The organism is Eubacterium sp. AF34-35BH (genome assembly GCF_003477765.1).
Lineage (GTDB): Bacteria > Bacillota > Clostridia > Lachnospirales > Lachnospiraceae > Eubacterium_G.
In genome coordinates this window covers 1-57,671 of the sequence record NZ_QUDZ01000005.1, presented here as the reverse complement: position 1 = coordinate 57,671, position 57,671 = coordinate 1, and the positions used below count along the sequence as shown (strand labels likewise).

Here is a 57,671-nt window from a genome sequence, read left to right as displayed (position 1 = left end):
ATTGTAAGAGGATTATATGGAACAAGTTCATTTTCATCATCAGATGAACAATTTAGAGATATATATTTGCAAGAAGTTTACATGCAAAAAAGTGAAGGTATGTGGGAGAAAGTTGATAGAAGTGATGGCATATGGGTTAGCCCTAAGGAAATTAGTTTAATTGAATTTAAAAATTAGGAGGAAAAAATGGCAGAAAAAAGAGAAAAACCAAATGGACAATTTGGATATCAACCAGGAGGAAATAATAATAGAGGATATCAACCAAGTACACCTGGACAAGGATATCAGCCAACGAACAATGGTTCTGGGAACCATAATCCAGTACCACCATCCGGAGGAACATCGGTACAAGAAAAATAGTTAATATTATTTCCCAATAAAAGGGATAATATTTTTCATTAATTGAAGAACAGTAAATGTCAAAAGGAAAGCTTATATATAATTAGATTTTGTAAGAGCCGCTGACAATAAAATGACAATATTTTTCTTCAAAACTACATGAGATACATCAAAAACAGTACATAAACGAACTGTTAAATGCAATAGAAATACATCATTTAAACCCTATCCAAAAATCTCGATAGGAGTTTGAATAGACACAAAAATCCCACAATGCCTTTATTTTTGGGCATTGTGGGATTTTTTTTAATAACTGTGATTCTATTTTGATTCTATTTCTAATAAAAAGTGAAATATCGAAAGGATAAACAAACTGATGGATAGCGAAAAATATCTTGTTTATGATGAAAAATTAAAACGGAGCATTCATACTGCTCCGTTTTTTATGAGACTGTGAAATAAAGTCTCGTTTCCTCCTAAATTGTTATTCTATAATGGTTTCTTCAGAATGTATTTGTTCTTCCATAAAGACTTTATGACCTTCATACTGGATATAAATTTTCATAATTGTCAAGGATAATAGGCATATAGTTAATAAAATTAACAGTAGTTTAATATATTTTGAAATCCTAATCTTCTTTATAACATCATCAGTATTAACAGTAGAATAATACGAATCAATTATATCTTTAGGAGTACCAAATTCTTTGTACAAATCGTCAATAGTACTTTCCGGTACATCAGCTAAATAATCGTTAACATTGATTGTTATTGCTTTAATATATTTACGTTCATATTTGCCCATAACGGGAAAAAGTAGTTTAACTTTTCTAATGTATGTTCTACACAATTTATTCATCGGCATTCTCCTCCCTATTAGATGATAAATAATCTAAAATCTTACAAACATTAGTAGTTACCATTTGATAATCTGATGTAAGTTTCTCTAAATAAGCCAATCCCGGTTCTTCTATATGATAGTAAATTCTTGTTCGCTTTCTACCAACCAGCTTGGAATATTCTGAGATTTTTTCTTCATTTTCCAATTTATATGCAGCAGCATATATAGTATTTTGGGACATAGGAAGAATATCATTGGTTAGTTCACTAATGGTTTTTTTTATATCATAGATGTAAGTATCTTGGTTTTTCAATATTGATAAAATTAATAACTCTGCAACCCCATTAAGAAAATAGTTTTTGCTTGCCATATATACGTACCTCAATTAATTGATAATGATAGTATAACTTAAAAATACATTAGGTCAATATTCAAATGAACAAAACATTTATTGACAATATTTTTAAATAAACATATAATATGCTTAAAAAGCTTTGTAAAATTTAATGATTTTGGGGGAGTAAAATGAGAAAGAAATTTACAAAAAAGATTATGCCATTATTAATGGCAGGAGTGTTAGTTTTGGGAGGAAGTTTAAGTAGTGTTTCAGCAAAAGGTAACACGGGAATCGGAAAGATAGCGTTATCATCAACAACTGCAAAGGCTATAACAACTATTTCATCAGCATCAGCACCAGCCAACGGTTTTGCGGGATATGCTAAAATAACAGCATATTCTTCTAGCGGAAAGAAAGCAACAAACACAGTAATGTCTGCCGCAAGCAAAACAACATCAACTGTGAGTTATAAGGAAATAAAAGCTAAATTCACTAAAGCAAAAAGTGTACACAAAGAATACTATATGGGATCAGAGTTAACGAATTTTACGATGACTTTAGAAAAAAATTATAGTAAATATGTTTTATGAATTGATTTCTATCTGCAATGCTTATTGCAGATAGAAATTGCTTTATAGATTTATGAGGAGTTATTAAATGAAATGTATAACAAGACGTATTATATTGACTATGTTTGTATTTATGGTACTTTTTGGGGGATGTAAAAAGAAAGAGGAATCGATACTTCCAAGTGCAAACAATGTGCAGGAGACAACAAATAAAACAGAAAATACTAAAGTTTCGGAAGACATAAAAATAGACAAAGAATACTTGGAAAAGAAATATCCGGGGAAAACAGTTTTAACTTGGGTATATACTGAAATAGAGAATATGAGTAAAAAAGAAAGAAAAAAATATAATGAGCCATTAGGAATGAAGTATATAACAAATAATCAGGTTATAAAGTTAAATGATTATCTGGTGTCAAAAGGGAAAGAATATGTTATTTGCTTTAAAAAGATAGGAACAGGAAAGAACTATGCCAGAAACATAGAGAAATTAACTCAAAAAGGGGAGGCACCGGATTTCATATTTTCAGAGCGGTATTTAGATGAAAAGAGCAAAAATTATACTTCGTATTTAACATATGAGTTAATAGGAAAAGATATGTTTGAGGAACTTTCGCAATATAAAAACGGTGATTTGAAAAAATATTTTTCTACATTGCCTGAAAATGCCATTAAATTGTCTTCCGTTAATGGAAAATTTTACGGATACAATGAAGCCATTGGTGAATTGGAAACAAAACATAAATGGTATGTAAACGTTGATTTGGCAAAAGAATACGGCATTGATTTAGACAAATATAAGATTGGCGGATATGAGGAATGGCTTGAGGCATGTAACAAGGTATATGCGGGAGAAAAGAAAAAAGGAAGTATAGATTTTGTGGTGTGTTATGGAGGAACATTAAAACCAATATACGAAAGCAGTGTTGCAGGATACATGGATAAATTGGACGAAAAGGGAAATACCGATGTAAGTGCATTTAGTATTTCTTTGAATGGTAAAAGTATAGAAAATTATTTCAAGTTAAAGGATATAAAAAAATCATTAAAAGAAGTGAGGGAGTATCAAAATAGGGGATACTTTGAATATTTAAATGAAAATGAAACAAATAATACTTTAAATGCAAATATATTTATATGTAATTTATTTTATGATGATGTAAATGGACATAAAGAAGAAATTGACAGAGATGCATTTCCAAAAGTAAAAGAGGTAAAACTATATAAGTGGGGAAATAACAGTGTAAAGCCACAGGATTTACTTGAATTTAATGCTGTAAATGGAATATACAAACAATCTAATAATAAGAAAATTGCATTGAAAGCATATGATTTTATTAATTCGGATGTTGAAGCTTCCAATATTATTAAATTTCCGGAATATGATGGAACCGGGAAAGAATATAGCATAACATCAGATGAGTATGATGAATATTTTAGTCGGGAAGAAAATGAAGGAAAATTTGATGCAAGAGGATGTAAGTTTGTTAATCCTTTAGTTGCAAATCCGTTTAAGGATCGAAACTCAACTGAAGAGATGAAGAAAAATATAGAAAATCTTAAATTTAATGAAAAATATATTGATAAATTTTATGATTTCACACCAGTTAAAAAGGAAGTTGAAAAAATAATGAGTTTGGAAAAGGAATATTTAGGAGAGAGCTTTAACTATGAGGGAAGTGACTATAAAGGAAAAATATTTACAGGAGATTTTGAAACAGAATATAACAATTTCTTAAAAGAATTAGACGAGGCAGGAATAGATAAAGTATTGGCTTATTTAAACAAGCAGTAACCGGGAGGAACAAATTTTGAAAAGAAAGTTAGTTTTAGGAATAGCAGTATTAATGGGAGTATTTTTGCTTGCAGGATGTAATCAAAATAAAGAATCCAAAAGAGATGAAACCATAGTGCTGAAGGAAAATAAATCAGTATGTAATGATATTTTAGTGGAAAGTGAAGTGCAGGGGGAATACAGTAGATTGTATTATTATGACTATGAGTCAGGCAAGGAGATTTTTGCATGTAGTCAGGCAAACTGTAACCATGACATAGCGGATTTTAAAAGTGATAAAATTAATTGCAATGCCATCGTAAAGGGACAGGCTAAGTATCCTTTTATATACAATAAGCGTTTGTATTATTTTGTAATAACAGGGGATACAAGTGTTCTTTGGAGTAGTAAAACGGATGGAACTGACAAGAAAGAAGTAAGCGAATTAGAGTTTCCAATTTATGAAAGTGCAGAATATGTTTTACATGATGATAGCGTATTTGTTGCTTCTTATAAAGCCGTCATTACAGAGCAGGGAACTAATAAGCAGGAGCAAACAGGTGCAGACGCAGAAGTTTATCAGATTAATCTCTCAGATGGTAAAACTGATAAACTGACTGAATTTGGCAATAAGGCAGATGCATATTGTAGTACTGTTCAGTTTTTTGACAATAAATTATTTGTCCGTTATGAAAGCAGAGGCAAAACATATAAAGAAGCAGGTTTTAAGGATGTGGATCATTTTATGGTATGGATGGAGTCAGACAAGTTTTCCTATGCAGAGCAAATTGAACGATTAGACGAAAAGAAAGAATATTATACATACGACTTTGAAACTAAGAAAACAGAGAAATTTGACATTGATTTTGAAAGCAACTTTGAACCATATAAAGGCATAAAAAACATGGACGGAGCATATTGGCTGCTTTGCTATTCCAATGATACAGCATATTATTTGGATGCCGTAGTTGGAAAGTACAATATATATTCTTACAATGTGAAAACAAAAAATCGTAAGGAAGTTTTTAGTTCTTTTAAAAATGTGGATATGTACTGCGACGGAAAGATATACATAACCTCAATGGACATGAATGAAAAAACAAAGAAAGAGTTAGTGCCATCTGTGGATTTTAATAAGGAACCTAAATATTATGTATATGATGTTTCAAAGAACAAACTCATAGAACAGAATTATGGGGAAAAAGGGAAGATATTTTATGCAATTGATGTAAATCCTAAAGGGCTTCTTGTTTATGATGTTTCGTTTAATGAAGCTTATGACTCGATTGATGAACATTCAATAAAACAGATAGAAAGCAGCAAAATCAAAGAGTAGGAAGATAGGGGATAACATATTCCGAAAGTTAAAAACAGAGATGTCAGGAATAAAATCTCTAAAAAGTCAGAAAGAGAAATGATATGGTCATAAAAGAATTTAGAAAAATATTATCTCAGAAGTGGATTATTTATATTTTGTTTGTATTGTATTTTGTAAATATATTTTTAGATACAAGAAATGTGGAAAGTGAAATAAAGACAGCAGACAGGAAACAGGAAGAGCATATAGAAAGAATTCAAAATTATGATAAGTACATTGATAATATCAGCAGTAATGCCAGTGTCATATCAGGATTTTCTCTGTTTGAAGATAATAGTAATTATCAGAGTAAAAGTGCAAAGAAGATTGTAAAGGCGTATGAAAATGTAAAGAATGTAAAGCCACAATCAGGAAATTACACAGTAATCGAAAAGGCAACGGAGATAGGATTTAGTGATGTTATTGCTTTTATTGTTATGCTGCAGTGTGTAATTATTATTATGAACATTGACAGAAAACATGGCATGCTAACATTACTTAAATCCTGTAAACAAGGTAGGACAAGGCTTGCACTAGGAAAAATAGGCGGTTTGCTTATAACTACCATAATGGTGGAACTTGTTACTTTTTTGATACATTTTCTAACATTAGTAGGGACATTTGGTTGTGGAGATTTAACAGTGCCTATACAATCAGTACCGGACTTTTATGAGTCGGCACTACCAATAAGCATAATTATGTATTTGGTTATTTTTGTAATGCTGAAAATAGCAGTTGTATTTTCATACACACTTTTTATTTTTGTGATTGCCATTTTATGTGACAACAGCGGAATTATATATGCAGTTACGGGAATTACAATCGGTTTATCTGCAGTGGCAAACATAAAAATCGTATGGGATTACGCCATTGCTTTTATAAAAATAATCAGTCCCGTAACATTAATAAATGTAAAGTCCATATCAGAGAAATATTATAATTTGAATGTGGCAGGAACTCCATTTAATGTTATGTCTGTTGGAATACTAATTGTAATAGGGTATATCTTAATATTTACGGCTTTGGCTATATGGTTATTTGGCAAAAAAAGAGTATTTCACATTGAAATAAAAAGACTGAAAAGAAAACACAATCTTAAACCTAAGAAACCAATTGGCATGCTGGCTATGGAATATAAGAAACTTTTGATTACAAACAAGGGAATATTGCTGTTACTTGTATTGTGCCTGATTCAGGGAGCAATATTAAGTGAAGTTAATACAACTATTGATGGCGACCAAAAGTATTACAGTAATTACATGGACGACTTGGAAGGACCGGAATCTTTGGACAATGATTTGTATATACAGAAAGAGAAGAATTACTTTAAGAATATTGAAGAAAAATATAAAGAAAAGCAGACACAATATCTGCAGGGAAAAATCAGTGGTTCCGAGTTATCAATTGCTGAAAATCAATACACCACAAAGATATTGCCAAAGACAGCATTTAAAAAAGTGCTTAAAAGACAAAAACATTTAAAGAAACTTAAAAAGGATAAAAACATAAAAGGCTGGTATGTAAATGACATAGGCATACATTATCTTATACATCCGGGTAGCATTTACAATGAAAAAATTGCTTGGATATTCATGATGCTTATAATGAGCGTAATGGTTGTAATATGTATGGCTTATGAGGAACAGACAGGAATGGACAAGCTATCAGACACCACAATGTTTGGAGAAGGAAAGCTGTTAAGGAAGAAAATTGCAGTAAGCCATAGCATTTCATTATTAATATTCATCATTTCAAATATTCCATTTTTGTTATTGGCAATTCATTCTTATCATTTTGGAGGAGTAATGGCTCCAATAAACAGTTTGATTGGTTATCAGAATTGGGTTCAGATGCCAATACTATTTGTACTGAGTGGAGTTTATATTATTAAAGCATTAATAATGTTTGTAGCTACTATGATAGTTATTTTGATTTCAAATAAGTTAACAGGAATGGTAAAGAAAATGGCTGTATCAATTACAATATTGGTAGTGCCACTCATAATTATGACAATAGTATAAAATGAGGTTCTAACATGAATAAATTGGAAATAACAAATTTAACAAAGAAGTACGGAAACAAAACAGCTCTTAAAAATTTTACATATTCATTTGAAAATGGAGTCTATGGTTTAATTGGTCCTAATGGTGCCGGTAAATCAACATTAATGAATATTCTGGTTGATGGGAGTGAAAGAACAAAGGGACAAGTATTGTATAACGGAAAAGAAATTGAAAAGCTTGGAAAAGAATACCGTAATATTATAGGATATGTACCGCAGCAACAAGGGATTTATACAAACTTTTCAGCAGAAGATTTTTTGAATTATATGGCAAATCTTAAAGGAATAAAGAAAAAAGAAATTCCTGATAAAATAAAGGCAGTATTGGAATTTGTAGGACTAAGTGAAGTGAGAAAGGAAAAGCTAGGTTCATTTTCAGGTGGAATGAAGCAGAGAATTCTTATAGCACAGGCTTTATTAAACAATCCACGAATACTTATTCTTGATGAGCCTACGGCAGGGTTGGATCCAAAGGAAAGAATTCGAATAAGAAATTTAATTGCCAGAATCAGTATGGACAAGATTGTAATTATATCTACCCACATAGTGTCAGACATTGAATTTATTGCCGGGAATATTGTGTTTCTTTATAGTGGAGAACTAATAAGAAAAGGAAGTCCGAAAGAATTATTAAAAGAACTGGAAAATCAGGTCTTTGAAAAGATAATTACAAAGGATGAAGTAGAGGAGTATGATTCAAAGTATCTGGTAAGTGGATTAATGTCTGCTTCAGGCGGAGTGAAGATTAGGTATATTAACAGAGAAATGAATGACGATAATGAATATACAGTTGAGCCTAATTTAGAGGACTATTATTTGTGGATAGAAAAAATTAAGGCTAAAAAGGTTATGGGTAATTAAATAGTTATTGAATGTTAGAGAAAATAAAATTTATAGTATAAGAAGAGGTATAGGCATGACAAAATGTAAAAAAACAAGAGATTTTTTAAAAACAAATATTGTGGATATTATTGGAATATTTGTGGCGATTGTTGGAATAGTTGTAGCAATTATAATAGGGTGGAAAACTTGTGAAATTTCGAAAAATCAAGAATTGATCGGTCAAAGGAGTGAGTCAATAATGTATAGTGTTACTAATGGAACGAAAGGAATAGAATACGCAATAGATGGTAGAGTACAGAATCAGATAAAAAGCTATAAACCAGTGATAAAGGTTAAACGTGGAATTATAGATGTTTTAAAAGTGATAAAGTATAATGGGAAAGAGTTTAAAATATTAGGTCAACCTAAGGAAGAATTAATGGATAAATATAGATTAAGTAAAAAAGGATTACAATTAACTGTAGAACAAAACATTACTAAGGATTATGGGGATAACATATTTTATGATTATTTCTTTGTGTATATAAAATCAGGGGACGGTTCGGAACATTTGGACTTGATTTATACAAAAATAAATTTAAATAACACTGATAAAGTACTAAAACCAGTGCTTAAAACAAAGTTAGATATATTAGAAAACACAAATAATGACAAGGGATATTTAGAAATGATGAATTCGTATAAAAAGTTATTAAAAGAAATTGATAAACTTTCATCAGGACAATTAGTATTATATTAGATTAAAAGAACAATAAAAAATTAATTCTGTATAAAATCTATATTCTATTGTGTAAGATGGGTGAAAACAAATAGAAAATTATATGTATCAAGAGCTCGGTCCACTCGAGAACAGGATTCCTTTGCGAAAGACTTGCCAACCTGATTATATTTTATTACATGATGAGCACTTAATGGCACAGAGAATAATTTTCTGACATACTTTTGTGTGTTTACATCTAAATATATCAGTGCAAATGTTGTGCAAATTATTAAATATCCGGTTGGGTTGGATGCCATTAACCTGGTGAAGACGACTCGCTTTTGAAATGGTAGTCGGATCCTTACAAAGATATTTGGCAATCTCCTTGAAGGAAAGATCTTCATTTAGAGAGTCTTCAATAAATTCACAGTCATCTAAAGTTAAGTGTTTCTGGTTTCCTGGTATAAGGTTAGACATGTGTATCTCCTTCTACCGTTATCAGAGAGTATGTAACAAGCGGATAAAAGGAAAGATAAATATGCAAATGAATAGGAGAAAATGGTGTGAAAGGTTAAATTCCACTTATGTAAAAGTAAATTCCACTGTGAGATGGGAGAGTGGAATTTAAAATTTAAATTTTGGGGGACGAGATAAAGGAAAGGATGGATTGAGAATAATAGTAGAATATGGTAAAATATCTATTGTATTAGGGTCTATAACGTAAGTTATGATTTCCACTTAGGAGATAACGTAATTAACAATCTGTAAAGATTTTATAGGCTTTCGCATGAAGGTATCGCATTTAGTATATAGAGACCCTAATACATTTTTTAGGAGGGTACAACTTGGAAAAATATAAAGATTTATCAGATCAAATATGGACAACAAGAATTTCAAGAGTTAATGCTGAAAAAAGATTGATAAACAAAGAAGCTTTTTTTCAGGGAATTAACATTTATTATTCATGTGTTACGATTATATTTTCGATACTTACATTACTTAATAAAAATGAAAAATTAAGTTTGATGACAGTGTTTATGACAATATCATTGCTTATTGTTATTTTATATTTGAATGGACAAAAATATCTGGAGCATGCAAGAGAATATAGAAAGAATTATACAGAGTTGCAAAAACTTGAATTTGAATTAAAGAATATTGAGAGTGATGATGTAGAGTTGTTTAAGAACATATATAATAGATATTGTGATTTACTAGATTCAAGTAGTAATCATATATCATTTGATTATTATGAGACAGTTCATGGTAGCTCAGGTGAATATAGAAATAGGAAATGGAAAAATGTAAGGTGCAAATATTATTATAATGTTATTTGGCGTGTGCTTTTAAAAATATGTGTTATATTATTGCCAGTGGTTTTATATTGGATATGTGGGGTTTTATAGATGCAGGCATCGTATTTATGGAAAAAGTTGTTCACAAAAAAACATCTTATTGAACATTATGAAGAAAAAGTAAAAGATAAGCCGTCCGTTGGATTGGATAAAGTGTCGCCTCGAAAATTTGAACAAAATTTGGATGAGAATATTGAAATTATTATTCGAAAATCTATGAATGGCTCTTATCATTTTACAAGATATAAGCAACTACTATTTACAAAAGGACCTACAAAACCGCCTAGAGCGATTTGTGTGCCGACGCTAAGAGATAAGTTAACAGCGTCAGCGTTGAATGAGTTGTTGGTTGGGGTATATGGGGATAAATGTAAGACCATAATACCACAACTTGTTATAGATGATATTACAAAAAAAATTCCAATGTACACACATTTTATAAAATTGGATGTGAAATCATTTTATGGTTCAATAAATCAAGACAAGTTGATTAAAATAATAAAAAGAAAGATACACAAACCAGAAATTATATCAATTATATGGAATGCAATTAGAACAGAGGCACTTCTTTATCCGATAAAGGAAAAGACTGTAAAAAAGGAAAGAATATTGGGAGTTCCAGAGGGATTACCTATTTCAAACACTTTAGCTAACATATATATGCAGGATATTGACATAAAATATAGAGAACTTGACTACATATCATATTACAGATATGTTGATGACATATTGATATTGGTTAATGAAGATAAATTTTTTGATGTAAAGAAAAATATATGTGATGACATAAAAAAGCTTGGATTGGAATTAAATGACAAGAAAGATGAGGGACTTGTAACAGAATCATTTGAATATTTAGGTTATGTTTTAAATGATAGTGAAGTAACAGTAAGAAAAAGCAGTGTTTTAAAAATCGAGCAATCTATCGAGGAATTATTTAGAACGATAAAGAAAGATAATATTGGATATTTGCAATGGAAATTAAATTTAAAAATTACAGGTTTTATTCTTGAAAGCCATAAGTACGGTTGGTTATTTTTCTATTCTCAAATAACTGATTTGAGTTTACTTTTCCACTTAGATGATGTTGTGCAAAAATTGATTAAGCGTTATAAATTAGAAGGTAAGATTAAAATAAAGAGATTTGTTCGGACATATGCGGAAATTCATATGGCATTGCATGAGACTAAGTATATTCCGAATTTAGATGATTTGAAATTAGAAGATAAGAAAGCTATTTTATCGGACATATATCAGATGGATTTGACTGACAAAGATGAACGCTTTGTTGAAATACAGTTTCATAAAATAATGAAGCGTGAAATAAGAGACATTGAAAAGGATATTGAAAATATATCTTAATGTTCGGAATATGCAAATATTACTGTATGATTATGCAATGAATTTGAAGTGGCTCCATTTTGGCTCTAAAAATTTTAGACGAGGTACACAAAAATGCACAATAGGATGAATATGAAGAATAAAACACACAAATGTGTACCTGAAAACAGCCAGATAAATCTCTCAGCCCAAGAGTTTGAATAGACACTACAATCCCACAATGCCTTTATTTATAGGCACTGTGGGATGTTTTTATATTAATGTGATTCTATTTTGAGAAAATTAATCAAATAGTTAAACGGTTAAATGAAGGAGTTGTATGGCATTAGAATTTGAATTATATACAGGAAAATTAAAATTTAAAGATATTGAGTTTACATTTGTTTTTGACAAAAAAGAATTAAGATTAATACCTCCAAATGTAAAAGTAAATTTCACCGTGACGTGGGAGAGTGGAATTCAAAATTTGAATTTTGGATGGATTGAAAAAATCAATTTAAGATTGAAATAAAGTGGATTTGATGATATAATGAAAAAGAAATAATAAATCGTTGTAATGATACGAAAGGGATTAGTAATGGCAATCAGATACAACAAATTATGGAAGAAATTAATAGATGAAAATATGATGAAAGTTGACCTTAGAGATCAGGCAGGAATTACAACAAATGCACTGGCAAAACTAGGAAAGAATGAACATGTAAGTACGCAAGTTTTGGAAAAAGTATGTAAAGTATTGCATTGTGAGATACAGGACATTATGGAATTTGTTCCAGACGAGGAAAGGGAAGAACAGTAATATGGCTAAGAAGAAAACAACTGAAAAGGCATTGAACATAGATAATATTTTATTTAATTGTAGAGATTATTTGCGTGCGGCACGTAACTCCGGCTCATTCTTTGAAAAAAGAGATATGATGCTTACGCTAGTGTTCTTGAGGTTTATCGGCGAAAAGTATGAGGATGGAATTGAAAATCTAAAACGGACACTTAAAGAGCAGGGATTAGATCCGGAAGATGAGAACATTAGAGCAGCATTTTTTGATGATGCTACTTTTGCAGATGGTACATATAATTTACCACTAGAAGCAAGATGGTCGACTATTATCAGTACGCCGGCACCACAGCTTAATGTTGCACTTGATACAGCTTTACAAAGACTTGAGGAGGAAGATCCACAGTTGAAGGGCTGCTTTGTTAAAGGAACATTTACAGCACGTAATTTAGCAGCTAATGATATAAAGAAAATTGTTGATGAAGTGAACAAAATCAGTCATAAGACGTTTGGAGAGGAAAAAGACCTTATTGGTCGTGTATACGAATACTTCCTTAAGGAGTTTGCTGTAAATGCAACAAAGGAGGAAGGCGAATTTTATACCCCTCATGACGTAGTTCAACTTATTGCAACGATGATTGAGCCTTATGATGGAACCTTATATGATCCTTGCTGTGGTTCGGGAGGAATGTTTATTCAGAGTGCCGAACTTGTAAAGTCAAAGCAGGGAAACTTAAATGGCATCAATGTATATGGTCAGGAAAAAGAACCGGCTACATATCGCCTTGCAAAAATGAATTTAGCATTGCGTGGGATTAGCCATAATCTTGGAGAAGAAGCAGATTCATCATTTACGCATGATCTACACAAGGGGTTGCATTTTAACTACATTATGGCAAATCCACCTTTTAATCTGAAAGGCTGGTATAATGACAATTTGAAAAATGACCCTCGTTGGTCTGACTATCAAACACCACCTGAAAGCAACGCAAATTATGCCTGGATTTTGCATATACTTTCGCATTTGAAGAAAAACGATGGAGTTGCAGGATTCTTGCTTGCGAATGGGGCATTGAATGATAGTGATACATTGGAAATACGTAAGGAACTGATTCAGAATGATAAAATTGAGGCTATCGTTGTTCTACCAAGAGAATTGTTTATTACTACAGATATCAGTGTTACTCTGTGGATTCTGAATCAGAATAAAAAAGGCGGAAAATACCATGGAAGAAATCTCCGAAACCGCGAGCATGAGATATTCTTTATGGATTTACGCCAATGGACAGAAAATGCCGTTAAGGGAGAGAGCAAAAAGAAAGTTCGTCTGGTTACAGCGCAGATTGAGAAAGCTGCTGATATATATCATACATGGCAATCCGAAGGTACTGAGGGAACAAATTATGAAATACCGGAACTTTATCGAAGTGTAGGTATTGATGAAATAGAAAGTAAAGGTTGGGCTCTCACACCAAGCAAATACATTGAGTTCATTGACCATGATTTAGAAATTGATTATGAAAAAGAAATGGCTCGTATTCAATCTGAAATGAAAGAGGTTATGAAACAAGAAAAGAAATCCAAGCAGATGCTGGAGGAAGCATTTAGGGGGATTGGATATGGAATTGACTAATATTAGATTGGGAGATTACATTGAACGCTCCACGATAAACAACAAAGAATTGAAGTATGGGGTTGATTTGATAGTTGGTGTAAATAGTCAAGGTGTTTTTGCAGCTCCTAAAGGTAATATAGATGGAGTAGATTTAAAACCTTATAAAATTGTCGAAAATGGAGCTTTTGTGTACAACCCAACCCGACTTGAATTAGGTTCAATTGCCTACCGTACTGAGGGATTATGTATAGTATCTCATCTATATATGGTTTTTTATCTGACGGATGAGGGAAAGAAAATCATTGATCCAATGTGGTTATATATTTATTTTAGGCGTTCAGAATTTTGCAGAGAAGTAAAATTTAGAAATTTTGGAAGTCAAAGACCAGAATTCAATTTTAATGATATGAGTGACATAGTTATTCCACTACCAGATATTGAAATACAGAAAAAATATGTAGATATTTATAATGCCATGCTTGAAAATCAGAAAAGTTATGAGTATGGATTGGAGGACTTAAAGCTTGCTTGTGATGCGTATATTGAGGATTTAAAACATGGTATACATTGCAAGGCAATTGGCCCATATGTTGAAAGACATGACGTAAGAAATAGAACAAACGAAATTAAAAATGTTATGGGTGTAAGTACGTCTAAGGAGTTTAGAGAACCTACTTCAAAAGTAAATAGAAATGAATTATCAAATTATAAGATAGTAAGACCTCGTCAGATTAGTTTTGTGCAAACAACACACAATGAAAAAGTATTTGCATATGCTTTCAATAACACCGAGGATGATATTGTTGTCACATCAGTAAATGAAGTGTTTTCGGTTGATGAGGATAAGCTTTTGCCAGAATACCTTTGTATGTTTTTTAACAGAACGGAGTTCGATAGATATGCAAGGTTTCATTCATGGGGATCGGCAAGAGAAACATTTACATGGGATGATTTAGTTAAAGTAGAAATTCCTATAGCAGATATGAAAACTCAAAAATCAATAGCAGATATTTACAAAGCATATAAAGAACGAAAAGCAATCAATGACAAACTTAAAGTAAAGATAAAAGACATTTGTCCAATTCTTATTAAAGGTTCTATAGAAAAGGCAAGAAAAGCAAAGGAGGCATAGTCTATGGCAAGATTAAAAGAATACAATGGTCATTATTGTGAATCAGAATATGAATATGCCTTTATTGGCTTTTTAGAAGCGGAAGGTTGGAAGTATTCTTCTGGTAATAATATCCGTCGTGTCACAAAAAGAGATGTACTAATTGTTGATGATTTTAAGAAGTTTATGGTAGACACCAATCCGGATTTGACCGAAGAGGAAGTGACACAGATTTTCGATAATGTCCGTCTTGTAGGTGCGGAAAGTGATTTTGCCACTTTGCACAAAGTATATGGATGGATGGTAAATGGTGTTCAGTTTACACCGCAGAATGAGCTACCAGGAATGATACCACTTATTGATTTTGAAAATTGGGATAAGAATATCTTCCGTGTAGTGAACCAGTTTACAGTAGAATATACAAACAATGGTCAAAAAGAAAATCGTAGACCAGATGTGCTCTTGTTTGTAAATGGTATGCCCTTGTGTGTTGTTGAACTTAAAAATCCCGCTGATGCCAATGCGACTATTTATGATGCTTGGGAGCAAATTAATATTCGCTACTGGAGGGATATTCCGCATCTTTTACACTATTGCCCTTTGGCTTGCATTTCAGATGGTGTGAAAACAAGATTAGGTACAGTGCGTACACCTTACGAGCATTTTTATTCTTGGCGCAGAGTAAATGAAGGAGACGCTGTATCCACCTTACCTTTTGCAGAAACAGAAACTATGATAAAGGGTGTTTATTCACCAGAGCGATTCTTGGAGATTTTCAGAGATTATATTTATTTTCAGGATAGTATTTATGATAGCGATGAGCAAGAAATTGTATGTCGTTATCCACAATTTTTTGCTACAAGATTACTTAAACAAAGTATTATTAAATCGGTAGTTGAAAAAAGTGGTAAAGGTGGTACATACTTTGGAGCAACCGGATGTGGAAAAACATATACGATGGCTTTTCTTGCACGTCAGCTTGCACTTCGTTGTACGGATATTCCGGAAATCGGTTCACCAACAATTATATTAATTGTTGATAGAGATGAACTGCAAAAGCAAGGTTCAAAACTTTTTACAAAGAGTAAAGAGTTTCTTAATCTGGGTGAAGTATCTGTTGTAAAAAACAGAGCACAGTTGAGGCAGGAACTTGGTGCAAGACAAAGTGGCGGTTTTTATATTTGTACCATTCAGAAATTCTGCGACAGGAAAGATGACAAAATCGGGCTTATCAATGATAGGCAGAATATTATATGTTTTTCAGATGAGGCTCACAGAACTCAGCTTGAACATTCTAAGAAAATTCAGTTTAGTAAGGATACCGATGAAAATATGAAAGCTATGGTTTCAAAACCATATGCAAAAGTATTGAAGGAAGCATTTCCTCATGCTACTTTCGTAGGTTTTACCGGAACGCCTATTGCGGAAACTTATCAGACCTTTGGTGAAGAAATTGATCGATATACAATGGATCAGGCAGTTGCAGATGGACTTACGGTTTCCATTAAGTATCATCCGCGTATTGCAAAGGTATTGCTTGATAATAAAAAAGTAAAAGAAATTGAGGATTATTATAAAAAATGTGCTGATGATGGCGCTACCTATGAGGATATCGAAGCAAGTAAGAAAGCAATGAGCTCTATGGAAGTAATTCTTGGCGAGCCTTCCAGACTTGAGCGTCTTGCTACAGATATTCATGACCATTATGTTTCATCTTGTGCAGGTGATCCAGACAGAATACAAAAAGCAATGGTTGTATGTTCTAATAGAAAGATTGCCTATGCATTATTACAGAAGTTTAAGGATAAATATCCGGAATGGTTTGAGGAAAAGAAAACACCGGATGGGGTTTCTGTAACAGAAGAGGAACTGAAAGAAGTGAAACCGATGCCATTTATGGCAATGGTATCTAGTGTTGGCAGTAACGATGAAAAAGATATGTATGATTATCTTGGTGGAGTTAAAAATGATAAGCGTTCAGAAGAATTGGATGCTGCTTTTAAACAGGAAAAATCAAATTTCCGTATTGTCATTGTTGTAGATATGTGGATTACGGGCTTTGATGTTCCTTGTCTTACATACTTATATAATGACAAGCCTTTAAAGAAGCATTTGCTGATACAGACAATAAGCCGTGTAAACAGAAAATATCCGGGTAAAGAATATGGTATGGTTATCGACTATATTGGTATTCGCGACAACATGCGTGAAGCTATGAAGGTATATGGAGGCGATACGTCTGTTGCACCGACAGCCGATGATGTAGAGCAGGCTACATCAGTGTTTAGAGAAGAACTTGAAGTATTGAAAAATATGTTCACAGGTTATGATTTATCACCATTTTCAAATCCGGAATGTGATCCGATAGAACGATACAGACTCCTTGCAAAAGCAGCGGAATATGTATTTGCGTCAACAGAAGAATTACAGTCGGAAGGAAATAACGGTGTTCAGAAAGTTTCCTTCAAAACCTATTTTTTAAAGACAGTAAAACGAATGAGGGGGGCTTTTGATATTTGTCAGCCTTCCGGTTATCTTGGAGAAGAAGAATCTGCCCTTGCACAATGCTTTATGGCTATAGCAGGTTTTGTTCGTAAGATGAGCGGAACAAGTGAAGTAGACACTGATACTATGAATCGTGCAGTTTCAAAGATGGTTGAAGAAGCTTTAAAATATAATCAGGTGGAAAGTGTTCTTGAAAGCGGAGAGGAAGAAGATATTTTTTCTCCGGAATATTTTGAAAAATTATCTGATGTCAAAATGCCGGCAACTAAATTGGAATTGCTTGTTAAGATGCTTCGAAAGGAAATTAAGGAATATGGAAAAGTCAATCGGTTAGCTGCAAAATCATATCAGGAAATGTTGGAAAAGACGATTGCAGAATATCATGAAAGACGTAAACATCTTACTGCTGAAGAAGCCGGTGAGGCACAGGAAAAGGCATCTGAAGATATAATTAAGATTGCAACGGAACAGGCTTTAGCTATTCTTCGTCAGATGAACGAAAACAGAGAGAGTTTTCGAAAAATTGGCTTAACATTTGAGGAAAAAGCATTCTATGATATTTTGATTTCTTTGCGTGACCAATATAACTTTGAATATGGAACAGATAAAGAAGTGGATGGTGTTATAGTCAATGATAAATGTAAAGCTTTAGCAAAGAAAATAAAAGATATTATTGATACAAAGTCTTCGTTTGCCGACTGGCTCAATAACCAAAATGTAAGAAATGGATTGAAATTGGAAATCAAAATATGCTTGGTGAAGAATGGTTATCCGCCACAGTATAGTCCGGAAGTATTTAACAAAGTTATGGAACAGGTGGAGAATTTTGAGGAGTATTCTGGAACAGAAGGTATAGGAAATGAAGCATCTACTTCTGGGAAAATTTATGAGTATAAGCCAGAGTATAAGGTGATGATGGTTGCGGAAGATTCGTCGAAGTATGGTGATTCAAAAAATAATCAGTAGGGAGGTGCTGAATATGAAATACATGTTTTTCTATGATGAAACAGAGCATAGTAGAAAAATTAATTATGAGACTGTTACTGCGAATAATTACTGTGATAATTTTATAACTGGAATTGTAGGGTGGAAAGCAGAAGAAAATGAATGTATTTCTGACAGATATCTTGCTTTCGAATCGAAGTATACTTATAGAAAAAAAGACGGAGAACTAAAAAGCCAGACTATGAAAGCAAAAGATTTTAGGCTGGGGTTTGCGTCTCTTAATAATCATACTATTGAGTTTTATGAAGACCTTGTATCATTGCTTGATGATAAAATAGTTATTTATTTCTCTGCGTTCAGCAAAATAGAATATGTTATTAACCAATTATTTGTAAATTATCACAGTTCTATGTTTATTAATGTTGATTATATGAAATACTCAATAATTAAGGCTATCAATATATATCGACCACAAAAGGTGATAGAAGCAATCTATAAAGAACCACAAATATTTGTTAAAGAACTACGGTCTTTTTTAGAAGATAGGATTATTAAAAATCAAGCGAATACTGCTTTGAAAGAGCATGAGAATCAAGCATTTCAGGAAATACTTTTACTGCTTGAGGACACAGAGGTACCCGAAACATTAGATTGGACCTATTTTGCACCTTTTGATGGATTTAAGAAATTGTTGACAGAGATGAATGTTAATGAATATCAGTTGATGATTGACCGAGAAGGAAAAGAATCGCATACATTGAATTCTGCAAAGAATGTAGGACTTAAAAATGTCATCGAAGAAGATTCTAAGGATTATGTTGGAATCAGAATGGCTGATATGCTTGCTGGATTGATATCTCGATTGATGCAATCATTGAAGATATCGTTAACTGGAGATTATAAAGATGGGAAAATGAAGAAGACACTTTTAGATTCGGGCTGGTTTGCATTGAATCAAAGAAAGCTTGATTTGTATAAAAAATTATATCGGGTAATTTGTGAGGTTAATGACTATTGGTACAAATCTTTTTCTGGAATTTATTCGGATGATTTAGTGGCTTTTGTAGCACTTCTTCAATTTATGAATCATTTTTCAGATGCAGATGAGATTCGTAATAGTAAGATAGAAATGCAACCAGAATATTACAATGCTTTTGTCTGCGAGAACTTGAACGAACGTTATAAAATAATGAGAAACAAATTACCGATTGATCCTATAGTAGAAGATGGCAAAGATTATTTTTATAATCAAAGAGGTGCAAAGGTTTATAAGGATATTAACAAGCAACCCATGTTGCCATTACATAGTGGACAAAATGAGTTTTATGTTCTTTCTGTTGGATTTTCACAGAATGGAACTCCATTAGTAACAATCTCTGAAAATGATAAGCCTATATGTTATAGGTTGCCAAATGAGTACAGTGATTGGACTATGACTGTTGCTGGGGTTTCCAGTATGGGTGAAAGATTATTTCCATCAAAAGTGTTATTTTCATTAATTGGTGGAAGGTATTTGGTTGATATTTTATAGATTTTAGGCATTTTAGAAATTTAAATATATAGTTTTGAAAAGTAGGTGAATGATGGAAAAGATTTTTTCGTATAATGTAGATATAGACAAAACAGCATATATGAATTGGAGAACCAGACAGCATCAACCCATTCATGATATGATGATTATTGCTGATGGATACATGAAGGCAGCGATAATGCTCGCACAGGACTGTTTGCAGGACAATATGGATAGGAAGGCTGATAGTGTGGTTTTCCCAATGTTGTTTTCGGCAAACCATGCAATAGAGTTGTATCTAAAATCTATAAACTGGTCTTTGAATATGTTGCTTAATGCGAAAGAGTCCTTTTGTGGAGGGCACGATATCAGGCAGATATGGAATACAGTAAAGAAACGTATGATAGATTTTGAAACCGATAAAGAACAACGAAAACAATTTAAGGAAATGACCAAAGAGCTGGACGATTATATTTCAGAATTATATGATAAAATCGATAAAGATCATAATGCTAATGCAAAGATGAAAAATATGGATTTTTCACGTTACCCGTTTAATGCCGATGACGAATATCATTTTTATATCGAAAATTATGGGAATGAAGTTGTTGATTTAGAGATGTTTGTGGAGATATTCAAAAAGATAGGTGATAACTTAAATTGTATTGCTGGATATTATGAAGAAATGGCAACATTTGTTCCTGATTATGATTGAGAGAAAGCATGGTAATAAGTTAGGGTACATATCTGTATAAAAGAGTGTTCACTATGTGAAGTAAGGATAGGAGGAAAGCATGAAAGTAATAGACGCTAACACATTTGTAAATAGTTTTAAAATTAAGCCGGATAAAAGTATGTCTTTCCTCTTGGGAGCGGGAGCATCTGTATCATCTAATATTCCATCAGGTGGGCAAATGGTATGGGATTTTAAAAGAACGTTGTATTGTACAGACAATAACATTCGGACAAGTTTGTATGGTGATTTGTCTAAGGAGAATGTACAGAAGGAGATACAATCATACTTTGACGGGCGAGGGGGATACCCGGAATTATGGTCGCCAGAAGAATATTCATTTTATTTTGAAAAGTGTTATCCGTCAAGAAGTGATCGAGAGTATTATATTCGAAATAAAGTACGAGATATAAAACCGTCATTGGGATATTTATGTATGGGGGAATTGATAGTCAATGGAAAAATAGATTTAGTTTCAACGACTAATTTTGATGATTTAGTACAAGCTGGTGTTCATTCAATTAATCCAGGGTTTTCAATTAAAACAATATCATCTGCGGTTAGCAATAGTGTCGGATTTGCGTTGAATGAGGGATTTCCTAATATAATAAAGTTACATGGAGATTATTTATTTGATAAACTAAAAAACACAGAGTCAGAATTGCAAAAGCTAGAGGATAAAATTGCAGATATCTGGAAGACCTCTATAAAACAAAATGGATTAATAGTTATAGGATATGCTGGCAATGATAATTCTGTTATGTCTGTATTGGAAGAATTAATCAATGAAGGCGGTATAAAGAAAGGGGTATATTGGTGTAAACCAAGAGGCAGTAAACTTAGTATAAGAGCATGCAAATTTATGGAGAACGCATGTAATGTTAATGAACAGTCAGCTGTGGTTGAAATTGATGGTTTTGATGATCTCATGTATAGTCTATATTTGGCTATGAATTTGGAAAATACCAATATTGATGAATTATGGAAGGGGCATGATAAAAAACAAGAGATTTTATATGATGCGATAGGAAGGCATACAGCATCAGCAATTACTAATGCATTACCAGCAATACAGTTTCCAAGAAAATGTTATGTATTTAGTTCAAACATTACCACTTGGAAAGAATTACGGGCAATAACAAATAATTCTTGTGTTGCTATTTTACATAAAGGAAAAGTATGGGCATTAGGTAGCAAAAACGGAATTTTAGAGGCTTTTGCAGATAAAAACATTAGTGATATTGAGGAAATGGATATTCCAATATATATGATGAAATTGGAACATTCGGATGTTATTGGTATGTTTTATGAGATTATAGAAAATAATTTGTTAAGCAAAGGCTTGTCTTCATTTGGAAAAAATAAGTACTTTGATAGAAATAGCAGGCGATTAAGAAACGGTTATTTTGTTTATGATGCAATTAAAATAGCGATGACATTTGTTAAAGATAATGTAGTTATGAATTTATTGCCTACAGTATATGTATTAAAAAGTGACGGATCTCAATTAGATAGATTTGCGTATCAGAATATTGTAAACAATGAAATGTCAACACTATATAATAAGCAGATGAATGAAAAGGTAGAAATATGGGTACAGAAATTATCAACGAACAGGAAATTAATCTTTGAATTAGGAAATGCTATATTGGAGTTTAGTACACAACGAATTCGATTTGCAGGAACAGGCAGCATTGATAAATGTTATCAAGCAAAGGAAACTGAACTTGCTTTTGACTATGAAAATGATAGTTGCATTGCAGTCAATCAATTAAAAGGTTTAATTAATTATGGACCATTAGAATCATATGCTAATCGAAGTGTACGATTAGCAGTGCTGTCGCCTAGAGAATGCGCAGCAGATATATGGAGGCACTTAAATGAACTAAATAAGCACCATGCAACAACTTTAAAGCAGGATAAGGCATTTTTACCAGAATATATAGGATTTCAAGATGTTTTTAGATGTGGATTGAATATTCCAAATGGAAATGATACCAAAAGATTTAAGGGTTATTCTTTAAGCGATGCTTTAAAGGCATCTGCTGAAGAGTTTTTTAATGGAATTTGTCGATATATTGATGTGATGGAAAGAGAAAAGCATGAATTTGATGTTTTGGTAATCTATATTCCAAATCGGTTAAGTAAAATGCGAGAACTGAAAAATGAAAATGTTTATTTTGATTTGCATGACTCACTAAAAATATATTGTGCAGGAAAAGGTATTGTTACACAGATAATAGAAGAAAGATCAGTCCATACTAATAGTGATATGGCAAAGATTATGTGGGGGCTTTCCACGGCTATATATACAAAGGCTGTTGGAAAATTGTGGAAACCAAAGATGACAAGATATGACACGGCGTATATTGGATTAAGTTATGTACAATCAATAAAGAATAATGAAAAAATATCAATTGGTTGTAGTCAGTTGTTTGACTCAGAAGGAAATGGGATGGAATTGTACTTACGTCCGTTAAAAGATCCACAGATTATACAGAAAAATCCGTATATGAGAAGTGGAGATGCTTGCCGCCTTATGAACAATTTGAAAAGAATTTATGACGAGTCGGTTCCTTTGCATAAACTAAATCGAATTGTAATACATAAGACAACACATTTCACAAAGGAAGAAATGGAAGGAATAACAAAAGGACTTGCAGGTGTGGATAATATTGAACTACTGCAAATTCAAGAATTTTCTGCGTGGCGGGCTATAAGATTTCAGAATGATGTTGCAACACTATTTCCGATTCAAAGAGGAACGGTTATTCCACTTGATAAAGATACATTTTTAATCTGGACACATGGAAGTGTTCAGCATGATGAATTGGCTGGAAAAAATTTGAATTATTACAAAAATGGTAGAGGAATACCTGCACCATTATTGGTAAAAAGATTTATGGGAAAATCATCGGCTCTGGAATTGGTCAATGAAATTCTAATGCTTACTAAAATGAATTGGAATAGTGGGGACGGATTATATAAAATATTGCCTGTAACGCTGGATTTTGCTAAGGCATTGTCCCGTGTTGCTAAGCAAGACTTAGTGGTCTATGATAGACCGTATAATTTTAGATATTTTATGTAAGGATTATCAATAATCAAGAATGAAATCTGTTTAAAGGAGTGGCATCGAATGATTAATATATATACAGAAAAAAAAGAGTCAAAAGATTGGATTCTTCAAAATGACTTGTATTTCAATTTGAATACATGTAATGAAGAAATGTCTGAAAATGAAATAAACCTCATTCGGCAAGTGGATGAGGCAAAACTGACACCAGATAAGCACATTGAAACAAAATATGGATTGGGCACAATACGTAATTTGTCATCTGGATGTAAGACATTACTCAATATAGTAAAGCATCCTGATAAGGTGGTGTGCGTAGAGGAATGTGGTCCAAATGTATTAAAATTTATATTTGCGATGGATGATATAAAGATATATATGTCACGCCCTACACTTGCAGAGATTCCGGATAATGTAGAAATCAGGTTTAATGATAAAGATATAGTAACCGGTAATTCAGGGTACAATGCTTGGTGGAGTAAAGAGTATGAAAGGAGAGAAGCGGATGATCTATAAGAATATTACATTTAAAGCGGATCCATTTTCATACGATTTGATGTTTGATGACAGAATAACTCTCGTTGGTGGAGATAGTGGCACAGGTAAAACTGTTCTGTATGAAATGTTAGAAGATTTAAGACTTACCGACCAATATAAAGCAATTAAACTGTTCAATTACAAATCAGATAATCTTTTAGAGGCAGTTAAACAGTGTAAGGACAATTTTATCGTGATTGATAATGCGGATATTTTGATTAATGATGAAATTAGAAGATTCATTAATTTCGAATTTTCCAATCAATATATGCTTTTTTTGAGAAATTGTGATGGGCTCAATGTATCGGATAAGAGCTTTAAAGTGTTGAAACTTGAAGATAACAGGATAACACTAGAAGAGGAGTTGTGATATGAAATATTTATGGACAGAAGATATAGGTGCAGGACTTCACTTCTGGAAACTGATTAATCAACTTTTCTTTGAAAATGCATTTGTAGTTGAAAGTAAAGAAAGCAATCAGGGAATCTTGGATGCCCTTACAGTTTTGAAACTAGAAAATGATGACGAGTATTATATTGCATTTGATTATGTAGTTGACAATCAGGATATTCGTAATAAGTATCGCTTGTTGAAATCAATAGCAGAAAAATCAAAAGGAAAGATTATACTTCTAGATATGATTTGTTTTGAACACTTAATTCTTGCATTTGACAAGCTGGTTACTTGGACGGGCACCGGTAAGGCAGACAAAATCAAGATTCGAGAAGATGTTTTGTCGGCAATTGAGGATCATAGAATCAACTTGTCAAAGATTAATGACGAGAAGTCGTTACAGTATTTAGCAGGGTTTAAAAGATATTCTACAGAGCGAGTGATGAAATCATTGGTAGGCGAATTTACACAAAATGAGAAGTGGTCTGTTAAAGGTCTGCTTATGGGTGAATGCTGGTATAAAGATTGTTGCGTATCTGAACATCCGGATAGTCTTAGGTGTGGAAAACCAGAGGTTGAAGGTGGAAGTGAAAAGATGAAATTATTGATAAAGACTAAAGCGGTTCAAAAACTATTAAATATATTACTCCATGAATGAAAATATGCGATATGAGGTTGACAGATAAAATGTAATTAATACGGAGGAACATAAAGGAATAAATGCTTATAAATAAACATATTTTAGATGACAAATATATTTTTGAACTTGCTTCTATTTTTAAAGAAAAAGGATGGACGATCGAACAAAGCACGGACGATGAATATTCAATATTTGATCTTTTTTGTGATCGACTTCAGTCTTTAGAATCAGATTCAGATAGAGATTTGATAATAGAATTGACTAAGAACTATTTAGTTGTAGATGTGGATGAATATTGTAATTATCTATCGAAAACTCTTAAGATTTTTTTTGAAGAAAAAAAGTATTTGTTAGATAATTTAGATACAATTCACGTTTTTCCAGTGCAAGATAAAGATTATATTGATAAAACAAAGAGCGGAAATATAATTTGTTATTTTTTACAGGGTATTGTATTTCGAAAGCTCTCTGTATTCCGTGATAAAAGAGTGAGAATTATTGAAACATTTAACGGCTTAGAAAAACACAAGGATGAAATTGAAATTTTAATGCTAGTAGATGATTATGTTGGATCGGGAGATACTGTATTAGGGTGTATTAATACAGTAGAGGAAAAAGGAATTTCAAAAGATAAAATTAATGTATTAGCTTTGGTATTACAAGAATGTGGAAAAAATGCTGTTGAAGGATATGGAGTACCTATATATGCATCTGTGATTAAGAATAAAGCTATTTCCGATAATTATGAACATGAAGAAGCTGAGAAGAAAGTTGAACAGATGAAAAAAATTAGTAAACAAATAAGGGTGAAAGATCATAATTTGTATTTGGGATATAAGGAATCAGAAGCTCTAGTTACAATGATTAAAACACCAAATAATACTTTGCCATTTTATTGGTATGAGGGAAAAAAGGATGGGAACATTATGCTGGCACCTTTTTCAAGGCGAAATAACGTAGGAGTGGATACATAAATATGAGTGAATATTTAATCTTTTTAATTTTAGATATTATTAATAAGAGTGCGTCGATAGGAACAATCCTCAAGTTGGGATATTCATATTCAGAAGCTTTAAAGATGTTTAATGAGTTGGAAAATATGGGATATGTATATACTGATGATGAAATTAAACAAGGAATTACACAGCGGGGAAAGAATAAGCTGTTAGAACTAGAGGAAAAATATCGATACAAGGAGATTGCAAAATTGGAACAATATAAAGTAGAAAAAATGTCACTTGAAGATATATATTTACCTTGATATAATATAGTAATCTTTGAACTGCTAGACTTATGCACTTTGTGCAGGGTTGTCGAGTCTGTCAACCTAAGAAGAACTTATTTTCAAGCCTGTGTAAGAGCAATCTTTATTTTGCAGGAGCAAAATCAAGATTGTTCTTACGTATTCGAGAATTCGGAGAATTCTCTCATCATATAACTGCATCAAATGAGTAAGCTCATTTGCCGTAGTTATATGACAGATACTATTTAGTAGCTGTTCCAAGATTTTTTGGAGGATATTGTGGACTGGGAAGATTATAAAAACGAGTTTATTAGAGTTGCGAAAAAAAATGAGAAAAATGAAGATTATTGTGACAAATGGTTGAAGTATGCAAAAAAATTGTATGATAAGCGTTTGCCAATAATTTTTAATCAAGAACACTTATGCTTGTTATTAGGCTATAAAAAACAGTATGTTTATAGTGTAAGTAATTCCCCTGCTGATTTTTATAGATATTATAAAATTCCTAAAAAGAATGGGAATTTTAGACAAATATCTGAGCCACTGCCCAGTTTGAAAGAGATACAAAAATGGATTCTTGATAATATTTTGGTAAATGTAGATACGAGTGTATATGCAAAAGCATATATAAAAAAGAAATCAATAAAGGACAATGCGCGATTTCATAGAAAACAAAAAGTGCTTCTTTCATTGGATATCAAAAATTTTTTTGATTCAATAAGTTCAGATAAAATATTTGATTTGTTTTGGAATTTGGGATATAAAGAGGATGTTGTTGTGATGTTGACAAATTTATGTTGCTTAAACGGTTCATTACCTCAAGGAGCACCAACCAGTCCTATGCTTTCTAATATTGTATTAGAGGATTTTGATAATGAAATTGGTCTATATACAATGGAACAAAAGATTAGATATACAAGATATGCAGACGATATGACTTTCTCTGGAGACTTTCATCCTGGAAAAATTATCTCAAAGGTAAAAAGACAGTTAAATGATTTAGGATTGAAGCTTAACGATGAAAAAACAAGAACTAGAGGACGAGGACAAAGACAAGAAGTTACTGGAATTGTTGTTAATGAAAAAATGCAATTACCTAGACCTGAAAGAAAAAAGATAAGACAAGAAATGCATTATATAATAAAATATGGCATAGAATCTCATCTTGAATATTGTAAAATAGAAAAAGCAAATTATCTTTCACATTTAAAGGGGAAGATAGAATATGGATTATTTGTTAATCCGTATGATTATGAGCTTAAAGAGTATTTAAGTTATTTAAATAATATAAAGGACTGATAAATACTTGTACCATTTTCGATGTTAATGTATAATGTCCTTATGGCAACAGTTTGGCAACGTCCATTCATAAGGTCAGAATAAATAATGTAATTGATATAGAAATATGCCCCATATTCAACTAATGCTTAATCAAAATAAGTTAAGTTTAACCTGGGACATAATGAGTTTGAATAACGGACAGAAATGCCGAAAGCCTGTATTTATGCGGACTTCCGGCATTTGTTTTATCGGATGGCTCTAGTTTGGCTCTATTTGTGGAGAGAGTAGTAGCAAGTTTAAGGAGAAATTATGAAAAAGATAATTATATTAAGGGGTAACTCTGGAAGTGGAAAAACAACAGTAGCTAGAGCATTGAAAAAGAAATAGCGAGAAAATGTTGTTCCGAATTAATGAAATTTGGGTTAATAGAGATTATTGGAAAGGAATACATGTTGACAGCACGGGTTTATGAGGCAGTAAAGTAAGATATTGAGTATACCAGAGATAAAACAGTACAGTATATTAAAGCAAAAGATATGATTACAAAATACATTAAATTGCAAGGATATATTAATCGTAGTACAGTACAAGAGTTGTGTGGATTTACGGATCAGCAGGCAAGACGTACAATTGAAAAAATGAAAGAAGAAAATATTATTGAAATGAGTAATGGTGGAAGGTATGCGAAATATATTTTAAAAGAAATTTAATTTGTTATTCAACTTGGCAATGCCGAGTTAGAGAACGAGTTAAAATGAGTGTAAAGACAAAAATTAGTAAATGTGTAGCTTTATCATGGCATTTTAACTTGTCATATTGAATTAGACGCCAAGTTAAAAGCCGAGCTAAAACTAAGATAAGTAAAAAGTGTTAATACTTTCAATTATATCAATAAGTATGATGTTGATTACATATTTTTGAAAATAATAAGAAAAAATTTCTTTTCTAATATATCAAAAGTAAAACAATTGAAAAATGAAATTGAGAATAATAAAAAGGAAGAGAAGAGATGTCTTTAAAAGAAACAGGTGAGTTAATTAAATCTATTTTAAATAATGTTAAAATAAGTTGGATTGGAATGGCAATAATAATATTGTTGCTTATTTTATTTTGTGTCATAAAATGGATTTTGAGTAAATATAAAAAAGGGAAAAGGACTATAAAAGAAAATGTAAAAGAGTTTTGTCGAGATTTGATAAATTTAAAAGTTTGGAAAAGAATCATTTTATGTATTGTAGTAGTGATTCTTTGTGTGCTTGTATTTGTATTTTGCTATTTGGTTAAGAAGCCGAGTCCATATCAAGAAATCGCTATATTGAATGATGAGAATGAGATTATTTATCCTATTGGTGTAGACATTCTCAATGAGAAAATAATTGGAGAATATACATTTTTTACATATAATACATCTCAAATGATTGGTGATAAAATTATTACATACCCAGTATTGTATAAATGGCAAAAAGGAAAAATTGCCGAGAAAATAAGTAAAGATGCTTGTCCACATTTTGAAGTGATAAAAAATAGTGTTATATATTTGAATTCAACATTGGCAGATCTATCACATGGAGAATTGTATGTTGCAAGACCTGATGGAATGAACAAAAGAGTTATGGAAGAAGAACTATATGATTTCTCAGTAGATGATGAATATATTTATTTTACATATTGCTTTGATACAATTGGTGCTGGGCTGGAAGGACATGCTTTATATAGAATCGATTTAAATGGTAATCATATGACTAGAATGGCTTACGAAATATCTAGTCCAATTTTAAAAGGTAGTCATTATAATGTTAGAATAGAAAATGGGTGGGCAATATATTCAAATTATAAAATACAGATTGAAAATGAAGCAAATGGATTAGAAAAAGTGGTGTTATTAGAAAATACAGATGATGATTGGATATATTATACTTCAAATAGGTTAATAAAAGCTAAGCCAGATGGGACTGAGCAAATAGTTTTAGATGAGGCTGATGACTTTTGGTATCAAATTGATAAAATTGAAGGCGAATATATTTTTTATCAAAAAGGAAATGATAAATATAAGATAGATATCAATGGGGAAAATAAAGAAAAATTAAATGATTAGTTATGAAATGTTCGGACGGGCGAATATTTTTTATTAAAAGAATTGTAATGCGGTGTTAATGCAAAAAATGTACTATATTGTAGATGAAGTATATATAAATAAAAAACAGGAGTGGAAGAAATTTGTTAATTAATTTATATGATAATCCTAGAAAATTGTATAAATATTATCCATTATCAAAAGAATATGCAGTAAAATTGGCAGATGATGAAAAAGGTACAGACATCTTAATGTTTGCGCCTAATTTATCAAGAGAAGATGCAAGCAGTATTGGAGAAGTAATAGATAAATGGAGAGCAATAGCATTAGATGGATATATATTTTATGCATCACCACAGTTTTTTAGGGTTGAATTTATAAGATGTCTATCATGTATTATAAAAATATATTAATGACTTGAGTATTCTTTCAAGTTTTTTCTAAAAAACTCGAAAGAATACTCAGAGAGCAGTTTAAGATATAGCAGTGCTATGTAAGTTTAGTTAAATTCATTCATAGCATCCACATATGCCTGTAATCCATTAGGTTTGCAAGCCAATTCAGCATACAGCAGAGGATTTTCTTGGGCAAGCCGATATAGATACGCAATGTCATCAGGTGTGTTGAGCAAGACAGCTGAATTGCATTTTTCACAACTGATAGTAAGAGGTGTGCCGGTATATGTATCATTGATGGCATTAACAATAACGGAATATGTGTCAGGTTCATACATACCAAACAGGTAACAAGGATTATTTTGCTTCATGATGTTCTCCTTCCCACAGATACTTAGCACCATCAAGCAGGTCAATGATGGCTGTAAGCAGATTGTTATAATCGGTCTGTAGTTCTTTGATTTCATCGCTTGTAGGAAGACTGTTTAAAGCTTGATGTTCACAGCATTCAATAAATGATTTTTGCATTTCAAGTAATTGCAGATACAGAGCATTAACAGTCTGCACAAGAGGATATATAGTTTCTTTCTTGCCGACAACGCAGATGCGATTATAGATGCAGGAACGGACAAAGTAATCTTTCTTCATCATGCCGCTGGCAAGGATACGAGCTTCGATTTGTTTGCGTTCAGCATCGCTAATTCTAAAACTTATAGTTGGGTGTTTGTGTTGATTGCTCATAGAAAAGCTCCTTTTATAGTTGGCGTAGCAGCAGGCACAGTTAAGCACTCGCAAGCCAAATTTGATTATTCGTTTTTAGTAGTAAAAGTAGATTATATCTGCCATGGATTTCGTAGAAGCAACATGGAATAATTGCAACTGATTTGCTACTAAAGTTTTTGAAAACGATATGAAAAGAGTAACATAAGATGAAACAGATGCGGTGGAATGCCGCATCAAATCAACATTTTTGATTTGATGATACTTCCTTTGGGAAGAGTTTGAGTAGCCGTTTTTTTGAATTCAAATTTTTAAAAAGCCTTTAAATAAAGGGCTTTGAACCACATAATTGTATATAATATTACCGAAGTGATACCAATATGATACCATTTCGGCAAATATAGGAGAAATAAGGCTCCAATGTGATTAATTAGTCACATTGGAGTCTTTTTTTCGTTTTATAAGTAAGTAAAGTAGTAGCGGTGCTACCACGACTTTGGGAAGAAATACATTTATATTAAAACTGTGGTCAATGAAAATAAAATAACAGTTTATAAAAAAAAGGAGATGAGAAATATGTAGCAGAATGATTAACGGAAAACTATTTGTGTGAGGTGTAAAATTGATTTACAAGTATGGCATTGTAGAGCACGTGTATATCATAGAAAATGGGATGCACATAAAAGAAGTGATAATAGTTAATATAGCCAATGGTTTCTATCAGATCTGCTTTACGGATATAAAAGGCTCAATTAAATTAAGAGAGTCAAGACTATATAAGACTATTGGAGAAGCAGCGACAAAGAACAGGGCTACGAAAAATGAATTTTGATACTACTATTGATTACATTGTTACAGGTAGGAAATGCATTGTAGTTGAGGATGAGGAACACTAAAAAAGTAGTAGTGGTGCTCCCACGTAATTTAGTTATAACAATAGTAAGATAAAAGAGGTTCAGGAAAGAACCAGAATCCTTAGAATCGAGGATTAGCATTAGAATGTGTAATGAGTTTCTACTATATGTAAATAGTTTGAAAATATGAATGAGCCGTGACCCATATTTGGTAGCCGTGATATTTTCATATACTGATGACGGTCAGATTGAAAGAGACTTGTTGGAAAGGACTTTTGGCGTTGTCTGATGTTGCTTTTAACATCCCAACATACCAGACGTGGTAACACATTCCTTTATTAGAGAAGGAGATTAAAATGGATAACATTGAAATTGGAAATAGAATAAGAGAAATCAGAATTAAGAAAAATATATCAGTTTTTGAATTGGCATATAGAACAAAAACAAGCCAGTCACATATTTATCAGATTGAGGGTGGTTCTCAGAATATGAGTATAGAATTATTATTCAAGATAGCAGACACCTTGGAAACTGATCCAAATACAATATTAGGAGTTAAGAACAACATAGCATCTGTGGATGAAGCATTAAATGAGCTTCCATTAGAAATGAAATCAAAACTCTCAGTACTATTCGGAGCAATGATTAATCAGATAAAAGAACAGGATGTAATTAATTAGATAAACAGACGATATGAACTATTTTTTCTTTCCTCGTGATTAGAAGTTCATATCATATTTGAATATAGTTTCTTCCTATAATTTTTTGGAGAACCTTCAGGAATGCAAAACCTGAAGGTTTTTTGTTTGTAATAACTAATAATATAATTATTTTATAAATTTAGGTCATAACATAAGATGTAAAATTGTGTGTTAGGTACTAGAAAAACAAATGAACAAAAGGGATTTTATATAGAAAAAAAGAATGCAAGACAAAGTGATTAAATATTATGCGTCGTGCTATTGTAAAAAAGTCAGCTTGAGAAAAAAAGTAGAAATTGTAGTGGTATAATGATATATAGGAAAAAAGACAATTTAATTTTTAATGGCGAGAGTAACTAGAAATGGATGCGGTAAAAATGTCACATCTATTTTTTTATATTTTATAAAAGAGGGTTAAAATTTATAGTATGATAGGTTTTATTTGAACAAAAGTGACGATTTACTAGGAAAGGGGTAATTAATGCACGTTTTAGTGACCGGTGATGTACATGGTGATATTTTGCTACTATTGGAAATGGTAAGGAGTATTGAGAATGATGAAATGTTGTTTGTAACGGGGGATTTTGGATTATTTTGGTTTGATATAAATTCAAATAGTGATAAATATACTATACTTAACAATATGCTTGAGAGCAAGAATGCATACATTGTCTTTGTAGATGGAAATCATGAAAATCACAATTTTATTAATAGAACAGAAATAAGTGAGTTCTGTGGTGCAAAATGCCATAAGTTATTGCCTAGAGTCATTCACATAATGAGAGGTGAAATAGTCAATATAGATGGAATCAAAATTTTTTGTTTTGGCGGAGCTTATAGTGTTGACCGCTTTTGGCGCGAGAAAAATAAAACATATTTTGAAGAAGAACTTCCTAATGAAAATGAGTACGATAGTGGACTAAATAATTTAATTAATGCAGATTTTAAAGTTGATTATATTATTACCCACACTTGTCAAAGGAGGCTTGTTAAGAAACTTGGTCAAAGACACAAAGCAATAGAGGAAATTAAGTTACAAAATTACATTCAATGGATAGTGGACAATGTAGAATATAAGAAGCATTATTTTGGACATTGGCATATGGATAAGAAAATTAGTGAAAGTGATATAGCTATATTTAATAATATCAGGAATATGCATACCGATGAAGTGGTTGGAAATTTTAGAAGAATAATGTAGCAGACTATTAGTTTGTTTGTAAAAAAATTAAGTTATTAAAGAGGTGCAAATGAATATAGAAATTTATTCAAAGAAAGCAATTGAGGAGTTATTAAAAAAAGTAAAAAAATTGAAGAATACAGCGGTTATTAGTTTTTATGATCCACCAAATGCAAAAGGAGAGAGGGCTACTCCCGTTGATTATTCAGGAAAAGCAGATATGCTATTTCAAGTAGCAGTAAATGATATTGATATAGAAGTATTGCCGGAATATGATTTGACTTTTGAAACATATTTTACAGAAGTAGATGAACTGGCAGAATTTATAGATGAGGCATATAATAAGAATATGGATATTATATGTCAATGTGAATATGGTCAAAGTAGAAGTGCAGCATGTGCAGCAGCTATATTGGAATACTACAACAAGAATGGTATAAGCATATTTGCTGATTATAGATATTATCCGAATCAGATGATATTTAATAAAGTTTTAGATGCTTTAAAGAAATATAACAAGATAAAATAAAAGTATTATATATTAAAATATTATACTTACATTACACCTTGTATGTGTTATAATTAAAGTAATTATGAGAGCGGAAAAATTGGATATATAAGGTCATTAAGATAATGTGTAAGAAAGGGACGAAATATGAATTACACTATACCACCAAAGAAAATGATTATAATAAATATTTTAGACATTCTAAAACGTTATACTGATGAAAATCACAAATTAAGTCAGAAACAGATAGCTGAAATATTAAAGAATGAATATAACACTACTGTTGAACGCAAAACTATCAAAAGAAACATTATGAACCTCATTGATTTCGGATATGAAATTGAATACACAGAGACGGTTCGTTATGTAAAAAACAGAGAGGGGGTTAAGGAAGAAAGCTCGATATTATCTGATTTTTATTTAAAAAGAGAATTTACGGACAGTGAGCTACGACTTTTAATTGACAGTTTATTGTTTAACAGATATTTACCAGCCAGACAATGCAAAGATATGATTGCTAAGATTGAAGGTTTATCTAATGAATTCTTTAAATCACGTGTTAAACATATTCAGAATTTGCCGGACAATATGCCACGCAATAATCAGCTATTTTTTACACTGGACATATTGGATGAAGCAATAACAAAACACAGGAAAGTTGCTTTTACATACAATGAATATGGAACGGACAAGAAACTTCATCCAAGAAAAAGTGAACCTTATGTAATTAATCCATATCAAATGGTGGCTGTTAATGACAAATACTACTTGATTTGCAATGTGGATAAATACGATAATGTGGCACATTTTAGAGTTGACCGAATGACAGATATAAAGATGCTTCAAGAAAAGGTTAAACCGCAAAAACAGGTTAAAGGCTTGGAAAACGGAATTGATCTTCCAAAACATGTTATGGAACACATATATATGTTTAGCGGCGAAAGCATACGTGTGAAGTTTAAAGCTAAAAAATACATATTGAGCGAAATCTTTGACTGGTTTGGGAAAGAGGTTCAGTTTATGGACGAAACAGACGATGAAGTAACATGTTCGGTGTATGTGAATGAAATGTCAATGAGAAAATGGGCGTTACAGTATGCGTTGCATGTAAAGGTATTAAGTCCACAAACGTTAGTTGATGCAGTTAAAGACGACTTAAAAGCAGCATTGTTGAACTATGAAGAAAATTAATGAGTAAGTTACTTTAAAAAAATGTTAAATTAAAAAAGCAAAGGAGAAAACATATGAGAATTTTAAATCATGACATGCAAAGATTTTTGACTTATACAAATTTTGAAATTGACATTGATAATGAAAAGGAAGATATTTTAAAAAAATGTATTAATAGAGCGTATAGGGATTTGTCAAGAAGAATACCTTATAAATACTCACTTTCGATGATAAAGAATATGAAAAAAGAAGATGCAAAGATTTTTAATAATAAAAAGGAAGAGTTTAAAAATAGTGTATATGAACTATTTAAAGAAAATATAAATTCAATCACAGAACCTATAGAATTGATTGAGTTAATTAAACAAAAAGCTGATGAACAAGATATATGGACAAATGAAAAAGGATTTACATATGGTCTTTCTCAAAAATGGGTAAATATGACGTTGAAATATTTATTGATGTTTGATGAATGCCCTATCAGTAAGGAAAAATTAGATGTTCCGGTGGATAGTTATATTATCAAAGTAGCAAATGCTTCTGAAGAAAAAAATAAACTGGGCTTGGATTTAAATTATTGTAAGTCAGTTAAATGGAGTACATGGAATGACATTACGGAATATACTATTTTCCAAGACAAGATAAGAAAGAAAACAGAAGAGAAAAATTACGAAACAAAGATTGATTGGGAATATCATGCATGGTTAGAGCAGGCGAAAGAAAATAAATAGAGAATAAAATTGTGATATGAAATTTAAGTCAGAAAAAATTCTTACATCAGTTGTAGGTAAAGAAAAGGTGATTTATATTCCGGAAGGTTTTACACATATAGATGAATATGTATTTGCTGAAAATTCAAACGTAGAAAAAGTAGTTATGCCAAAAACTATGAGAAAAATTGGAAGAGAGGCTTTTGCTGATTGTGATAATTTGAAAACAATAATTTTTAACCATGGAATAGAACAAATAGGTGAGGGAGCGTTTGATGGATGTGGTAACATAAATAAAATTAGAATACCTGGAACTATAAAAGAAATCGAGGACTATGCATTTGAGGGATGTCGTAAGCTTGATAATGTTATGAATGATTTGATGTTAAAGATAAAATAAAATTTCATAGGACAAATTTGTCTCATCAGTTTTGCTATTCTTCTTATAAAGATTTTGTATGAACTATTTATAAAATCGAACTTACTATAGGAGGGAAAAGATGGGACTAAAAATTGACACAAATACGAGGCGCACAGACTATTTCAATTTAGATATGTTGCTTTCGGAGTTACCATTAAAACTAGAAATGTTGGGGTGCTCAAAAGAAGCTTATGATGAAATGGAACAGTTATATTACGTAAGTTTTACACCTAAAGAGGAAAGGCAATATAAAAACGAAAGTTTTGCTATATGTATTTTGAAAGATTTTTGCAGATTGGAAACACCAATTTTAGAGAGATATATCAAATTACTAGTTTTTTTAGATGATGATGATAGTCTGTTTGATTGGGACAAAGAAATTTTAAAGGAAGAATTGAACAGGATAAAAAAAGTAATCAGTTTGGAAGGTGAGTATGATGGAATGTATGTAACTGAAGATGGGCAAATATATAATCAAATGTATAAGGCATTAGAACATGCAAAGGAGAATCCACTTATGTATACTTGTTACGAAATACATAAGAAAAAAGAGTGGTCAAAAAAGGATGAGTGTATATTTTGGTATAATAGATCTTGCCAATTAGTAGGTTATGAATTATTTGAAAACGAAGGAATAAATGAAGAAATTAATGAAGAAATTAATGAAGAATTTTGGAAGTGTAAAAATTAGAATTAGAAATAGTTTTATCGGAAAAGAATATAGCTTATTCACAGGAATAAAGTGTACACACATAAAGAAAGAGAGGAAGTTTTTATGCACACAAAGGAAGATATTGTTAAAATATCAGAAGAAAATCTTGATATTGCAAGAAATGAATTGATTCAAGCAATTGAATTTAATAATGACTTTTTGCTAGATGAATGTGAAGATTTAAATGATGTAAATGAGTTACTAAATATCGATGATCTTGTATTTAATGATAAATATGATCATGTACTATATGACAATGCAGAGTCAAAGATTTACTTTAATAGAATATTACGAAAAATATTAAAAGGTAATTCATCAAAGCATGCACTTAAACAACAATATGAAGCAGTTATAAAATTTATCAGAAGAGAAAAAAGAAAATCCAAAGAAATTATTCAAAACGAAACAGAATTTATTGAGGAATGTAATGCATTGATTAGTTTAATTGACGAATTGAGAGGAAAAAATGTTAAAAGGTAGAATGATTTATTTGGATGTAGTAAATCCTAGTTGCTGTTAGAATTAGAAAAAACACAGGCGTTTTAAAATTGATTCGCCTGTGGTTTTTTACTGTAAAAAAGAATTTATAATAATATTCTATAAAAAAATTTTCCATAATAAACATTGAAATATAATTTAATTTTGTCCTTTACTAAATTAACAAATACTTTATGAGTTTTTAAACCATTATCCAGTTCAGGATGAGAAACAAAACAGGTAAGAAGAAAACAAATATAAGCTTGACTTTTTGTTAAACAAAAAATATAATAGCAACATAGGAGGTATGCATATGTCAAAGATGGGAAGACCAAAATCAGACAATAACAAAGATAAAATTGTTGCTGTAAGGCTTACTGATGATGAGCACAAAAGACTTACTATGTATGCCGAAAGACATTCACTAAATATGTCCGACGTTCTGAAAAGTGGGTTATACAAGATACTTGAAAACCAGGAAGAAGATGAACAATAAATATAGACAAATTTAATTAAAGAAGTTTAGGTGGCTACCAATTGGCTACCACTTAAGCGATTAATCACAACAATACAAATAAATGTAAACAAATTCGATTATATAAATTGCCGATTTTAAAGTGATTACAGTGCGTAATACGTCAGGAAAATCGGAGTTTGAATAGACACAAAAATCCCACAAAGCCTTTATTTATGGGCATTGTGAGAGGTAGTGATTATATCGTGGCAACGATATGGCAACACTAAAACAATTTACCCATATGTATAAATGAAAAAACCTTACTGATTTTGAGGAGTCAGTAAGGTTTTTTTATGCTCTTTTATAAATCAATTAGTTTATGATATCCGTGAGTATTAGCCGGATAGTTGTATCTCCAATTATCGTATTCTTTCTTGGAGATTTCTCCGGCATCAAGCTTGGACTTCATCTTTGCCCAGGACTTTGCCTCATGACCTAAAGCGTCGTGGATGGCACCTAAGTCAAGGGTAACATGACTTCCTTCCTGTCTGACGGATATACCATAAATATCTTCAAGAGTGAACAGAAGCTGCATAATTCCCACATGAGTATCAATGTCAGGAACATTAATGGCCGCAGGAGAAACTTCCAAAATGGAAGAAAGAGTTTCAATCAAATCGTCCTTGGGAACACGTTTCTCTGCTTCATATTGAGCCATGCGGATATCAGCAGTACTTTCCTTAAAACCTAACTGAACTCCCAATTCCTTTTGAGTTAAACCTTTACGCTTGCGAAAAGTTCTAATTCTTTCACCAATTGCCATAACAAACCTCCAAATTAACATAAAAATTCCCAATGTGGGATAACTTAAACAAATTCGCTATGGTCAGTATAACATAGGTAAAAATGTATATCAAGAAAAACTTAAACAAAAAAAGTTAATTCTTCTATTGACTTAAACTAAAAAGTTTAATATAATGCACATTATCTTAAACAAATATGTTTAAGAAATATAATACAGGAGGAAAAAAACATGGAAAAGAACTTTATGACAGTCGACGATGTTGCCGAAGAACTTTCTGTTTCAAAGTCCAAGGCTTACAAGATTGTAAGACAGCTTAATAAGGAACTGGAAGAAAAAGGCATCATCACGGTAGCAGGACGTGTCTGTACTTCTTATTTCAGAAAAAAAGTAATGTACAGCGGTGATTAGAAAATATTTATTAAAGGAAGGTGATGAACATGAGCGTTTATTCTTACATGGCAAATAATAAGAAAAAATGGAGAGCTGTTTATCGCTATACTGACTTTACCGGAAAAAGAAGACAGACACAGAAAAGAGGCTTCAATACAAAAAGAGAAGCGGAGTTTTGGCTTGAAAATAAGAAGAAAGCCGAAAACGGACAATTGAATATGACATTTGGAAGTTTTTATGAAATCTACGAAAGGGACAAGAAGGCAAGGGTAAAGGAAACCACCTTTGAGACAAAATCATATGTGGCAAGAGATAAAATCCTTCCTTACTTTAAGGACAGAAGAATGGATGAGATTAAACCAAAGGATGTAATGGAGTGGCAGAATGAACTGCTTAATTACAGGGATGAAAAGGGAGAGCCTTATTCATCAGGTTACTTAAGAACAATTCACGCACAGCTTAGCGCAATATTTAATTTTGCAAAAAGATATTATGGGCTATCCACAAATCCTGCAGCAATAGTTGGAACAATGAAAAATGACGTTGAAAAGGAAGTGGAAATCTGGACAAAGGAAGAATACCTGAAGTTTTCGGAAGCAGTCATGGACAAGCCATTATCGTTTTATGCATTTGAAGTATTGTATTGGACAGGTGTTAGGGAAGGAGAACTACTGGCACTTACTCCGGCAGACTTTGATTTTGAAAATAACACAATGAGAATCAACAAGAATTATCAGAAGGTAAAGGGGCGTGAAATCATTACTTCTCCAAAGACAAAAAAGAGTAACAGGGTGGTGAAGATTCCACAGTTTCTGGCAGATGAGATTAAGGATTACATGAAATGCTTTTATGACCTGAAGCCTGACCAGAGACTTTTCTTTAAGTCAAAAGGGTATCTTGGACACGAAATCACAAGAGGCTCCAAGAAGGCAGGAATTAAGAGAATCAACATACACGCCCTTAGACATTCACACATTTCACTGCTTATGGACAGAGGATTTTCAGCACTTGACATAGCTGAAAGGGTAGGGCATGAAGCAATCAGCATTACTTACAAATATGCTCACATGTATCCAAACAAGCAGGATGAAATGGCAAGAAAACTTGAAGAGGAAAGGAGTCAGGAATAATGGAAAAATCATTGGACAGTCACGGTCGTTGGAGAAAGAAGATAGTAGCCTTCAGGGTTTCTGAGGAAGAGGCAAGGATCATTGATGACAGGGTTGCCCTGTCAGGACTGACAAAGCAGGAATACATTATCCGCAGGCTGTGTGAAAAGGAAATTGTGGTAAATGGAAATCCAAAGGTTTACATTGCCTTAAAAAACAGACTTAATGACGTGTACGAGGAGTTAAAAAGAATTACAGGTGCAGGTGAGGTTGATGATGTTTTGTTAGAGGTAATTGAACTAATCGGCATTACCATGAACGGAATGAAGGAGGATAAGAATAATGAATAATAAAACAACAGTGACTACCCTTAATGTATCTGTTGGAGCAGATAACGGGCAGTCACCAAGTGTTACCAAACACAGTAACAGTATAACAGATAATAATTGTGTCCGCAATTTGCAATCCACCGGTACCCCGGTGGGTGAAAATCTGGAAACAGTATCAATGGAAGAACTTTATGACACGGTATATCCCATTAAGAAGCCCTTGGTTGAGGATTTGATTTACAACGGAGTGTATCTGTTTGTCGGTGCACCAAAGGTTGGAAAGTCGTTCTTAATGGCTGAAATAGGTTTCTGTGTAAGTGCAGGAATTGACCTTTGGGGGCATAAGACCAATCAGGGAACAGTGCTGTATCTGGCACTAGAAGATGATTATGCAAGACTTCAACAGAGACTTTCAAGAATGTTTGGAATTGATGTGGCAGAGCATTTTTACTTCGCCACACGTTCCAAAAATCTCAATGAAGGTCTGGAAGAACAGCTTAAAGAGTTTCTTGTGGCGCATGCTGATACAAGACTTGTAATAATTGACACACTTCAGAAAATCAAGGAAATAAGTGGAGATAAATTCAGTTACGCAAACGATTATGACATCATTACAAAGCTAAAACACTTTGCTGATGAACATAACATTTGCATTCTGGTGGTTCATCACACAAGAAAGATGGATTCATCAGATGCCTTTGAAATGATATCGGGAACAAACGGACTGCTTGGTGCAGCTGACGGAGCTTTCATCATGCAGAAGGAAAAAAGAACTGACCTAAAGGCTACCGTTGACATAACAGGAAGAGACCAACAGGACCAGAAACTTTATCTTAAGTTTGACCCCAAGTTGTGTTTGTGGAAATTTGAAAAGGCTGAAACAGAGCTGTGGAAAGAGCCGGAAGACAAAGTACTTTCTGCTGTTAATACATATCTGATGGAAGCAGGATGTTTTCAGGGAACAGCAAGTGAACTGATGGACAAGATACCGGAGATTAATTTAGTTCCGAATCAGCTGACCAGACAGTTAAACATTAAGGCAGGAAGGCTGTATGAGGATTATGGCATCAGGTATGACAATAAGCGTTGTCACGATGGCAGAATCATAACATTGGAATATGAAAAAGAGTAAAGCGTGACGATGGTGTCGATGGTGTCGATGGTGACGATGTTTTATGGTACGTAAATCATCGTCACAACCGTCACGCATCGACACGGAACAAGATTGATTACAAAACAGTGAGGTTTGAAAATGAGCAAAAACAGAATGATAAGCAATGAATTAATGATGGCTTTGATTAAGTATCATGTATTAGACATAAAAAATAATGAAGAAATTAATAATCTTATAATTTCTGAATTGGAAGAAAAACTAAGCAAGATGTCAAGGCACGAGGATTACACAAAAAGTAAAATGGCACCTACAAAAGAAGAGAGGGAAGAGTACAGACAGAAATATCTTGAAGCCGTTGGAATGCACTGGGACTTTAGATGGTAGTAACAGCTTGCAACATAATTAGATTTCCCGTTGATAATATCAATACCTGCAAGTGACACTTGCAGGTTAAAGAATAATCAGGGAGAACCAAAAAGGATTGGTTACAGTTAAAAGTTAGTGACATCATGTCACTAAGAACCGCGGGACCCGGAGTCCCGAGGTTAAACATAATATAGCTGCCATTACAATTACAGCAACCACTAAATGCCATTTGACAGGTTATGAGTAAAGCATTGATAGCAGCTATATAAGCCCTCGGCAGAGCCCCCGCAGTTGTGTCTATGACAGAACTGCTAGGGGGTTATCAATTATGGCAGAGCCAAATTGAAAAGAACCACCCGTTTTCAATATGCCTAGGGCAGACAACTAAAGACTAACAACGTGCAGGTGTCACCGCACGTATCAAAACAATAAAAGAAAAAAGGAGTGAGATTATGGCAGGATTATCATATTCAGCGCACCTGAGTCAGAAGAACAGTGCCATTAACAGCAAGGCAAAACTCTCAGGTGTTGCAAAGCACAATTTACGAAAGTACCGCTCCTTGGAATACGATAAGGAGAACATTGTAATTTTATGGGGTACGGATAAATTAGTGCAGGATGTAAAAAAAGTATATAAGGAACAGTTTGACGAAGCAGTCAGGGAATATAACAAAAAGCAGACAAGGGATGACAGAAAGATTGATGATTATTTTGAAAAGACAGCAAAGTCAAACAAGGACATGGCAGTGGAACTTATTTTTCAGATAGGAGACAAGGAGTTCTGGGATAAGAATCCTGACAAGCGAAGAAGGATGGATGTTGCATTTAAGGAAATGCTTAATATGTTACAGAAGGAAGCACCAAATCTTGTTGTGGCAAATGCAGTAATACATTATGATGAGGCAAGCCCACACATGCACGTGGTGGCAGTTCCCGTAGCTGACGGATTTAAAAAGGGAATGTCAAGGCAAGTGTCAAAGAGAAAGGTATGCACAAAGGAATTTCTTGAAAAAGTACTGCAGGGCAGAATAAGAGAATATGCAGAGGACAGGTCATTCACATGGATTGGAGAGTTCCTGAAAGGAAAAGAAAAGGGCAGAAATAATGATTTACAAGTTGCAGAATATAAAACTCTGGCAGAAACAAAAAAAGCAAATCAGTTAGCCAGGGAAAATGCTGAATCTGAACAGGAACTTAAGGAAACGATGATTAAGCAGATAGCGGCTGAAAAAGAATTAGCAGACATGTATGAGGAATTAAAAATAGTTGAAAATGTGGCTGACTTAGGAAAAAATGTGAAAAAACTTGAAACCATGATTAGAAAAGGACCGGACAATCCAAAGGAAATCATGTCTGCCAAGAATTATCGGGAAAGGATTGTCATTCCATTTATAGATAAAATGTATGATGCATTTAAAAATGTGGTTAAATTTGCAAAGGGATGTTTTGCGCAACTTAAGGAACTGACAGAAAAATATAATGAACAACTTGAAGTAAATGAAATGCTAAGGAAACAAAATAGCAGACTAAGAGAAAGCATTGATGAGCAGGAAAAAGAGATTGACGGACTGTATAATGACAGGAAAAAACTTGGATATTTTAAGAAATTCCTGAAGAGGGAGGATTACAATAAGGTAATTGAAATGGGTGAGGAAAATTATAAGAGAAATGTTAGAAGCAGGTAACGTATGTGATAGTATAAAAATATATAGTTAGATATCAGACACAAAAATTAGTATAACCAATACTATGTACTAAAAAGAATCAATCATATTGGAATATGATTGATTCTTAAGTTAGTTAAGTATAAAGATTTATTTTTTTGTTTTTCGTTGCTTAACGACAATATCGTCTCCGATTGCTTTTTTAGCAGTGAAATTTCCTACGTGGTCATCAAAAAATAAATCTTTTTCCCATACTTCTCCAGTTGTAATAGAGTAAATAGGGTATATTTTTATTGTTACAGGATATTTGTAAGTATTACTCCAACTTATACTAAATTTATTTGTTTTGGTAACGTTGTATCCCAACTGTGCGTTTAATATTTTTGATGTAACTCCACCAGATGCAGAAAATGTGTTACTTATGCTAACGCTTTCTGAAATTTTTACTTTTCCAGCAGGTCTTTTATATTGTCTTAAGACATTACTTTTATCTGTTTTTCTAGTTACTTTTTTGTTTTTTATACAATAATCATCACCAAAATATAATGTTTGTATCATAGCATTTTCGTTAGGAACATCGATATGTCTGTATATTTCTATTACATCTGGATCGTATTTCAATCCCATTGATTCTTGGTATTCTTTTATTTCCTGTTTATTTGTAATATGTATAGTTCCTTCCTGGAAAAATTAATTTGTTTTTGTAGCTATTTCAGCATTTCTAACTTTGTCATAAGTCAAATTATCTCCAAATGTAGCTGCGGATGAATTAATAGAAATACATAATGTAGTAATCATACAAATTGTAATTAAGCTTAATAATTTCTTCATAGTGTTTTACCTCCTGTTATTTGTTATCAATCTTTAATTTCCCGAGAGAATAAAAGTATTGCACACGCGATATAAATAATTGATATAACGATTTCTAAAAAATTCAGTGAAACAAAAGGTTTTGTATTTATTTCATATAATGATTTTATGCAAAATATCATAATCATTGCATATCCAATTAAGGTTAATAAGATATTTTTCTTGGATTTATTTTTCTTTTTAACAATAAAAAAAGAAAAAAATGTAAATGATAACATAAACAAAAGCAATGCTATATTAACAATTCCATACAAATTATAATAATCGATGAACCCTATAAAACCTGTATACCAGGTTCCAGATTCTGCCTGTCTGGCAATGGGAGTTGGAAAAAATGTTGATATTAATTTTATTAGTATAAGGAAAATGATCGAAACAGTCATTCCAGATCCAGGCAATATGAATTTGAGATGCCTTTTGATTGCAGTGGATTTTGTGCCTACATTTTTATTATTTGCAATCTTATTGTGTTCGTTACTAAACTCCTCCTCAAATTGGTCTTCCTTATCATCATTCATAAGATAATCTAAAGAGCAATCAAAAAAATTGCTTATCTTTACTAAATTATTAATATCCGGTAGGGTTCCCAGTTCCCATTTTGAGATGGCTTGTCTGGATACACATAACTCAGAAGCTAGTTGCTCTTGCGACAAGTTATTATCCTTTCTTAATTTTTGCAATTTACTAGAAAACGTCATTATTTATATCTCCTCTCCTTCTTGTTTTTTGTATAGTACAATAACTCAAGCTACCAAATTGCTTAAAAAGTGAGCACCCCCTATCTCGCAATCTATAAATTTTGATATGAGTAAATGTACTGTTACAAATTTTAGTGAAAAAATGAAAATCCTCAACCATTTAAAGTTGGAATTTGCGCAACTCACAGTAGCATCTTGCCTATTTTAGGCGTTTCTCTTGTATTTTTCGTATGTAAATTCTATACATTTGCAATTTATAATATCATAAATATTAGGAGAGATTCAAATTATTTTGAAGCATTTACCTTCGAGAGTATCTATTAATTTTTTATCTGAAGTGTAAAAAATTAAAAATATTTTGCAAGGATTTCTGTACGTTGTAAAACAAGAGAAGATAGAGAAAGTAAGAAAGTATATTGATTAGTGGCAAAAAATAAACCAAATTGAAGATAATAAAAATAACTTAATGAAATAAGAGATAACTTATGTTATAATACCCTCGTGGCAACACTATGGCAACACGAAATCAGAAGGATAATACAAATAATATAATATAGGTAAGTTAACAGATAAAAACACACAAAACTTAAACAAACATGTTTAAGTCGAACCCGGTACAAGCCGAGTTTGAGTAGCCGAACATATGTTCAAATACTCCGATAAATAAAGGCTTTGAGACATATAGGCTTTAAAACGTGAAGTCAATATGCAGTAAAGCCCCATAAATAAAGGATTCTTTAAAACTAAGACAGTTTTAAGGAGTCCTTTTTTAGTGCAAACAGCTAGGAAAAATGGGCATCCTGGCTGTTTTTTTTGCAAAAATAGTAAGCATTTTATGCCGCCGGAGAATTGATTAGCAAGTTTGAATGGAGGAAATAAAGATGTTTACATTACCCACAATAGATACAGTTGGTACAGGAATAAGAATCATGGATTTAAGAAAGAAAGCAGGATTACCTGTCAAAGATTTACAGATGATGCTTGGATTTGCAACTCCAAATGCAATATACAAATGGCAGAATGGTGCTGCAATGCCAACACTGGATAATTTGATCGTGTTGGCAGCAATATTTAACGTACCTATTGACGACATTATCGTTATTGATAATAAAACGAACATGCAAATAGGTGCATGAAAAAATGCAGACTCAGATAAATGAGTCTGTGCAAGGTTCCCTAGTCTAAAGGTTAGGACGCAGCCCTTTCAAGGCTGAGATGCTCGGTTCGAGTCCGGCGGAGATCATTATGGCTCCTTCGTCTAAAAGGTTAGGACGACAGTCTCTCAAGCTGTAAATGTTGAGTTCGAATATCAAAGGAGTCATTTTATGGGTAGATCGCATAGTGGCAATTGCAGCGGACTGTAAATCCACCGACTTCGGTCTACGTTGGTTCGAGTCCAACCCTGCCCACTTTTGCACATATAGCCAAGTTGGAAAGACAACAGACTGCAACTCTGTGAGGCGTAGGTTCGAATCCTACTATGTGCTTATTGCCCTTTAGTTTATTTGGTAGAACGCCAGATTCTGACTCTGGTGGAGCGGGTTCAAGTCCTGCAGGGGCAGTTGATTGTCTCTTAGTTTATTTGGTATAACATCAGATTTTGACTCTGAAGGGTAGGTTCAAATCCTGCAGAGGCAGTTATATCAAATGGGAGATGGCTCCCATTTGATATAAGCTCCGTGAGGATTGCAGAAATGCACATTTCGCAGCAAGAACGCTGAAGCGTTCTTGAATTTTGGAAAGATGGCCCAATGGTAAGGCAGCACATTGCTAATGTGTCGTACAGAAATGTATTGGGGGTTCGAGCCCCTCTCTTTCCGTTGCTACTAAAAAAGAAAAATATATTTAGATTTTGCAGAGTCAGACGGATTGTTTGGCTCCTTTTTGTTGTCATCATGACAGCAAAAAAGCTATTTTTAGTATGTGAATAAAAGCCCATAATAACGTTTGTTATAATAAATTATATATGGTAAAACCATACATGATTTAAGACATATGATTTCACCATATTTTATGTATGGAAATTTGGGGGTATCGCTTCTTGAAAAAAAGATGTAGTATGAAGATAAGCCGATAATAAATAAACAGGAGAAAGCGATGTTTAAGGTTGAAGATAATAAGAAAAAGACAGGAAAATATCTGAAAAAATTAATATTAGATAAGTATAAATCTCAGAGACAATTTTGCAAGGCGTTTCTTGAGATGCGCGATGGTAAAGTAGATGAAGCATTACTAGAAAAATTCACCACTAAAATATCTGCAATAACAAGAGGAGAGGGAACAGTTCAGACTTATGATCTCCCAATATTCTGTGAACTTCTAGACGTGTCCTGTGAACAGATTCTTAGTGCCGGTAAATGTTATAAGCCGGTAAAAAGTCATATTACAAATTATGAAGTGGCATTCTCAAAGGATAAAAAAGTCTGGGAATCATATATGAACCGAGAGGATAAACTGTTTTTAAATTATGATGAATATGGTAAATCTGTGGTTGATTATGCTCTCGAATTTCATAACTATGATTTCATTAAGTATCTGATGAAAACAGGGCATCTTAATTTTGTGGATAATAGTAAGTGGGAGAGAGAATTTACTTTTGGTCTGTCGACTGACATTAAAAGACGAGAGATTGGATATAACGATATTTGGCCGATAGCACACAGATTAGGAGTACCTGAAAGTTTAGTATATGAAGAACGATTAAGGACAAAAGCTATAACTTTAGCTATTGAAAATCATGATTATGAATGTTTGGAAGAATTAAAGGCAAGAATCAATCCAGCAATATATAACTTAACTATATTCGATAACCGTGGGGAGTGGTTAGAAGAGCAAAGGGATGATGAGTTGATTGAAACAATAGCAAATGCGGATGAAAAAATAATTGACTATTATACAGAAGAATTCGTAATTGAGGACATTAATAAAAGAGAACACACTTTTATGTTTCCGTATTTGAATAGAGTTGTTGCAATTATGATTAAAAATAAAAATCCAATGGTTGGAAGTGTATTAGATAAAGCTATTAAGCATAACAGGGATGCTTTGGAGCAATTGAAACAGCAATTAGACGAATATACAGATATTCTTTATCGAGAAAGAACGGCTATGTTTAACGATAAGGATGACGATGAGTTAATCAAAGAATATAAAGAACAACGTCATCGTGAGGCTGAGTATTGGGCTAAGCAGGGATTATATTATAAAGAAGATGATGGAATGCTTTCTTATCATTACAGTCCGGATAAAAGAAAATTTGAAGGAATGCTAACTAATATTATCTCGGTGGGTTGTAAATCAAAGGACACTGAAATTGCTGAAAAGATAAACGAATTAAATGGATTGGTAAAAAATATTATTGAATTAGGTAAACATGAATAGGAAAAACGAGCGCAGGAGGTGGAACGGCATGAGTATTTTTGATTTAGAAGATGGCGATTTTATCTTTGGAAGCGGAGATACTGGATTTGATTCAGATGGTCATATGATGAGCAGAATGTCTGATAATATGGCTCTTGATCTGGACACAGGAGAAATACATATGGTGTCAGGCTGGGATGATGACGATGAATATGATTGGTAAAAGAAAACTAACGTATGGTTAGGGAGTCAAGATTTAATGTCTTGGCTCCTTTTTTATTGCCATTGTGACAATGCAAAACTTGTCCCTCCTACCCCACAAAAACAGCCAAACTTGTCCGTGCCACTTTTAGGAGAATTCGTAAAAGCGTGTTATCATAGTTGTATCAGAACCGGAGCTGATAAAATCAAAAAAGAAAAATATTAAACGCCAAGAAATGACTCAGACGTGAGTCATACTCTTGGCGTTTTTGCGTGATAAGCCATCACGCGACATAGACATGAGTAGGCTAGCATACGGAATGTCTATGGCATGTGATGGTCAACAGACACCGAAATGTAGCGAAGCGGAATTGAGGTTGCTGTTGGAAAGCGAAGCTTTCTTATCAGAAAAAGAATTTGTTAGGAGGACACATTTTATGAATTACGAAGAATTTAAAGAGAGAGTTCAGAACGAATTCAAAGATAATCTCGGTGAAGGAAGAGAATATTAGACCTTAAGAAATTTACACAGGATATGATTGTAAGCAACGGGAAAGATGGAATTTTCAAGATTTAACTATGTTAGAGGAGAGAAAATTGAAGAACAGATTTAAGATTGGAGACCACGTGTATATAGTTGAATGTGGGCTGTATGCAAAAGAGGTGGTAATCGTCGGTATAGCCGGGGGATTTTATCAGATTTGTTTTACTGATAGACAAGGTTCTCTCAGACTTAAAGAGTCCAAGCTGTATGCGACGAAAGAAGAAGCAGAGTCCGTGTGGAGTTCCCACCGGGCCGCAACACAGAAGAAAATTACACAAGAGAGAAAAGGATTTCATTCTCCTTATGCTTATGAATGGTAATTACGCAAAGTTCCGTGTGATGATTGCCAGTCAAGAATCATAGCTATAAGAACGAATTAATTGTCAGAAATATTGTATAGTATTTCTGACATATAGAAAAGTAAATAGGTCCACCTGATAAGGGCATGCAGTTACCTTTGGTTTCTTGGTAACTGTAGGAGCACCAGAGACGCAGGGGAAAAATCAGTCAGAAGTTATTAACTTACTGGTTTTCCCTTAGCGTCTCTTTTTTGATGCACAAACCTGCCGGTAATATTTGTGCTTGCACAAAATAGTACTTGGCGGGTGCAAGGACAGTGAGAAACTTTGTTTCGAACTGTATTTGAAGGACTTGTTCCTTCAAATGGAACCAACTCTGTATTTTCGTTATCAGGTGCAGAACATATGACCTTTCTGGTCTTTCCCAGAAAAGATTAAGTTATGTTATATTACGATGTTAAAGAAAGTGGAAAGAGAATGAAGGAATTAAGAAGAGCGTGTGGACACACGCAGGAGACAATGTCAGAGGCACTTGGTATCAGTCTTGATGGTTACAAGCAGATTGAGAGAGGCAGAAACGGAGCAAGTATTGATACATTGCTTATGATTGCAGAAGAGCTTAACACAACTGTCGATTATCTTATTACCGGTAGAAATTGCGTAGTAGTAGAAGCTGAAAACAAAGATGAATAGGGGGGAGTACCACTCCCTCTTAATCAACTTAAAGTTGGGTTAAGATAAAGGAGGTTCAAGAAAGAACTCACCGCCTTTCAAAAGCGTGTGAGAAGTTTCTACTATATCAGACATGGTAAATCCGGAAATTTGCTATGAGCCAGTTGCAGTAATGCACTGTGAATCTGAAATAGTTTGCAATACCGGAAGGCATATTGGTTGCCTTTGCATATACTGATGACGGTCAGAGGAAAGAAACGTTTGGATTGACTTTTGGCGTTGTTTAATCAATCTTAAATGCACCAGACGTGGTGCAGCATGCATTAAGGATATTACAGGAGAGTACATTATGGATAAGAAATTTGAGATTGGAAATAAGATTAGAGAAATAAGAATTAAGAAGAATATATCAGTTTTTGAGCTGGCATATAGAACAAAAACAAGTCAGTCGCATATTTATCAGATAGAGGGTGGCGCACAAAACATGAGCATAGAGCTACTATTTAAAATTGCAGATACACTGGAAACAGACCCTAATACAATATTGGGAGTAAAAAACACTGTGGCTTCTGTAGATGAAGCATTGAATGAATTGCCATTCGAAATGAAGTCAAAACTTTCAGTATTATTTGGAGCAATGATAAATCAGATAAAAGAGCAGGAAACAACTAATTAGACAAATAGACGGTATGCGTTGATTATCGTTCGTCAATTCATATCATATTTGAATAGATTCTTCCTATTTATTTCTCAGAGGACCTTCAGGTGTAGACCTGGAGGTCTTTTGTATGCTGTAAAATTATCCTTCATTGCAATAATGTATAAAATTGATTATATATTATTTGCAATATATGGTAAAATAAGCATATTAAGTATATGAATTATAAACGGAAGCATAAATAAGAGGAGATTTAACATTGAATACTAAAACAGATAAAGCAAAACTAAAGGAATTTTTACTTAACGTGCATGAAAAACATGTTATTGAATTAAAGAAGGCAGCAGAGTTACCAAAAGCATTTTGGGAGACATATTCTTCTTTCTGTAACACATGCGGAGGAATGATAATACTGGGAGTTGAAGAGGCAAAACCGAAAAATATTATTTGTGGTGTTAAGAATGTTGAAAAGACTTTAACAAGTTTATGGGACCAACTTTCCAATACAAATAAGGTAAGTTACAGAAATATAAATAATGATGATGTGAATACATATGATATAGATGGGAATATTGTAATTATAATAAATGTAAAAGAAGTTCCGGAAATGGTGAAGCCTGTGTATATAGATAATAAAATAGAAAATTCGTGGATACGAACCGGTGATGGAGACAGAAAGGTTACTAAAGAAGAATTAGCTAGCCTAATAAGAAATGCTCAACCATGTCAGGATAGTTTGGCAGCTGAACGGTTTACAATGGATGACTTGGATTATGATTCTATAATTTCATACAAAGAAAAAGTTCATAAAAGATATCCAAAGAAGAGATATAACGAAATGAATAACGAGAAATTTCTGACTGAAATTGGAGCTTGTTTCGTTGACAGAAATACAAATGAGTTAAAGATAAAAAAGGGAACGGTTTTGTTTTTGGGAAAATGTAATTCGATAAAAGAATTATATCCTCGATATCATGTGGATTTTTTTAACAGACGTGGAAATAATCCCAGATGGATTGACAGAGTAACTGATGATGAGCCTAGTGACTATGAAATGAATCTATACAATTTTTATTCAATTGTATATGAAAAAATGAAAATGTTGTTGCAGGAATCATTTAGTTTAGATAACGAGCAACTAAGAATTCCAATATCTGATTTTGATGAAACGTTAAGAGAGTGTTTAGTTAACTGCATTGCACATGCAGATTATATTCAAGGATATCCGTCAACAAAAGTTGATGCGTATGATGGTTGGTTTAGTTTTATCAATCCGGGAAAAATGTTGGTTTCAACAAAGCAATTCGCAATAGGTGGAGATTCAAGACCAAGAAATGAAGTTATAATGAAGTTACTTAGACTTTTAGGAGCATCTGAAAGACAAGGATTTGGAGGACCTCTAATATATAAAAATGCAAAGAAAAATGATTTCAGAATGCCAGAAATAACAACTAATATAGAACGTACGGAATTAAAGGTTTGGAATTTGGATTTAGTGGATTCATATCCGAATTTGACGGAAGATCAAAAGAACGTATATCGCATTATAGTCAAAAGTGCGAAACCTCAATCTGTGAATAAAATAAAGGAAACTTTAGGAATGACGGAATACAATGTAAGAAAATGCATTCAGAGCTTAGAAAGTGAAAACTTAGTTAGAAAGATTGGTAATGGTTCGTCAACAAGATATATAGTTGAGATGGAAAGTGTAGAATATTTAACACAATTACAGATGGCTATGGATACTATTAAAAAAGTATTTCGTTAAAAATCTCGTGTAAATCTTGTGAAAAAATATAAAAAATGGCCAGAATTCCTTTATAATAAAGGAAATTTGTCTCGTGATAATCTCGTGATAATCTCGTGATTATAATTTATGGAGAGATTGAAAAGTTTGCTAAACATGTATGAATATTGTGATAATGCATGGTTGAGGTTCGCGATAATTATACATAAGCAGATTTTAGAAAAGATGGATATAAATGTAGGATATAGCACAGAATAGGTTGCAAATAAAATAGGATTAAATGAACCGAGAACAAGATAGTTATTGAATAAATTAGTAGATATGGAACTAATTAGTTTGTGAGAAAATTACAAAGAAAGTATTATAGAGAATAAATATATTTTAATTATATACGATAATTATTTGTTTACAAAAGCATAGGTATTAAATATGGATAATGAAGAATATAAAGAAGATATACAGAAATTGTCTGTAGAGGCAATATATAATAAATATATTATTAGTGGTGATATATGGTATTTTAGAAACAAATATGGATATAATTGGTTTGAAGAGTATGACAGATTTAAGATGTTTATTTCAAATAAATTAGGAGTACACTATAATGATATCGCAGTAGCAGGAAGTGCAAAACTGGGTTTTAGTTTAAATCCAAAAAAAAATTTTAGGGCATTTAATGATGAATCTGATATAGATATAATTGTAATTTCGCAGAAATATTTTTACCTTTTTTGGGATTCTTATCGAAAAGATTCGTACGCTGAAATAAGAACGCCATATTTTAATAAAGTATGTTTTAGTATTTTTAGAAAATATATTATATTTGATGGATTTTCTAAGACAAATCCAGAATATTTGAAATGGCTAAAAAAAACGCAAGGTTTTGAAAAAGATTTACAATTAGATTTTGAAATTGAAAATGATATACATTATAGAATATTTGAATCGTGGGATGCTGCAAAAGATTATTATATGTCAAGCATTGCTAAAGCAAAAAAAATAATACAGGAGAAATAATATGATAATAAATGATATGATAAAATATGAGAATCAAACAATAAAGTGGATAGCCACAGAATTTAATAATGGAAATTTGTACGTTGATGATAGTTTTCAGAGAAGATATGTATGGCTAAAGAAGCATCAGATAAGATTAATAGAAACGATTTTGATGGGATATGTAATTCCAGAAATATATATTTGGAAAGTTGGAACTAATCCCGATACAGGGGACACTAAATTTAGTATTGTCGATGGACAACAGAGAATTGGAGCAATAGTGAGTTTTTTAAATGGTGATTTTAAATTGAATAAAGCATATTTGAGTGAGAAAAATGCAAATTATTCAGGAAAATATTTTTCAGAATTGACGCCAACAGAAAAAGAAAACATTTGGGGATATAGTTTATCATTAAGGAAAATTTTGCAAGACGTTAAAAGAGAAGATATTGTTAATTTGTTTCTAAGATTAAATTCAACGGATAAGTCACTTAATCCGCAGGAATTACGAAATGCAGAGTATGATGGCTTATTTATAAAAAATGCGATGGAAATTGCTCGGTTTGATTTTTGGCAGAAATATAGGGTATTTAGTGCAGACGCATTAAGAAGAATGGGTGATGTAGAATTTATAAGTAGTCTATTAATATTTTTAAGAAAAGGAATAGAATCAGAAATAACACAGTCTGGAATTAATCAGATGTACGACATGTATAATGACCAGTATGATGAAGCAGAGGAAGATAAAACAAATGTAGAATGTATACTTAATCAGATGGATAAAATAGTTGCAAAAGATGAAAGCGGAGAGTTTGCAAAATTTGTAAGGAAAAATACACATTTATATACTATTTTTATAGCTATATACAAAATATTGTTAAAATATAAAAATATGTCAGGCGAACAAATAAAAAACATTATTGAGTTTTATAGTAAATATGAAAATAGTTATGACAAAATTTCGATGGAGTATAGAGAACTATTTCAAGAAGGAACACGAGCAAAAGCAAATAGAATAAGGAGGGTGAAGATTTTAAGTGATGTAATTGAAGGCAAAATAAAGATCTAACTATAATAGTTATTAGCTAATAAAAATGATAATATAGTAAAAATTAATTTAAATTGTTCTAAGCATTCGCATATTTTTAATATTATATATCCTTAGAGTAAGGTTAAAATATATCAAGAATATACTATGGGATATTTGGAAAAAGTAGACAACAATATTCAATTGGAAAATAATAAAGTAACAGTGCAATGTATTATAGGATTAATAAGAGTAATAATTTGTAATAATAAATGTAATAATAAATCAGGTACTTCTACAAATAACCTTTGACTTATTGTTAAACATAAACTATACTATAACCAAAGGAGGTATACATATGGCAAAGATGGGAAGACCAAAATCCGACAATGCCAAGGAGCGCATTGTTGCTGTAAGACTTACAGATGACGAACACAAAAGACTTACTATGTATGCCGAAAGACATTCACTAAATATGTCCGACGTTCTGAAAAGTGGGTTATACAAGATACTTGAAAACCAGGAAGAAGATGAACAATAAATATAGACAAATTTAATTAAAGAAGTTTAGGTGGCTACCAATTGGCTACCACTTAAGCGATTAATCACAACAATACAAATAAATGTAAACAAATTCGATTATATAAATTGCCGATTTTAAAGTGATTACAGTGCGTAATACGTCAGGAAAATCGGAGTTTGAATAATGCAAATTTTGCATCACAGTGCTTGTGGACTGGAGGGATTAACATGACCAGTAATTGGTATTATATGCCTTGTATACAGGAAATTGGATTCGCATACACAAAGAGTTGGACAACGGTTGTGGAACAAAGAAAGTATGTAAAAAAATACTTTAGTAATAAATCATTTAAAATTGTAAAAAAAGTAACAAAACAGCAAATGAAAAACTATATAAATAGATTTCATCCAAAAGTTGGTGATATGATATATTTTTATTCCAGTAAAAAGAAACATTATTCTCATACAGCCATAATTTCTTCGGTAACAGCAGATAAAATTAATTATGCTGCACATTCAGACAGTCGTTTTAATAAGGACCTTCGAGAACCGTTACAAGGGGATTATTACGATCATGTTGAGATATGCCACATAAAGGAGAGAGGAAGTTTGTATGAATAAAAAAAAGATAATATGTGTTACGTTATTAATAATATCAATAATAACAATAGTTATTATATATCCTGTAAGATTTTTCTATTTAGATCAAATAGGAGATATTTTTACTAAAACAATTTTGACTGAAAATTGTAATAGCAAATATATTTCTGAAGAAGATAGTAAAAAAATCCTAAATAACATATATTGGGATGATAAAAATCACATAGTAAAATCAGTAGAATGTTCATATGACAATGAAAACTGGATTAATAAACATGTTAAAGTAGCTGTTTATCTTGAAACTAGTGAAGGGAAAAAAGAAGTATATTATAAATGTTATTTCAAAATTGTTGGAGTCAATATATATATTACACAAATTGGAATTTATTTAGATGAAGAAGGGAGTGTGACAGATTTAGATTAAATTTAATTTAATCTAAAATATATAATCTACATAAATATGACTTTTGAAACGGTAATAATATACCGTTTCAAGAGTTATGACATCTGGTACATGTATGATTCAGCTAATAATGTTATCGGCTTTGAATACAGCCAGTTAAGTGAGATAAACGAAACATTAAAAAACACAAGAATCTATTATGAAAAGAACCTGCAGGGAGATGTGACAGGTCTGCTTGATGCCAGAGGAGCAGAGATTGCTTCATATACATATGATGCATGGGGAAATGTCATCACAGATACAGAAAAGAGTTTCTGTTATGAAGGATATGAGGTTCCCTTTGAGTTAAATCATGTATTGTACAGAGGATACTACTATGACAGAAGTTACACTGATACTGAAAGCGATACAAATCTTTATTATCTGCAGAGCAGATATTACGATGCAGAGGTGGGAAGATTTATAAATGCAGACAGCATATGCAATCTTGGGATTAGTGGAACAGTGTTCGGATTTAATTTATATTCGTATTGTGACAGTAACCCTGTAGTTTATCAGGATAAGACAGGTGAAGCACTAATAAATGTTGTATTTGCAGTTATATTTGGCATTGCAGGTTGGCATTTTGGTGGTTGGGTAGCATATAATGTTGTAAAAAAGAAAAATTGGAAGTATTGGGCACTTAGATCAGCTATTGCCGTTGGAGGAGCTGCAATCGGTTGGCTTGCAGGAAGTTTGCTAGCAAAAAGTGTTGCATCATATTTAAAAATGTATCCAGATGTTGTTTTTAAAATGACGGCAAAGATAGGATCAAGTTCGTTTTATTCGATAATGAAACTTTTAGGAATAAATCCATTTACCCTTTCCATGGATTCAGGCAAATTTATTGGTGTGGCAAGAGCATTAAACTCACAGAAAATAACACTTTCATATGAGTGGGCAGTTAATTTATATAAAAAAGCCACACAATTTGGATATATGATGTGACCCCAAAAAGTTAGACTTTTATTGCGTAACAGGTTTTAATATCTG

Annotated in this window: 65 protein-coding genes and 6 tRNA genes (1 of these 71 running past the window's edge); 62 read left to right on the top strand and 9 right to left on the bottom strand. The window is 32.3% G+C overall.

Annotated elements, in window-relative coordinates:
• Positions 1–177, top strand: partial view of a DUF6338 family protein gene (locus DWZ69_RS07010; RefSeq protein WP_117999901.1) — the 3' portion only. It extends 423 nt beyond the left edge of the window; only the last 177 of its 600 coding nucleotides appear in the window; the start codon falls outside the window, past its left edge; the stop codon is at positions 175–177.
• 9 nt (positions 178–186) lie between these two features.
• Positions 187–360, top strand: coding sequence for a hypothetical protein (locus DWZ69_RS12075; protein WP_158561099.1), 174 nt, complete (start codon positions 187–189; stop codon positions 358–360).
• A gap of 463 nt (positions 361–823) precedes the next feature.
• Here DWZ69_RS12075 and DWZ69_RS07005 read toward each other — a convergent pair whose 3' ends face one another.
• On the bottom strand, positions 824–1,198 hold the full coding sequence (locus DWZ69_RS07005) for a DUF6120 family protein (RefSeq protein ID WP_117999900.1): 375 nt from the start codon (positions 1,196–1,198) through the stop codon (positions 824–826).
• Positions 1,191–1,550, bottom strand: a complete 360-nt coding sequence (locus DWZ69_RS07000; RefSeq protein WP_117999899.1) for a PadR family transcriptional regulator — start codon at positions 1,548–1,550, stop codon at positions 1,191–1,193. The genes DWZ69_RS07005 and DWZ69_RS07000 overlap by 8 nt, the downstream gene beginning before the upstream one ends.
• Before the next feature lie 155 nt (positions 1,551–1,705).
• On the opposite strand from DWZ69_RS07000, the gene DWZ69_RS06995 reads away from it, so the two are divergent.
• The 6 genes from DWZ69_RS06995 (at position 1,706) to DWZ69_RS06970 (ending at position 8,861) form a co-directional block, all read left to right on the top strand.
• Complete coding sequence (locus DWZ69_RS06995) at positions 1,706–2,107, top strand: hypothetical protein (protein ID WP_117999898.1); 402 nt, start codon at positions 1,706–1,708, stop codon at positions 2,105–2,107.
• Positions 2,108–2,174: 67 nt separating this feature from the next.
• Positions 2,175–3,881, top strand: a complete 1,707-nt coding sequence (locus DWZ69_RS06990) for a hypothetical protein (protein ID WP_117999897.1) — start codon at positions 2,175–2,177, stop codon at positions 3,879–3,881.
• Between the two features lie 16 nt (positions 3,882–3,897).
• Entirely contained in the window at positions 3,898–5,196 is a 1,299-nt protein-coding gene (locus tag DWZ69_RS06985) for a hypothetical protein (RefSeq protein WP_117999896.1), read from the top strand.
• Between the two features lie 83 nt (positions 5,197–5,279).
• Entirely contained in the window at positions 5,280–7,238 is a 1,959-nt protein-coding gene (locus DWZ69_RS06980; RefSeq protein ID WP_117999895.1) for a hypothetical protein, read from the top strand.
• Between the two features lie 14 nt (positions 7,239–7,252).
• Positions 7,253–8,140, top strand: coding sequence for an ABC transporter ATP-binding protein (locus DWZ69_RS06975; RefSeq protein ID WP_117999894.1), 888 nt, complete (start codon positions 7,253–7,255; stop codon positions 8,138–8,140).
• A gap of 55 nt (positions 8,141–8,195) precedes the next feature.
• Positions 8,196–8,861, top strand: coding sequence for a hypothetical protein (locus DWZ69_RS06970; protein ID WP_117999893.1), 666 nt, complete (start codon positions 8,196–8,198; stop codon positions 8,859–8,861).
• 144 nt (positions 8,862–9,005) lie between these two features.
• On the opposite strand, the gene DWZ69_RS06965 is transcribed toward DWZ69_RS06970, so the two are convergent.
• Positions 9,006–9,299, bottom strand: a complete 294-nt coding sequence (locus DWZ69_RS06965) for a helix-turn-helix domain-containing protein (RefSeq protein WP_117999892.1) — start codon at positions 9,297–9,299, stop codon at positions 9,006–9,008.
• Positions 9,300–9,667: 368 nt separating this feature from the next.
• Between DWZ69_RS06965 and DWZ69_RS06960 the strand changes: the two genes are divergently transcribed.
• From DWZ69_RS06960 to DWZ69_RS06870, 19 genes are all read left to right on the top strand, one after another.
• Positions 9,668–10,228 (top strand): SLATT domain-containing protein, encoded by a 561-nt coding sequence (locus tag DWZ69_RS06960; RefSeq protein ID WP_029066840.1) that lies wholly within the window; start codon positions 9,668–9,670, stop codon positions 10,226–10,228.
• Complete coding sequence (locus DWZ69_RS06955; RefSeq protein ID WP_117999890.1) at positions 10,229–11,539, top strand: reverse transcriptase domain-containing protein; 1,311 nt, start codon at positions 10,229–10,231, stop codon at positions 11,537–11,539. It abuts the gene before it with no gap.
• 298 nt (positions 11,540–11,837) lie between these two features.
• Complete coding sequence (locus DWZ69_RS06950) at positions 11,838–12,029, top strand: hypothetical protein (protein WP_117999889.1); 192 nt, start codon at positions 11,838–11,840, stop codon at positions 12,027–12,029.
• Positions 12,030–12,095: 66 nt separating this feature from the next.
• The gene (locus tag DWZ69_RS06945; protein WP_117999888.1) at positions 12,096–12,317 is read left to right on the top strand and encodes a helix-turn-helix transcriptional regulator; all 222 of its coding nucleotides are present in this window, start codon (positions 12,096–12,098) and stop codon (positions 12,315–12,317) included.
• Position 12,318: 1 nt separating this feature from the next.
• Positions 12,319–13,926, top strand: coding sequence for an N-6 DNA methylase (locus DWZ69_RS06940; RefSeq protein WP_117999887.1), 1,608 nt, complete (start codon positions 12,319–12,321; stop codon positions 13,924–13,926).
• The gene (locus tag DWZ69_RS06935) at positions 13,913–15,040 is read left to right on the top strand and encodes a restriction endonuclease subunit S (protein WP_117999886.1); all 1,128 of its coding nucleotides are present in this window, start codon (positions 13,913–13,915) and stop codon (positions 15,038–15,040) included. The genes DWZ69_RS06940 and DWZ69_RS06935 overlap by 14 nt, the downstream gene beginning before the upstream one ends.
• 3 nt (positions 15,041–15,043) lie before the next feature.
• Positions 15,044–18,490: an HsdR family type I site-specific deoxyribonuclease gene (locus DWZ69_RS06930; RefSeq protein ID WP_117999885.1), complete on the top strand. Its 3,447-nt coding sequence runs from the start codon at positions 15,044–15,046 to the stop codon at positions 18,488–18,490.
• Between the two features lie 13 nt (positions 18,491–18,503).
• The gene (locus DWZ69_RS06925; RefSeq protein ID WP_117999884.1) at positions 18,504–20,000 is read left to right on the top strand and encodes a DUF3800 domain-containing protein; all 1,497 of its coding nucleotides are present in this window, start codon (positions 18,504–18,506) and stop codon (positions 19,998–20,000) included.
• 49 nt (positions 20,001–20,049) lie between these two features.
• Positions 20,050–20,694 (top strand): hypothetical protein, encoded by a 645-nt coding sequence (locus DWZ69_RS06920; RefSeq protein WP_243081038.1) that lies wholly within the window; start codon positions 20,050–20,052, stop codon positions 20,692–20,694.
• A gap of 79 nt (positions 20,695–20,773) precedes the next feature.
• Positions 20,774–23,803, top strand: a complete 3,030-nt coding sequence (locus DWZ69_RS06915) for an SIR2 family protein (protein WP_117999882.1) — start codon at positions 20,774–20,776, stop codon at positions 23,801–23,803.
• A gap of 48 nt (positions 23,804–23,851) precedes the next feature.
• A complete protein-coding gene (locus tag DWZ69_RS06910) occupies positions 23,852–24,304 on the top strand; it encodes a DUF4869 domain-containing protein (RefSeq protein ID WP_117999881.1) in 453 nt (150 codons plus the stop codon).
• Complete coding sequence (locus DWZ69_RS06905; RefSeq protein WP_117999880.1) at positions 24,294–24,695, top strand: ATPase; 402 nt, start codon at positions 24,294–24,296, stop codon at positions 24,693–24,695. Before DWZ69_RS06910 ends, DWZ69_RS06905 begins: the two co-directional genes overlap by 11 nt.
• Before the next feature lies 1 nt (position 24,696).
• Entirely contained in the window at positions 24,697–25,377 is a 681-nt protein-coding gene (locus DWZ69_RS06900; RefSeq protein ID WP_117999879.1) for a hypothetical protein, read from the top strand.
• A 62-nt stretch (positions 25,378–25,439) separates the two neighbouring features.
• On the top strand, positions 25,440–26,333 hold the full coding sequence (locus tag DWZ69_RS06895) for a hypothetical protein (protein WP_117999878.1): 894 nt from the start codon (positions 25,440–25,442) through the stop codon (positions 26,331–26,333).
• Positions 26,334–26,335: 2 nt separating this feature from the next.
• The gene (locus tag DWZ69_RS06890; protein WP_117999877.1) at positions 26,336–26,620 is read left to right on the top strand and encodes a hypothetical protein; all 285 of its coding nucleotides are present in this window, start codon (positions 26,336–26,338) and stop codon (positions 26,618–26,620) included.
• Positions 26,621–26,881: 261 nt separating this feature from the next.
• Positions 26,882–27,901 (top strand): retron St85 family RNA-directed DNA polymerase, encoded by a 1,020-nt coding sequence (locus DWZ69_RS06885; RefSeq protein ID WP_117999876.1) that lies wholly within the window; start codon positions 26,882–26,884, stop codon positions 27,899–27,901.
• Between the two features lie 518 nt (positions 27,902–28,419).
• On the top strand, positions 28,420–28,593 hold the full coding sequence (locus DWZ69_RS12070; protein ID WP_158561098.1) for a hypothetical protein: 174 nt from the start codon (positions 28,420–28,422) through the stop codon (positions 28,591–28,593).
• 299 nt (positions 28,594–28,892) lie between these two features.
• Positions 28,893–29,978, top strand: a complete 1,086-nt coding sequence (locus tag DWZ69_RS06875) for a hypothetical protein (protein WP_118436527.1) — start codon at positions 28,893–28,895, stop codon at positions 29,976–29,978.
• 122 nt (positions 29,979–30,100) lie between these two features.
• On the top strand, positions 30,101–30,370 hold the full coding sequence (locus DWZ69_RS06870) for a hypothetical protein (protein ID WP_117999874.1): 270 nt from the start codon (positions 30,101–30,103) through the stop codon (positions 30,368–30,370).
• Positions 30,371–30,456: 86 nt separating this feature from the next.
• Here DWZ69_RS06870 and DWZ69_RS06865 read toward each other — a convergent pair whose 3' ends face one another.
• Positions 30,457–30,723 (bottom strand): hypothetical protein, encoded by a 267-nt coding sequence (locus tag DWZ69_RS06865; protein WP_117999873.1) that lies wholly within the window; start codon positions 30,721–30,723, stop codon positions 30,457–30,459.
• On the bottom strand, positions 30,710–31,093 hold the full coding sequence (locus tag DWZ69_RS06860; protein ID WP_117999872.1) for a hypothetical protein: 384 nt from the start codon (positions 31,091–31,093) through the stop codon (positions 30,710–30,712). Before DWZ69_RS06860 ends, DWZ69_RS06865 begins: the two co-directional genes overlap by 14 nt.
• A gap of 1,189 nt (positions 31,094–32,282) precedes the next feature.
• Here DWZ69_RS06860 and DWZ69_RS06850 point away from each other — a divergent pair.
• The 9 genes from DWZ69_RS06850 (at position 32,283) to DWZ69_RS06810 (ending at position 38,301) form a co-directional block, all read left to right on the top strand.
• Entirely contained in the window at positions 32,283–32,606 is a 324-nt protein-coding gene (locus tag DWZ69_RS06850; RefSeq protein WP_117999870.1) for a helix-turn-helix transcriptional regulator, read from the top strand.
• A gap of 502 nt (positions 32,607–33,108) precedes the next feature.
• Positions 33,109–33,828, top strand: coding sequence for a metallophosphoesterase (locus tag DWZ69_RS06845; protein ID WP_117999869.1), 720 nt, complete (start codon positions 33,109–33,111; stop codon positions 33,826–33,828).
• Positions 33,829–33,877: 49 nt separating this feature from the next.
• Positions 33,878–34,336 (top strand): dual specificity protein phosphatase family protein, encoded by a 459-nt coding sequence (locus DWZ69_RS06840; RefSeq protein ID WP_117999868.1) that lies wholly within the window; start codon positions 33,878–33,880, stop codon positions 34,334–34,336.
• Between the two features lie 126 nt (positions 34,337–34,462).
• A complete protein-coding gene (locus tag DWZ69_RS06835) occupies positions 34,463–35,506 on the top strand; it encodes a WYL domain-containing protein (protein ID WP_117999867.1) in 1,044 nt (347 codons plus the stop codon).
• Between the two features lie 53 nt (positions 35,507–35,559).
• The gene (locus tag DWZ69_RS06830; protein ID WP_117999866.1) at positions 35,560–36,216 is read left to right on the top strand and encodes a hypothetical protein; all 657 of its coding nucleotides are present in this window, start codon (positions 35,560–35,562) and stop codon (positions 36,214–36,216) included.
• Positions 36,217–36,232: 16 nt separating this feature from the next.
• Entirely contained in the window at positions 36,233–36,595 is a 363-nt protein-coding gene (locus DWZ69_RS06825; RefSeq protein WP_117999865.1) for a leucine-rich repeat domain-containing protein, read from the top strand.
• Between the two features lie 100 nt (positions 36,596–36,695).
• Entirely contained in the window at positions 36,696–37,307 is a 612-nt protein-coding gene (locus DWZ69_RS06820; RefSeq protein ID WP_117999864.1) for a hypothetical protein, read from the top strand.
• 84 nt (positions 37,308–37,391) lie between these two features.
• The gene (locus tag DWZ69_RS06815) at positions 37,392–37,808 is read left to right on the top strand and encodes a hypothetical protein (protein ID WP_117999863.1); all 417 of its coding nucleotides are present in this window, start codon (positions 37,392–37,394) and stop codon (positions 37,806–37,808) included.
• A gap of 310 nt (positions 37,809–38,118) precedes the next feature.
• Complete coding sequence (locus DWZ69_RS06810) at positions 38,119–38,301, top strand: CopG family transcriptional regulator (RefSeq protein WP_118436525.1); 183 nt, start codon at positions 38,119–38,121, stop codon at positions 38,299–38,301.
• 322 nt (positions 38,302–38,623) lie between these two features.
• Here DWZ69_RS06810 and DWZ69_RS06805 read toward each other — a convergent pair whose 3' ends face one another.
• Positions 38,624–39,106 (bottom strand): helix-turn-helix transcriptional regulator, encoded by a 483-nt coding sequence (locus DWZ69_RS06805; RefSeq protein WP_243002604.1) that lies wholly within the window; start codon positions 39,104–39,106, stop codon positions 38,624–38,626.
• A gap of 189 nt (positions 39,107–39,295) precedes the next feature.
• Here DWZ69_RS06805 and DWZ69_RS06800 point away from each other — a divergent pair, with 189 nt between their 5' ends.
• The 6 genes from DWZ69_RS06800 (at position 39,296) to DWZ69_RS06775 (ending at position 44,060) form a co-directional block, all read left to right on the top strand.
• Positions 39,296–39,475 carry a helix-turn-helix domain-containing protein gene (locus DWZ69_RS06800; protein WP_021952314.1) on the top strand — a complete coding sequence of 60 codons (180 nt, stop codon included), beginning with the start codon at positions 39,296–39,298 and terminating at the stop codon, positions 39,473–39,475.
• Positions 39,476–39,504: 29 nt separating this feature from the next.
• Positions 39,505–40,587 (top strand): site-specific integrase, encoded by a 1,083-nt coding sequence (locus DWZ69_RS06795; RefSeq protein ID WP_117999860.1) that lies wholly within the window; start codon positions 39,505–39,507, stop codon positions 40,585–40,587.
• Positions 40,587–40,916, top strand: a complete 330-nt coding sequence (locus DWZ69_RS06790; RefSeq protein ID WP_117999859.1) for a hypothetical protein — start codon at positions 40,587–40,589, stop codon at positions 40,914–40,916. Before DWZ69_RS06795 ends, DWZ69_RS06790 begins: the two co-directional genes overlap by 1 nt.
• Positions 40,909–42,027, top strand: a complete 1,119-nt coding sequence (locus DWZ69_RS06785; RefSeq protein WP_117999858.1) for an AAA family ATPase — start codon at positions 40,909–40,911, stop codon at positions 42,025–42,027. Before DWZ69_RS06790 ends, DWZ69_RS06785 begins: the two co-directional genes overlap by 8 nt.
• Positions 42,028–42,147: 120 nt before the next feature.
• Complete coding sequence (locus tag DWZ69_RS06780) at positions 42,148–42,393, top strand: complexin-2 (protein ID WP_243002603.1); 246 nt, start codon at positions 42,148–42,150, stop codon at positions 42,391–42,393.
• 434 nt (positions 42,394–42,827) lie between these two features.
• Entirely contained in the window at positions 42,828–44,060 is a 1,233-nt protein-coding gene (locus tag DWZ69_RS06775) for a plasmid recombination protein (RefSeq protein ID WP_118436523.1), read from the top strand.
• 129 nt (positions 44,061–44,189) lie between these two features.
• On the opposite strand, the gene DWZ69_RS06770 is transcribed toward DWZ69_RS06775, so the two are convergent.
• From DWZ69_RS06770 to DWZ69_RS06765, 3 genes are all read right to left on the bottom strand, one after another.
• Positions 44,190–44,666, bottom strand: coding sequence for a hypothetical protein (locus DWZ69_RS06770; protein WP_117999856.1), 477 nt, complete (start codon positions 44,664–44,666; stop codon positions 44,190–44,192).
• Between the two features lie 63 nt (positions 44,667–44,729).
• Complete coding sequence (locus DWZ69_RS12065; protein ID WP_158561097.1) at positions 44,730–44,870, bottom strand: hypothetical protein; 141 nt, start codon at positions 44,868–44,870, stop codon at positions 44,730–44,732.
• Between the two features lie 26 nt (positions 44,871–44,896).
• A complete protein-coding gene (locus DWZ69_RS06765) occupies positions 44,897–45,607 on the bottom strand; it encodes a helix-turn-helix transcriptional regulator (protein WP_117999855.1) in 711 nt (236 codons plus the stop codon).
• 881 nt (positions 45,608–46,488) lie between these two features.
• Here DWZ69_RS06765 and DWZ69_RS06760 point away from each other — a divergent pair.
• From DWZ69_RS06760 to DWZ69_RS06670, 20 genes are all read left to right on the top strand, one after another.
• Positions 46,489–46,743 carry a helix-turn-helix transcriptional regulator gene (locus DWZ69_RS06760; protein WP_117999854.1) on the top strand — a complete coding sequence of 85 codons (255 nt, stop codon included), beginning with the start codon at positions 46,489–46,491 and terminating at the stop codon, positions 46,741–46,743.
• 34 nt (positions 46,744–46,777) lie between these two features.
• Positions 46,778–46,850, top strand: a tRNA-Glu gene (locus tag DWZ69_RS06755).
• 84 nt (positions 46,851–46,934) lie between these two features.
• A tRNA-Tyr gene (locus tag DWZ69_RS06750) sits at positions 46,935–47,016 on the top strand.
• A 5-nt stretch (positions 47,017–47,021) separates the two neighbouring features.
• Positions 47,022–47,094 (top strand) — tRNA-Cys (locus DWZ69_RS06745).
• Positions 47,095–47,097: 3 nt separating this feature from the next.
• Positions 47,098–47,169: transfer RNA gene (locus DWZ69_RS06740), tRNA-Gln, on the top strand.
• Positions 47,170–47,174: 5 nt separating this feature from the next.
• Positions 47,175–47,245: transfer RNA gene (locus tag DWZ69_RS06735), tRNA-Gln, on the top strand.
• Between the two features lie 99 nt (positions 47,246–47,344).
• Positions 47,345–47,427: transfer RNA gene (locus DWZ69_RS06730), tRNA-Ser, on the top strand.
• 277 nt (positions 47,428–47,704) lie between these two features.
• On the top strand, positions 47,705–48,988 hold the full coding sequence (locus tag DWZ69_RS06725) for a hypothetical protein (RefSeq protein WP_117999853.1): 1,284 nt from the start codon (positions 47,705–47,707) through the stop codon (positions 48,986–48,988).
• Between the two features lie 28 nt (positions 48,989–49,016).
• Positions 49,017–49,190: a hypothetical protein gene (locus DWZ69_RS12165; protein ID WP_243002602.1), complete on the top strand. Its 174-nt coding sequence runs from the start codon at positions 49,017–49,019 to the stop codon at positions 49,188–49,190.
• A 277-nt stretch (positions 49,191–49,467) separates the two neighbouring features.
• A complete protein-coding gene (locus DWZ69_RS06720; RefSeq protein ID WP_147337643.1) occupies positions 49,468–49,680 on the top strand; it encodes a hypothetical protein in 213 nt (70 codons plus the stop codon).
• Between the two features lie 85 nt (positions 49,681–49,765).
• A complete protein-coding gene (locus DWZ69_RS06715; protein WP_117999851.1) occupies positions 49,766–50,032 on the top strand; it encodes a hypothetical protein in 267 nt (88 codons plus the stop codon).
• A 420-nt stretch (positions 50,033–50,452) separates the two neighbouring features.
• The gene (locus DWZ69_RS06710) at positions 50,453–50,704 is read left to right on the top strand and encodes a helix-turn-helix transcriptional regulator (RefSeq protein WP_117999850.1); all 252 of its coding nucleotides are present in this window, start codon (positions 50,453–50,455) and stop codon (positions 50,702–50,704) included.
• 328 nt (positions 50,705–51,032) lie between these two features.
• Positions 51,033–51,359, top strand: coding sequence for a helix-turn-helix transcriptional regulator (locus DWZ69_RS06705; RefSeq protein WP_117999849.1), 327 nt, complete (start codon positions 51,033–51,035; stop codon positions 51,357–51,359).
• Positions 51,360–51,600: 241 nt separating this feature from the next.
• Entirely contained in the window at positions 51,601–53,109 is a 1,509-nt protein-coding gene (locus DWZ69_RS06700; protein WP_117999848.1) for an RNA-binding domain-containing protein, read from the top strand.
• Between the two features lie 408 nt (positions 53,110–53,517).
• Positions 53,518–54,105, top strand: a complete 588-nt coding sequence (locus DWZ69_RS06695) for a hypothetical protein (RefSeq protein ID WP_117999847.1) — start codon at positions 53,518–53,520, stop codon at positions 54,103–54,105.
• Position 54,106: 1 nt separating this feature from the next.
• Positions 54,107–55,156 (top strand): DUF262 domain-containing protein, encoded by a 1,050-nt coding sequence (locus DWZ69_RS06690; protein ID WP_117999846.1) that lies wholly within the window; start codon positions 54,107–54,109, stop codon positions 55,154–55,156.
• 316 nt (positions 55,157–55,472) lie between these two features.
• On the top strand, positions 55,473–55,655 hold the full coding sequence (locus tag DWZ69_RS06685) for a hypothetical protein (RefSeq protein WP_117999845.1): 183 nt from the start codon (positions 55,473–55,475) through the stop codon (positions 55,653–55,655).
• Between the two features lie 158 nt (positions 55,656–55,813).
• Complete coding sequence (locus tag DWZ69_RS06680) at positions 55,814–56,257, top strand: amidase domain-containing protein (protein ID WP_158561096.1); 444 nt, start codon at positions 55,814–55,816, stop codon at positions 56,255–56,257.
• Positions 56,250–56,660, top strand: coding sequence for a hypothetical protein (locus tag DWZ69_RS06675; protein ID WP_117999843.1), 411 nt, complete (start codon positions 56,250–56,252; stop codon positions 56,658–56,660). Before DWZ69_RS06680 ends, DWZ69_RS06675 begins: the two co-directional genes overlap by 8 nt.
• Positions 56,661–56,750: 90 nt before the next feature.
• Positions 56,751–57,626 (top strand): RHS repeat-associated core domain-containing protein, encoded by an 876-nt coding sequence (locus tag DWZ69_RS06670; protein WP_158561095.1) that lies wholly within the window; start codon positions 56,751–56,753, stop codon positions 57,624–57,626.
• Positions 57,627–57,671: the final 45 nt, after the last annotated feature.

What these genes read in the sequence shown, in the direction of transcription:
- DWZ69_RS12075 (WP_158561099.1), top strand. Translation starts at nt 187, where the DNA reads ATGGCAGAAAAAAGAGAAAAACCAAATGGACAATTTGGATATCAACCA.
- DWZ69_RS07005 (WP_117999900.1), bottom strand. Translation starts at nt 1,198, where the DNA reads ATGAATAAATTGTGTAGAACATACATTAGAAAAGTTAAACTACTTTTT.
- DWZ69_RS07000 (WP_117999899.1), bottom strand. Translation starts at nt 1,550, where the DNA reads ATGGCAAGCAAAAACTATTTTCTTAATGGGGTTGCAGAGTTATTAATT.
- DWZ69_RS06995 (WP_117999898.1), top strand. Translation starts at nt 1,706, where the DNA reads ATGAGAAAGAAATTTACAAAAAAGATTATGCCATTATTAATGGCAGGA.
- DWZ69_RS06990 (WP_117999897.1), top strand. Translation starts at nt 2,175, where the DNA reads ATGAAATGTATAACAAGACGTATTATATTGACTATGTTTGTATTTATG.
- DWZ69_RS06980 (WP_117999895.1), top strand. Translation starts at nt 5,280, where the DNA reads ATGGTCATAAAAGAATTTAGAAAAATATTATCTCAGAAGTGGATTATT.
- DWZ69_RS06975 (WP_117999894.1), top strand. Translation starts at nt 7,253, where the DNA reads ATGAATAAATTGGAAATAACAAATTTAACAAAGAAGTACGGAAACAAA.
- DWZ69_RS06970 (WP_117999893.1), top strand. Translation starts at nt 8,196, where the DNA reads ATGACAAAATGTAAAAAAACAAGAGATTTTTTAAAAACAAATATTGTG.
- DWZ69_RS06965 (WP_117999892.1), bottom strand. Translation starts at nt 9,299, where the DNA reads ATGTCTAACCTTATACCAGGAAACCAGAAACACTTAACTTTAGATGAC.
- DWZ69_RS06955 (WP_117999890.1), top strand. Translation starts at nt 10,229, where the DNA reads ATGCAGGCATCGTATTTATGGAAAAAGTTGTTCACAAAAAAACATCTT.
- DWZ69_RS06950 (WP_117999889.1), top strand. Translation starts at nt 11,838, where the DNA reads ATGGCATTAGAATTTGAATTATATACAGGAAAATTAAAATTTAAAGAT.
- DWZ69_RS06945 (WP_117999888.1), top strand. Translation starts at nt 12,096, where the DNA reads ATGGCAATCAGATACAACAAATTATGGAAGAAATTAATAGATGAAAAT.
- DWZ69_RS06940 (WP_117999887.1), top strand. Translation starts at nt 12,319, where the DNA reads ATGGCTAAGAAGAAAACAACTGAAAAGGCATTGAACATAGATAATATT.
- DWZ69_RS06935 (WP_117999886.1), top strand. Translation starts at nt 13,913, where the DNA reads ATGGAATTGACTAATATTAGATTGGGAGATTACATTGAACGCTCCACG.
- DWZ69_RS06930 (WP_117999885.1), top strand. Translation starts at nt 15,044, where the DNA reads ATGGCAAGATTAAAAGAATACAATGGTCATTATTGTGAATCAGAATAT.
- DWZ69_RS06925 (WP_117999884.1), top strand. Translation starts at nt 18,504, where the DNA reads ATGAAATACATGTTTTTCTATGATGAAACAGAGCATAGTAGAAAAATT.
- DWZ69_RS06920 (WP_243081038.1), top strand. Translation starts at nt 20,050, where the DNA reads ATGATGGAAAAGATTTTTTCGTATAATGTAGATATAGACAAAACAGCA.
- DWZ69_RS06915 (WP_117999882.1), top strand. Translation starts at nt 20,774, where the DNA reads ATGAAAGTAATAGACGCTAACACATTTGTAAATAGTTTTAAAATTAAG.
- DWZ69_RS06910 (WP_117999881.1), top strand. Translation starts at nt 23,852, where the DNA reads ATGATTAATATATATACAGAAAAAAAAGAGTCAAAAGATTGGATTCTT.
- DWZ69_RS06905 (WP_117999880.1), top strand. Translation starts at nt 24,294, where the DNA reads ATGATCTATAAGAATATTACATTTAAAGCGGATCCATTTTCATACGAT.
- DWZ69_RS06900 (WP_117999879.1), top strand. Translation starts at nt 24,697, where the DNA reads ATGAAATATTTATGGACAGAAGATATAGGTGCAGGACTTCACTTCTGG.
- DWZ69_RS06895 (WP_117999878.1), top strand. Translation starts at nt 25,440, where the DNA reads ATGCTTATAAATAAACATATTTTAGATGACAAATATATTTTTGAACTT.
- DWZ69_RS06890 (WP_117999877.1), top strand. Translation starts at nt 26,336, where the DNA reads ATGAGTGAATATTTAATCTTTTTAATTTTAGATATTATTAATAAGAGT.
- DWZ69_RS12070 (WP_158561098.1), top strand. Translation starts at nt 28,420, where the DNA reads ATGATTACAAAATACATTAAATTGCAAGGATATATTAATCGTAGTACA.
- DWZ69_RS06875 (WP_118436527.1), top strand. Translation starts at nt 28,893, where the DNA reads ATGTCTTTAAAAGAAACAGGTGAGTTAATTAAATCTATTTTAAATAAT.
- DWZ69_RS06865 (WP_117999873.1), bottom strand. Translation starts at nt 30,723, where the DNA reads ATGAAGCAAAATAATCCTTGTTACCTGTTTGGTATGTATGAACCTGAC.
- DWZ69_RS06860 (WP_117999872.1), bottom strand. Translation starts at nt 31,093, where the DNA reads ATGAGCAATCAACACAAACACCCAACTATAAGTTTTAGAATTAGCGAT.
- DWZ69_RS06850 (WP_117999870.1), top strand. Translation starts at nt 32,283, where the DNA reads ATGGATAACATTGAAATTGGAAATAGAATAAGAGAAATCAGAATTAAG.
- DWZ69_RS06845 (WP_117999869.1), top strand. Translation starts at nt 33,109, where the DNA reads ATGCACGTTTTAGTGACCGGTGATGTACATGGTGATATTTTGCTACTA.
- DWZ69_RS06840 (WP_117999868.1), top strand. Translation starts at nt 33,878, where the DNA reads ATGAATATAGAAATTTATTCAAAGAAAGCAATTGAGGAGTTATTAAAA.
- DWZ69_RS06835 (WP_117999867.1), top strand. Translation starts at nt 34,463, where the DNA reads ATGAATTACACTATACCACCAAAGAAAATGATTATAATAAATATTTTA.
- DWZ69_RS06830 (WP_117999866.1), top strand. Translation starts at nt 35,560, where the DNA reads ATGAGAATTTTAAATCATGACATGCAAAGATTTTTGACTTATACAAAT.
- DWZ69_RS06825 (WP_117999865.1), top strand. Translation starts at nt 36,233, where the DNA reads ATGAAATTTAAGTCAGAAAAAATTCTTACATCAGTTGTAGGTAAAGAA.
- DWZ69_RS06820 (WP_117999864.1), top strand. Translation starts at nt 36,696, where the DNA reads ATGGGACTAAAAATTGACACAAATACGAGGCGCACAGACTATTTCAAT.
- DWZ69_RS06815 (WP_117999863.1), top strand. Translation starts at nt 37,392, where the DNA reads ATGCACACAAAGGAAGATATTGTTAAAATATCAGAAGAAAATCTTGAT.
- DWZ69_RS06810 (WP_118436525.1), top strand. Translation starts at nt 38,119, where the DNA reads ATGTCAAAGATGGGAAGACCAAAATCAGACAATAACAAAGATAAAATT.
- DWZ69_RS06805 (WP_243002604.1), bottom strand. Translation starts at nt 39,106, where the DNA reads ATGTTAATTTGGAGGTTTGTTATGGCAATTGGTGAAAGAATTAGAACT.
- DWZ69_RS06800 (WP_021952314.1), top strand. Translation starts at nt 39,296, where the DNA reads ATGGAAAAGAACTTTATGACAGTCGACGATGTTGCCGAAGAACTTTCT.
- DWZ69_RS06795 (WP_117999860.1), top strand. Translation starts at nt 39,505, where the DNA reads ATGAGCGTTTATTCTTACATGGCAAATAATAAGAAAAAATGGAGAGCT.
- DWZ69_RS06790 (WP_117999859.1), top strand. Translation starts at nt 40,587, where the DNA reads ATGGAAAAATCATTGGACAGTCACGGTCGTTGGAGAAAGAAGATAGTA.
- DWZ69_RS06785 (WP_117999858.1), top strand. Translation starts at nt 40,909, where the DNA reads ATGAATAATAAAACAACAGTGACTACCCTTAATGTATCTGTTGGAGCA.
- DWZ69_RS06780 (WP_243002603.1), top strand. Translation starts at nt 42,148, where the DNA reads ATGAGCAAAAACAGAATGATAAGCAATGAATTAATGATGGCTTTGATT.
- DWZ69_RS06775 (WP_118436523.1), top strand. Translation starts at nt 42,828, where the DNA reads ATGGCAGGATTATCATATTCAGCGCACCTGAGTCAGAAGAACAGTGCC.
- DWZ69_RS06770 (WP_117999856.1), bottom strand. Translation starts at nt 44,666, where the DNA reads ATGGGATTGAAATACGATCCAGATGTAATAGAAATATACAGACATATC.
- DWZ69_RS12065 (WP_158561097.1), bottom strand. Translation starts at nt 44,870, where the DNA reads ATGAAGAAATTATTAAGCTTAATTACAATTTGTATGATTACTACATTA.
- DWZ69_RS06765 (WP_117999855.1), bottom strand. Translation starts at nt 45,607, where the DNA reads ATGACGTTTTCTAGTAAATTGCAAAAATTAAGAAAGGATAATAACTTG.
- DWZ69_RS06760 (WP_117999854.1), top strand. Translation starts at nt 46,489, where the DNA reads ATGTTTACATTACCCACAATAGATACAGTTGGTACAGGAATAAGAATC.
- DWZ69_RS06725 (WP_117999853.1), top strand. Translation starts at nt 47,705, where the DNA reads ATGTTTAAGGTTGAAGATAATAAGAAAAAGACAGGAAAATATCTGAAA.
- DWZ69_RS12165 (WP_243002602.1), top strand. Translation starts at nt 49,017, where the DNA reads ATGAGTATTTTTGATTTAGAAGATGGCGATTTTATCTTTGGAAGCGGA.
- DWZ69_RS06720 (WP_147337643.1), top strand. Translation starts at nt 49,468, where the DNA reads ATGAGTAGGCTAGCATACGGAATGTCTATGGCATGTGATGGTCAACAG.
- DWZ69_RS06710 (WP_117999850.1), top strand. Translation starts at nt 50,453, where the DNA reads ATGTTATATTACGATGTTAAAGAAAGTGGAAAGAGAATGAAGGAATTA.
- DWZ69_RS06705 (WP_117999849.1), top strand. Translation starts at nt 51,033, where the DNA reads ATGGATAAGAAATTTGAGATTGGAAATAAGATTAGAGAAATAAGAATT.
- DWZ69_RS06695 (WP_117999847.1), top strand. Translation starts at nt 53,518, where the DNA reads ATGGATAATGAAGAATATAAAGAAGATATACAGAAATTGTCTGTAGAG.
- DWZ69_RS06690 (WP_117999846.1), top strand. Translation starts at nt 54,107, where the DNA reads ATGATAATAAATGATATGATAAAATATGAGAATCAAACAATAAAGTGG.
- DWZ69_RS06685 (WP_117999845.1), top strand. Translation starts at nt 55,473, where the DNA reads ATGGCAAAGATGGGAAGACCAAAATCCGACAATGCCAAGGAGCGCATT.
- DWZ69_RS06675 (WP_117999843.1), top strand. Translation starts at nt 56,250, where the DNA reads ATGAATAAAAAAAAGATAATATGTGTTACGTTATTAATAATATCAATA.
- DWZ69_RS06670 (WP_158561095.1), top strand. Translation starts at nt 56,751, where the DNA reads ATGTATGATTCAGCTAATAATGTTATCGGCTTTGAATACAGCCAGTTA.